The following is a 40,729-nucleotide window of genomic DNA, read 5'->3' as shown; positions in this document are numbered from 1 at the left end:
AACTGGTCATGAGCGAGACGTTTCGCGGCGCCGGCGAGGCGCCGCTTAAATCGGCAATCGCAAAGCTCGGCAGCGCATCAAAGCCATGATCAGGCGGCCCTCGGCGTATCCCAGCGCGAGCCGCCGCCGAAAGAGCCCAGCGCCTTGTCGCGCAGTTCCCTGAATTTGGACGAGGTCTCGGCGAGCCGGCGGTCCCATTCGGGATTGGGCGCCTGGCCTTCGATGGCTTCGAAATAGACCTGCATCAGCGAGGCGATGGCGAAGGGCTCGATGAAGGCTGCCTTGAAGGCCCAGGCGAAGACGATGGCCAGCACGAAGGCCCAGCCGGCAAGCTGGCCCGGCATGACCCACAGAATGGCCGCCGCGGGCGCCAGCATCAACAGGAAGATGACGAAGGACACGCCCCACATGATCGCCGCCAACCAGACGGCGTTCTTGACCATGTGCTTGCCGTTCTGCGCGTAGAGCACGACGCCTTGCCTTGCCGTCTCGAAAGGCGAGCTCGAATTGATGCGGATATTGTAGCCGAGGATGATTTCGTCGACATAGGTCAGCGACACGCGGATCACCGTGTTGATGAAGCTGACGATGCCGCTCAGGCCCGGAATGGGCAGGAAGGCGGCGATGCCGCCGATCAGGCCGGTGATGGCGCGGATGGCGCCCTTGACCAGCTGGTCGACGACGAAAAGGATGTTGGCCTCGGCAAAACGCTGGGTGACCACTTCCTTCGCGTAGGCGATCTGGCCCTGGCCGTCGGGGACATCTTGGCCGTCGATCAGATGCACCATGACGGCGATATGGCCCGCTTTCAACACATAGAGGATGTATTCGCGTATCCAGTAGACGGCGATCGAGACGACGCCGAAGCCGACCACGCCACCCCACAGCGCGAAGGACATCGGGCCGTCGGGATCGGTGGAGATGTGGCCGACGCCGTAGCCGACGCTGGCGCCCGTACCGGTCGCCATGATGTAGGCGACCGTGATGCCAAAATAGACGATCATGCGAAAGACGATGAACGGCCATGTCCGCATCATGATCGACACGGATCTGGCGATGCTGAAGTCCCACATGGCCCCGACTCCCCTCACCTTCAGAGTTGGCGGTGGAGGATGCGCTCGCCCCGGCGATTGTCAATCGCGGCAGGGTTGCGCCGGCCCGAAACCGGTGCATAAGCCGGTGGCTTGATTACCCGAGCGTGCCGTCAAGGCTTCTTGCGCAAGCCTTCGAGCAACTGCTTGAAGGCCGTGATCGCTTTTTTCGAGGTCGCCTCGGGGTCCGTCGAATTGGCGATGCGCTGCGCGGCCTGGCTGCTGGCGCCATTGATCAGCCGTGAGGTCGTCTCGGGATCAAGCTCCGGAACGACCTCGCCCTCTTCCTGCAGCCTGGTCAGATGGTTGGTCATCGAGGCGGTGCAGGCGCTGGCATTCGGCCACTGCGCCGGATCGCCGAGCACCGCCGGGCCATCGCGGAACATGATGCGCTGGATTTCCGGCTCGAGCGCCATCTCGATATAGGTGGTGCATTCGTCGACGAAATGCTGCCAGCGGGTCGGCGCTTTCGAAGCCACCTCGTTCACCCGCACAGCCATTTCGCCGTCGATCTCCGCGATCACCGCCTGCAGCAGTCCCTTCTTGTCGCCGAAATGATGGTAGAGCGCGCCGCGCGTGAGGCCGGCCGACGCGGTGAAATCGTCCATCGAGGCCTCGGCATAGCCGATCGTGCCGAAAGCATGGCGAGCGGCCGCGATCAGCTTGGCGCGCGTCTCGGCGATCATCTCCTTGCGCGGTCTGTGCATGGTTCTGGCCCTACTCACATACGCCTCGTATGCCAATTGACATACGTGGCGTATGAACTATCTCACAGTCATACGCAGCGTATGTAATTTTAGTATGCGCCGTTGTCGAGGAGCAGGATCATGCGAAACCCTTATTCGGACATCTTTCGGGCTCCCGGCACGAAAGGCTTTGCCGCGGCGGCTTTCATCGCGCGCTTGCCGATCGCCATGGCCCCGATCGGCATCGTGGCGATGCTGTCGCAGACACATGGCGAATACTGGCTGGCCGGCGCCGTCTCGGCGACCTATGCGCTGGTCAATGCTTTCCTGTCGCCGCAAGTGTCGCGGCTGGTGGACCGACGTGGCCAGACGGCGATCGCAGCACCCATGACGCTCGTCTCGGTGCTTTCCTTCGCGACATTGATCGTCGCGGCCAACCAGCACTGGCCTATCTGGACGTTGTTCAGCTCGGCGCTACTTGCCGCCGCCATGCCCAGCATCCCGGCGCTGGTCCGGGCGCGCTGGACCGAGATCTTCCGCGACCGGCCGGAGCTCAACACGGCGTTCGCCTTCGAATCGGCCGCCGACGAACTGGTCTATGTCGCCGGCGCCTCGCTGTCGGTGGGCTTGAGCGCCGCGCTGTTCCCGGAAGCCGGCATGGTGGTCAGCACATTGCTGCTTGCGCTCGGCTCGGCGGCATTCCTGCTGCAGCGCTCGTCCGAGCCGCCGGTCCGCCCGGCCGAACATGGCGCGGCCGGCTCGGCGATCCGCCTGCGGCCGGTGCAGATCATCACCTTCGCACTGATATTCGTCGGCGCGACCTTCGCCACGACGGAAGTGACGACGGTGGCGATGACCAAGGAGCTTGGCCAGCCTGAGGCGGCGAGCCTCGTCATCGGCGTCTATGCACTGGGATCCTTCGTGCTGGGCATCATCGTCGGCGCGCTCAGCCTCAAGGTGCCGCTGCAGCGGCAATTGGCCCTTGCAGTCACCGTGATCGCGCTCACCACCTTGCCGCTCCTCTTCGTTGACACGGTGCCGACGCTGGCGCTGGCGGTGTTCGTCAGCGGCGTCGCGATCTCGCCGACCTTCATCACCGCCTTCGGCCTGATCGAGCGCCACGTGCCGCCGGCGATGCTCACCGAAGGCGTCACCTGGGTGACGACCGGCATCGGCATCGGCATGGCGCTGGGTTCCTTCGCCGCCGGCTGGATGGTCGACACTTTCGGTCCGCAGAACGGGTTTTGGGTTTCGGTCGCGGCCGGCGCCATCGCGCTCGTCACCGTGCTCGCCGGTCAATGCCGGTTGGCGACGGACGATTGCGATGTGGACAGCGGCGAGGCGGTGGTTCCGGCGGAGTGATCGAACGAAGCGTCCAGCACTCGTTTCGCCAGCGTTCGGAATTGGCCGAGACCCTCGCGACTTCGTCATCCACGGGCGGAGCGACGCGAAGCGGAGCGCAGACCCGAGGATCCATTCCGTGACCTTGATCATAGAGCGCAGCGGAGCAGAATTCTGCACCGTCGCGGCGCTTCGAGGTCACGGAATGGATCCTCGGGTCTGCGCGCGTCGCTTCGCTCCTTGCTCCGCCCGTGGATGACGACGTCGCGGAGGCTTCCGCCAATCGCCTGCGTCGCGGAGGCTCCATCAATCAGACTGCCGCTAGGACCTCTGGCGCGTCAGGTCCTTCGACGGACTACAGAATCTCCGTTTTGGCGATATGGATGCCAAATCCTTCAAGACCGACATAGTGGCGCTCGCGCGAGGCGATCAGGTTGATCGAGGAGATGCCCAGGTCCCTGAGAATCTGGGCGCCAAGGCCGATCTCGCGCCATTCGTTCTCGCGGCGGAGGGCTTCTTCGTGGTCCTCGCGCTCGCCGCTCGCGGGCCGCTTACGCTCCTGATGGGCGACACCGACCGAGCCTTCACGCAGATAGACGATGACGCCGCGCCTGCGCTCGCCCATCGCCCTCATGATGCCGTCGAGCCGGTGGCTGGTGCCGAAGACGTCGGTGACGACATCTTCCGAATGCAGCCGTACCGGCACCTCCTCGCCATCGCGGATGTCGCCGAAGACGACCGCGAGATGGTGCATGGAATCCCAGGGCAGCGTGTAGGTGAAGGCCTGGGCCTTGCCGCCGGGCGTGTCGATGTCGGAGCAGGCGACGCGTTCGACCAGCGTCTCCTTGCGCTGGCGATAGGCGATGAGGTCGGCGACCGAGACCTGCTTCAGCCCATGTTCCTCGGCAAAGGCCTGCACTTGCGGCCCGCGCTTGACCGTGCCGTCGTCATTGACCAGTTCAGAGATGACGCCGACCGGCGGCAGACCGGCGAGCTTGCAGAGATCGACCGCGGCCTCCGTATGGCCGGAGCGCATCAAGACGCCGCCTTCGCGCGCGATCAGCGGGAAGATGTGGCCGGGACGCACGAAATCCGACGGGCCGACATTGCCATTGGCAAGGTTGCGCACGGTGAGCGTGCGGTCGTCGGCGGAAATGCCTGTTGTCGTGCCGTGCTTGAAATCGATGCTGACCGTGAAGGCAGTGGTGTGCGCGGAATCATTGTCCGCCACCATCGGCGCGAGGTTCAGCCGCCTCGCGTCCTCGCGCAGCATCGGCGTGCAGACGATGCCGGAGGTGTTGCGCACGATGAAGGCCATCTTCTCCGGCGTGCAGTGGACGGCGGCGACGATCAGGTCACCCTCGTTCTCGCGCCCGTCATCGTCCATGACGACGACGATCTCGCCGCGCTCGAAGGCACGGATCGCTTCGACGATCTTCTTCTGGTCGTAAGGCATCGGCGCTCGCTTCGCTCGCAGGAATTAGGCAGTAGGCAGTAGGCAGTAGGCAGTAGGCAGTAGAAGAAAGAAAATGGCTGTGTCGGGCGGTCTACTGCCTAATCCCTACTGCCTACTCCCTTCCCTGTCTGTCCTCTGTGCCGCAGATAATGATCTGCGATCGCGCAGGCAACCATGGCCTCGCCGATCGGCACGGCGCGGATGCCGACGCACGGGTCGTGGCGGCCCTTGGTCATCACCTCGACATCCTTGCCATCCTTGTCGATCGACTGGCGCGGGGTCAGGATCGACGAGGTCGGCTTGACGGCGAAGCGGGCGACGATCGCCTGGCCGGTCGAGATGCCGCCCAGTATGCCGCCGGCATTGTTGGACAGGAACACCGGCTTGCCGTCATTGCCCATGCGCATCTCATCGGCGTTCTGTTCGCCGGTGATGCGGGCCGCCTCGAAACCATTGCCGATCTCGACGCCCTTGACGGCGTTGATCGACATCAGGCCGGAGGCGATGTCCTGGTCGAGCTTGGCGTAGATCGGCGCGCCGAGGCCGGGCGGCACGCCGTCGGCGACGATCTCGATCACCGCGCCGACCGAAGAGCCAGCCTTGCGGATGCCGTCGAGATAGGCGGTGAAGACCGGGACCGAGGCCGGATCCGGAGTGAAGAACGGGTTCTCGGCGTCGCCGACGAAATTCCAGTTCCAGTTGGCGCGGTCGATGGACTTTTCGCCCATCGAGACCAGCGCGCCGCGCACCACCATGCCGGGCACTATCCTGCGCGCCAGGGCGCCCGCCGCGACCCGCGCTGCCGTCTCACGCGCCGAGGAGCGGCCGCCGCCGCGGTGATCGCGCAGGCCGTATTTGACGTCGTAGGTGTAGTCGGCATGGCCTGGCCGATACTGGCGGGCGATCTCGCCATAGTCCTTGGAGCGCTGGTCGACATTCTCGATCAGCATCGACACCGGCGTGCCAGTGGTGATCATCGTCTCGCCGTCCTCGTCGAGGATGAAGCCGGACAGGATCTTGACCTCGTCCGGCTCGCGGCGTTGGGTGACGAAGCGCGACTGTCCGGGCCGCCGGCGGTCGAGCTCGGCCTGGATATCCTCGCGCTTGAAGCGGATGCCGGGCGGGCAGCCGTCGACAACGCAGCCGAGCGCGGCGCCATGGCTTTCACCCCAGGTGGTGACTCGAAAGAGGTGGCCGAATGTGTTGTGCGACATGAGGATACGCCCTGCCCGGTGAGGGAACCCGGTTAAGGCTGCCTTCTATTGGCGTTTTCCACAGTGGTCAAACGCTGATCGGGTGTGCATCAAACTGTGATGTGGCGGATTTAGTTTTGACACATTCGGTTGGTTTCTGCTCTCTTCCCATCCGCCGTTGAGGACCCGCCGCTGACAAGCCGGCGCAATGACCTAAAGAGGACGACGATGCGTACCCTGATTGGCGCGGCCTGCGCCATGTTGCTGATTTCCACCGCCGCCGCGTTCGCCGGCCAGACCGAAGGCCTGATCAAGAAGGTCGACAAGGACACGCTGACGCTGACGCTCGACGACGGCAAGGCCTACAAGCTCAACGCCGAGACCGACATCGACTCGCTGAAGCCCGGCATGGACATCGTCATCGCCTATGACGTGACCAATGGCGAGAATGTCGTGACGGACATGCAGTTGCCCGACAGCGACCAGAACTGAATTCAGGTGAGGCCGGCCTGCAAATGGCGGCTTCCTGCGCTTCCGGTGCTCACGTATGAAAAGTACGCTCCGCTCCGGCCTTCGCCGGCCGAAGCTCTCATGAGGGTCTCCGCGCTATGAAGGCTACGGCCGGCGTAGGCCGGTTCTCGGAACCCACCATTTTCGACTCGGCCTGACCTGAATTCGCCAGGCCGCGCCTAGCGTCTCCGCGACGGAGCTTCGCTCCTGCTTCGCCCTAGAATGACGAAGCGGAGTGCCTTCAAAGCCACTCCAGGCTGCGGCCCTCCAGCCGGAGCAGGCGGTCCTGCGGGACATCGAGGCTGGCGGCCTCCTCCTTGGAAATGCCAGTGACCAAGCGGAAGAAGCAGCGCATGACGCCGCCATGGGTGACGCAGACCGTCGGCCGGCGTAGCGCGTCCAGCCACGGCTTTATCCGCTCGAGCAGCATTTCGTAGCTTTCCGCGCCCTCGCCCGGCGGCTGGAAATCCCACTTCGCTGCGCGGCGACTTTTGGTCGAACCCGGGACACGCTTTTCGAGTTCGGCAAAGGTGAAACCCTGCCAGTCGCCGAAGCTTAGCTCCACCAGGCGTGGATCGGTGCGGTAGGCGGAAGGATCGAGCCCCATCGCAGCGCGCATCAGCTCCATCGTCTCGCGCGTGCGCCGCATCGGGCTGGCGACAAAATCGAAATCCGCAGGATTTCCGATGAGTTCCGCCAACCGTCGGCCGTTTTGCGTCGCCTGCTCGCGGCCAAGTTCGTTGATATCGGTATCGGCCTGGCCCTGCAGGCGGCGCTCGGCATTCCACTCGGTCTGGCCGTGACGCGCGATGTAGACGAGCGGATACATCAGGTCTTCCAAGGTCGGGCGCTTTTTGCTTTTCAAGCAATTCCGGACGGAAAACCGCTTCGCACTTTTCCTGGAAGTTGCTTGGACGCTGGATAAGCGGAGAGGATCAGTCCTTGACGGTCGAGATATCCGGCGCGTCGACCGCCTTCATGCCGACGACATGGTAGCCGGAATCGACATGATGAACCTCGCCGGTCACGCCGCGCGACAGGTCCGACAGGAAATAGACGCCGGAATCACCGACCTCTTCCTGGGTGACCGTCTGCTTCAGCGGCGAATTGTACTCGTTCCACTTCAGGATGTAGCGGAAATCGCCGATGCCGGAGGCGGCCAGCGTCTTGATCGGACCGGCGGAGATCGCGTTGACGCGGATCTTCTTGGCCCCGAGATCGACCGCGAGATAGCGTACGCTGGCCTCGAGCGCCGCCTTGGCGACGCCCATGACGTTGTAATGTGGCATCACCTTCTCGGCGCCGTAATAGGTCAGCGTCAAAAGCGAGCCGCCATCGGTCATCAGCGGCTCGGCGCGCTTGGCGATGGTGGTGAAGGAATAGACCGAAATGTCCATGGTCCGCAGGAAATTGTCGCGCGTCGTCTCGACATAACGGCCGGTGAGCTCGTCCTTGTCGGAAAAGGCGATGGCGTGGACGAGGAAGTCGAGCTTGCCCCAGTGCTTGGCGATGTCGGCGAAGACCGCGTCGAGACTTTCCGGGTCGGTGACGTCGCAATGGCCTGCGACATGCGCGTTGAGTTCGGCCGCGAGCGGCTCGACGCGCTTCCTGAAGGCCTCGCCCTGATAGGTCAGAGCGATTTCGGCGCCGTGATCGACGCAGGCCTTGGCGATGCCGAAAGCGATCGACCGATTGTTGGCGACGCCCAGGATCAGGCCCCGCTTACCGGCCATCAGGCCCTGTCCACCCGCCATGTGCAAGCTCTCCGCAAGAATATCTGCTTTGTGGAGAGCCTATCGCACAGGCACAAAGCCCCTTCAAGCGCTCAAAAGACACTGCAACAGGAACAAAATTCCCTCAATCAACCTTTCCTGCGGCGCATCAGGGCCTCGAGTTCGGCATCACCGCCCTCCGGCAGCATCAGCCGCACATGGGCATAGAGATCGCCATGGCCGCCTGCCTTTTCCGGCAGGCCCCTGCCCTTGAGGCGCAGCACCTTGTCCGAGCTCGACCATGCGGGCACGTTGACCGCGAGCTTGCCGGTCGGCGTCTCGACCGCCACTTTGGCGCCGAGCACCGCATCGGACAGATCGACGGGAAGATCGACATGCAGGTCGCGGCCTTCGATGCGGTAGCGCGAATGGCGGCGGATGTGGATCTTGACCAGCGCATCGCCAGGCTGGCCTGGACCCTGCTCGCCCTGGCCCTTCAAGCGGATCGTCTGGCCATCCTCGACATAGGCCGGCAGCTTGACCGCCACCTTGCGGCCGTCGGGGAACATCGCCGTCACCTTGTCGGCGGTGGCTGCCTCCTCGACGCTGATATCCATGGTGACGTTGAGGTCCGCGGCCTGGACCGGCTGACGGCGGTCGGCCCGGCCGGCGCCGCGGGCGCCGGAGAAGGCATCGCCAAAAATCTGGCTGAAGATGTCGCTGTTGCCGTCGAACGGATCGCCGCCCGGGCGCCCGCTGCGAAATTCGAAATGCGCGCCGCCGGGGCCCTGCTGACGGCGGAATCCGGCGAACGGATCGCCGCCGGCCGCACCTTCAAAGCCCTGGAATTTAGGCTTGCCGTCGGCGTCGATCTCGCCGCGATCGTAGGCGGCGCGCGTCTTCTCATCGCCGACGATCTCGTAAGCCTGGTTGGCGGCGGCAAAACGGTCCTTCGCCTTCGGATCATTCGGATTCTGGTCCGGATGATACTTTTTGGCGAGCTTGCGGTAAGCCGATTTTATGTCCTTGGCCGATGCGTTCTTGGCAACGCCCAGCACCTCGTAGGGGTCGCGCATGCTTCCTGCCTGCATGAGAGAATGGATTTATGGGTCGCCTCCTATATGCGCTCGCATAGGAAGAAATTCCAGTGGCGCAAGGGCAATTGGCGCCCGAAAATCAGAGTGCCGGACAATCAGAGCGCCTTGAATTCCTGCATGCGCCAGCCGCCGGCCTCGGCTAGGCACAGCTCGCCCTTGTAGAGGGCGACACCGTCGAAGCTCTCGCGCGTGGCGCTGAAGCGGCGGCAGGTCAGGCCGCCATCCTTCAGTTCCACCAGTTCGGTGATCGCGCCGCGGGACCCGGTCCCGGCATTGGCCCATGGCACCGCTTGGCCGCCGAGCTCCTTCACGTCGGCGGAAGAAACGGCATTGCCGATGGTGGTCTGGTCGGAGTCCTTATCAGCCGCCGGGGCAGCCAGCGACGACGGCGCGCTGGAGGTGATGATCGAGCGGTCGACGTCGGCCTTTTCGAGGCTGAAGCCGCCGGCACCGCAGCCGGCAAGCGATAGCGCCAACGTCACGACCACAGCCTTGACGCTGGCAGAAGCGATAACGCCCCATTGCCTGCTGTCAAAAGCTTGCGCGATACGCGACAATCGGCCAACTCCTCCCGCAACGGTAAAAATTCGGAAAACTATGAACGAAACTGAGTTAACAAGCAGTGACTTCACCGAGGCCGCGGAGCCGTTCAGGCTCTTTGCCGCATGGCTGGAGGACGCCACCAAAAGCGAGCCCAACGATCCCAACGGCGTAGCGCTGGCAACCGTCGACGCCGACGGCATGCCGGATGTGAGAATGGTGCTGCTCAAGGGGTTCGACGAAAAGGGATTTGTCTTCTACACGAATTTCGAGAGCGCCAAGGGCCGCGAGATTCTTGGCAGCATGAAGGCGGCGATGTGCTTCCACTGGAAATCGCTGCGCCGCCAGGTGCGGATACGCGGGCCGGTGGAGATCGTCAGCGACGCCGAGGCCGACGCCTATTACGCGACACGCCCGCGCGGCAGCCGCATCGGCGCCTGGGCCTCGAAACAGTCGCGGCCGCTGGAAAGCCGGTTCGCGCTGGAAAAGGCGGTAGCCGAATACACGGCGCGCTACGCCATCGGCGAGATCCCGCGACCGAAACATTGGTCGGGTTTCCGCATCCTGCCGCAGACGATCGAGTTCTGGCAGGACAGGCCGTTCCGCCTGCACGACCGCATCCTTTTCTCGCGCAACGCCGCCGGCTGGGACAAGACGCGGCTTTATCCTTGAACGGTGCCGCAGGCGAAGGGCTCAGCCCTTCTTGCGCGTCATGAAGGCGGTGAGCGCCCCGCGCGCCTCATCCGACTTGAGCCGCTCGCGGAAATGCTCGCTTTCGACCTCGATGCGGGCGATCAATTCCTCGCGAGGCGCGCGCATCAGGTCGCGCGCGATCTTCAGCGCCTCTGGCGGCTTGGCCGCGATGTCGGCGGCGGCCGCCAACACGGCGCTTTCGAGGGAGTCTTCCGCGACGACATCGTAGATCATACCCGCGGCCTTGGCGCGCTCGGCCGAAAAGCCTTCGCCCAGGCCGAGCAACGCGAAGGCGCCCTGCCGGCCAAGCAGCCGCGGCGCGATCAGACTGGAGCCGGCTTCAGGCACCAGGCCGAGATCGACGAAGGGCGTGCGGAACAGCGTGCGCGGCGTGGCGAAGGTCAGGTCGCAATGCAGGTTGAGCGTGGTGCCGATGCCGACGGCGATGCCGTCGACGCCCGACACCATCGGCTTTTCGGCCTTGGCCAGCGCCATCAGGAAATCCCAGACCTCGTTGCCGCCCTCGCCGCCGGTGGCGATGACCAGGAAATCGGCTAGGTCATTGCCGGCGGAAAAGGCGCCCGGAACGCCGAGGAAGACATGGACGCGGACCGCCGGATCGGCGTCGCCTTCGGCGAGCGCCGCCGACATCTTCGCATACATGGCGCGCGTCAGCGCGTTCTTCTTGTCCGGGCGGTTGATGCGGATGATCTGCACGGCGCCCTGGCGCTCGACGAGGATGTGGTCTGTCACGATCTTTTTCCTTGTGAACGTCAAGCGGAAATCAGTTGCTTGCCGGCGGCGGCGAGGCTCTCGGCGCCGTCGACGACACGCTCCTTGAGCGCGCGCGTCTCACCGAGCAGGTTTTCTGCAAAGAAGCGGCAAAGCGCGACGCGGCTGCGGTCGGCCAGCCCGCCTTGCGCCAGATAGGCGCCGCCGGCAGCGAGCGAGATCAGGCGCAGATAGGGCGTGGCGCCGGCCATCGCGGCGTCGGTCTTGCCGTCGGCCATGAGCTTCTGCAGGAACCGCGTCGCCTCGTCGAGATCGGCCAGCGCATGGTCGAGATTGTCGGCGGTGCGGCCGAAACCGTCAATGTTGGAGGTGCGCACCGCATCGGCCACAGCTTTCAATTCGCCGATATAGGAATGCACATGCTCGCCACCGCCGAGCGGCAGCTTTCGCGCCACAAGATCGATCGCCTGGATGCCGTTGGTGCCTTCATAGATCGGCGCGATGCGCGCGTCGCGATAGAGCGCTGCGGCACCTGTCTCCTCAATGAAGCCCATGCCGCCATGCACCTGGACGCCGATCGAGGCGACCTCGACGCCGACATCGGTCGAGAAGGCTTTAGCGAGCGGCGTCAACAGGTTGGCGCGGTCGCGCCAATTGGCGGCGGCCTCACCCTCGCCGACGCGCGCGCGGTCGATGGCGTGGGCGCAGGAATAGCTGATCGAGCGGGCGATCTGGGTCAGCGCCTTCATGGTGAGCAGGTTGCGCTGTACATCGGGGTGATGGACGATCGGCGCCATGCCAGCGCCCGTATAAGCGAAAGCCTTGCCTTGGCGGCGCTCGTTGGCATAGGCGATCGCCTTCTGGGTGGCGGCCTCAGCCACGGCCACGCCCTGCATGCCGACGGCAAGGCGGGCGATGTTCATCATGGTGAACATGCAGGCCAGACCCTTGTTCTCCTCGCCGATCAGCCACCCGATGGCGCCGGGTGCGGAGCCTCGAAAACCGTCGCCGTAGATCATGGTGCAGGTCGGCGAGGCATGGATGCCGAGCTTGTGCTCGAGGCCCGAACAGAAGACGTCGTTGCGGGCGCCGAGCGAACCGTCGTCATTGACGAAAAACTTCGGCACCAAAAACAGCGAGATGCCGCGCGTGCCGGCCGGCGCGTCGGGCAGCCTGGCCAGCACCAGATGCACGATGTTGTCGGTGAAATCGTGCTCGCCATATGTGATGAATATCTTCTGCCCGAAGATGCGGTAGGTGCCGTCGCCGACCGGCTCGGCGCGGCTGCGCAAGGCCGCGAGGTCCGAGCCCGCCTGCGGCTCGGTCAGGTTCATCGTCCCCATCCACTCGCCGGAGACGAGTTTTGCCAGGTATTTGGCCTTGAGTTCCTCCGATGCGTGTTTGTCGAGCGCCTCGACCGCGCCCATGGTTAGCGTCGGACCAATACCGAAGGCCATGGCGGCGGAGTTCCACATTTCGAGCGCGGCGACGCCGAGCATGGTCGGCAGGCCTTGGCCGCCGAATTCTTCCGGACCGGACAGCGCGTTCCAGCCACCCTCGATCCAGCGCCGGTAGAGCTCCTTCCAGCCGGGCGGCGTGGTGACGGCGGCGTCCTTCAGCACAGCGCCTTGCTCGTCGCCGATCTTGTAGAGGGGGGCCACTTCCTCGCTGGCGAAGCGGCCCGCCTCGGCCAGGATCGCGTCGACAAGGTCCTCGCCGAGATCGCCAAAAATGCCGGCGTCAAGCGCCGGCTTCAGCCCCGCCACCTGCTTCAGCGTGAAGGCGATGTCCTCGACCGGCGCGCGATACATGTCTGCTCCTCCCATTCCGGCCGAGCGTAGGCGCATGGCCGAAGCGAAGCCATCCACCTTTGGGCCGGCCTCACGCCTTCTTTTTACGTAAACGTCAACTTTTGTCACGCGGATTTTGTTTGGACTTCGTCATCCACGGGCGGAGCGGGAGCACCGCGAACGCGCAGAGCCGAGGATGGGCCTGACAACCGGAAAACCGCGTCCACTTTTCCTGGATTACCAGCCGGATGTAATTCGGCGTAGAATTTTGAATGGTAATTGCAACGTTGAGATTGGCCGTGGCCTTCGCGATTTCGTCATTCTATGGCGGAGCAAGGAGCGAAGCGACGCGCGCAGACCATAGATCCATTCCGTTACTTTGAGGCGCTTCTACGGTGCAGAATTCTACTCCGCTGCATCCCACGGCCAAGGTCACGGAATGGATCCTCGGGTCTACGCGTCCGCTGCGCTCCCGCTCCGCCCGTGGATGACGAAGCTCGGACGCTGCGCTGATCTCCGGAGTCTGCGATTGCTTCGTTGGGGCAAGCGAACCTTCGCGCTTGGTCCAAGCGTCCGAAATCGCGCAGAAACAAAACGGTCTCTCAACGTATGCTGCGTCCCACCGCCTGCAGCGCCAGGAAGGCTTCGTAACGTTTGTCGTGCCAAGCCCGCATTTCACCGGTCGCCGGGGTGAAAACATCGCCAAGCCGGGACATGGCAGGCATGGCGCTTGAAAGGTCCGCATACCGGCCGGCCGCGACAGCTCCGAGCATCGCAGCGCCCAGCAGCACCGGTTCGGGCGATTGCGACGCGGCGATCGCCAAGCCGGCGGCGTCGGCAAGCAGCTGGCGCACCAGCGGCGACTGCCCGGCGCCGCCGCTGATGACGATGGTGTCGACGGCAAGACCGGATGACGCCATCGCCGCCACGATCTGGCGCACGCCGTAGCCGAGGCCGCAAAGCCCGGCCACGTAGAGGCCGACGAGATTTTCGACGGAACGGTCCGTGCCAAGCCCGGCAATCAGGCCGCGCGCGTCCGGATCGGCCAAGGGCGAGCGATTGCCGAGGAATTCGGGAACGACATGGATGCTTCCCGCGAGCGTGGCCGCGGCCGATAAGTCGGGCGAACCCGCCGTGGCGGCCGCGGCGAGCCAATCGACCAGCGATTTGCCTTCCGTAGCGGCGCGCGCAGAAGCCTCGGTTTCGGCCGGGTGGAAATGCACCAGCAGATCGATGGCCGCGCCGGCCGCCGACTGGCCGCCTTCGCTCAGCCAAAGCCCTGGCACCATGGCTGAATAATACGGCCCCCAGACTCCCGGAACGAAGGCCGGGCCTTCGCTGCTTGCCATGGTGCAGGCAGAGGTGCCGAGCACATAGGCCATGCGCGAGGCGATGGTGCCGGCTTCGCCCGCAGCCCCCACGGTGCCGACGCCGCCGGCATGGGCGTCGATCAGCCCGGCAGCGACAACCGTGCCCGCGACCAGTCCCAGTTCAGCGGCCGCCGCTTCCGTCAGGCCGGCGCCCAGCGCCGTGCCGGGATCGACCACGTCGGTGCCGATGCGGGCAAAATCCTCGTCGGCAAGCTCGCCGAGCCCCACGGCATGGAAATAGCTTTCGTCCCAGCGCCGTTCGTGGCCGAGATAGGTCCATTTGCAGGCGAGCGTGCAGACCGAGCGGGCAAGGCTGCCGGTGGCGCGCCAGGTCAGGTAATCGGCCAGGTCGAAGAAATGCCGCGCTTGGGCAAAGGTCGCCGGCAGGTTCTCCTTGAGCCACAAAAGCTTCGGCGTCTCCATCTCGGGCGAAATGACGCCGCCGACATAGTCGAGGACCGGGTGCCGGAGGGCGTTGATGCGCCTAGTCTGGTCGAGGGCGCGGTGGTCCATCCAGACGATGATGTTCCTGTCGCTATCTCCCGAGCGACCGACCGGCAAAGCCTCGCCATCATCGCCGACCACCACGAGGGAACAGGTAGCGTCGAAGCCGATGCCGCCGATTTCCCCGGGACCGACGCCCGATTTGCCGACCGCGTCGCGCACGCTGGCGCACACCGCCTGCCAGATGTCCCGGCTCGACTGCTCGGCGATCTCGCCGGGCTCGACGAAGAGCGCGATGTCGCGCTTGGCGGAAGCGAGCAGCTCGCCGCGCTCGTCAAAAACGCCGGCGCGCGCGCTGCCGGTACCGACATCGATGCCGAGAAAGTGGGAAGGCATGAGAACCTCAAAGGTAGGGCAGTAGGCAGTAGGCAGTAGGCAGTAGGCAGTAGGCAGTAGGAGATGATCCGTGTTGGACGGCCGGAGGCAACCGCCTCTTTCCCTATTCCCTACTGCCTAATTGCTACTGCCTACAAATCGTTGCTCTGCGGCAGGATCACCAGATCCCGAATGGTGATGTTTCTCGGTCGCGTCAGCATGAACAGGACGGCGTCGGCGACTTCGGTGGGCTGCATCAGGCCACCGGCCGCCAGCTCGTCTTCGAGCTTCTGCTTCGGCCAATCGCTGATCAGCGCGGTCACCACCGGCCCCGGCGCGACTGCGCCGACGCGAAGGCCGTGCTTGGCGACCTGCCGGCGCAGCGTATGGACGAAGGCCTGGATGGCGTGCTTGGAGGCCGTGTAGACCGGCTCCCAGACGACGGGGACGAGACCCGCGATAGAGCTGGTGACGATGATGTCGCCGGTCTTGCGTTCGACCATATGCGGCAGCACTGCGTGCACCGAGCGGAACACCGAGTTGATGTTGAGGTTCAGCATGCGGTCCCAGGCATCCGGATCGCCGTTGAGGATCTCGCCGCCCACATAGGAGCCGGCATTGGCGTGGAAGATGTCGAGCTGGCCGGCCTTTTCGAGGATGCCGGGCATCATGGTCGCCAGGCTTGCCGGGTTGGTGAGGTCGACCACCAGCGGGATCGCGCCGTCGCCGAGGTCGGCGACCACCTCCTTCAGCCTGTCCTCCGCGCGGTCGACCAGCACGACGCGGGCGCCGGCGGCGAGCATCGCCCTGGCGCATTCGAGACCGATGCCCGACGCCGCGCCGGTGACCGCGGCGACTTTTCCCGAAAGATCTTGAGCCATGTGTACCCTTCTCGTTTGAACTGTTCAGGCGCGGCCGTGCGAAGCACGGGAGCGGCGCGCGAGGGAGTCGACGATCACGGCGATGGCCAGAACGGCACCGGTGATCATGTAGCGAAGCGACGAGGATAGATCGAGCAGCGTCAGCCCGCTGGCGATCGACTGGATGACGATGATGCCGAGCAGCGCGGAATAGGCGCTGCCGCGGCCGCCGAACAGGCTGGTGCCGCCGATGACCGCGGCCGCGATGGCGTTCAGGTTGACGTCGCCGGTGCCGGCCTGCTGGCTGGCGGAAGCGAGCCTGGCGGCCGCCAGCACGCCGCCCAGCGCGGCAAAGAACGAGCAGAGCGCGAAGGCGCTGAGATAGATGGCGCGCACCTTGATGCCGGCGCGCCGTGCTGCCTCGCGGTTGCCGCCGACGGCGGTCATCGAGCGCCCCCATTTGGTCCGGGTCAGCGCATAGTTCATCGCCACGACGAGGCCGACGAAGAGGCCGAACATCCACGGGATGCCGCGCGACTGGTTGAGATAGGCGACGATCAGCTCGAGGCCGACGGTAATGACGGCGACGCGCACGATGAGCCCGGTCACGGACGGTGCCGACAGGTTGGCCGCCCGGCGGCGCGCGAAGGTGCGAAGCCCGGAGATCAGCAGCGCCAGGCCCGGGATCGCTGCCAGCGTGTACGATACCCATTTCGGCATCACCATCAGCTGGCCGAAATCCACCAAAGCGGAGCCGTATGGCAGGTTGATCGAACCGGTGGAGCCGAGAATGTAGAGCTGCATGCCCAGCACCGCGAGCAAGCCGGCCAGCGTCGAAACGAAGCTCGGCATGCCCAGACGGTTGAACAGCAGGGCATAGAGCGAGCCGATCAGGGCGCCGAAGGCGAGCGCCGCCAGGATGGCGAGCGCAACGGGCCATCCCTGGTTGACCCAGAGCGTGCCGACCATCGCTGAGGCGAAGCCACTGATCGAGCCGACGGAGAGGTCGATCTCGCCGACCATCAGCACGCAGACGATGCCTAGCGCGATGACGCCGACCGTCGAGCAGTCGAACAGAAGATTGACCAAATTGCTGCTGGAAACGAAGACCGGGTTGAGGCTGGTGAATACGGTCCAGATGACCACCAGGCCGACGATGACCGGCAGGGAGCCGAGATCGCCGCTACGCACGCGGTCGAGGAAGGCGCGGAGCGCGCCGCCGAAGCCGGCTTCATGCTTCACTCGCGCATCGGCGCGGTCGAGGGCCATCGGGGCGGAGGTGCTTTTCTCTGCCGTCATGGGCGTTGCTCCCCCGCCTGTGCGCTGCCGCTGTGATCGCGCTCCATGCGCAAGCGCTCGACGCGGCGCGACACCGCGTTGTTGGACGCGCCGGTGATGGCGCTCACCAGATCCTGGTTCGAGGCGTCGGGCTCGAAGACGCCGTTGTTGCGCCCCAGCCGCAGCACCACGATGCGGTCGGCGACGGCGCGGACATCTTCCATGTTGTGGCTGATCATCACGACGCCGAGGCCGCGCGCGCGGACGCGGTCGATAAGGTTGAGCACCTCCGCCGTCTGGGCGACGCCAAGCGCCGCGGTCGGCTCGTCGAGCAGGATGAGTTTCGGCTCGAGCAGCAGCGAGCGCGCGATGGCGACCGTCTGGCGCTGGCCGCCGGACAGCGAGGCGACCGCCTCGCGCACGCTCGGGATGCGCGCCGACAATTCGTTGAGCAGCGTCCAGGCCCGCATCTCCATCGCCACCTCGTCCAGCCGCAGCGGACTGAGCTCGTTGCCCAGGAAAATGTTCGCGACCACATCGAGGTTTTCGCAAAGCGCGAGGTCCTGGAACACCGTGGCGATGCCGAGCGTCAGCGCCGCGCGAGGGTCCGGAAGCGTGACCGGCTTGCCGCGGAAATTGATTGTTCCCGCGCTCGGCTGATGCACGCCGGCAAGGATCTTGACCAGCGTCGACTTGCCGGCACCGTTGTCGCCGACCAGCGCGACGACCTCGCCGGCATGGACATCGAAATCGATATCGGTGAGCGCCGAAACGGCGCCGAAATTCTTCGATATGCCGCGCAGGCTGAGCACCAGCTCGCCGGCGGAAGCCGACCTTTCGGGACTTTCACTCATGCGCCGCCTTTCTTGACTGTCGTTCATTGGACATCCGGCCGCCAAGGAGCGGCCGGATGCCATATGGATCACTTCGTGATGCCGAGCTTCTTGCAGCCCTCGGCATAGCGATCGACGCAGAGTTCGGCCGCCGTGTTGATCTTCTTGTCGATGATCTCGGCCTTGAGGTTCTCCTGCGTCACCACCGCCGGCGTGAACAGCTGCGAGGGCGTGTCGTAGAGCGTCATCTCTGCCTTCGGCTTTTCGCCCGACAACAGCTTGACGGCCACGTTGGCCGCGGCGGCCGCAACAATCTCGCTCGGCTTGGAGATGGTGTTGTACTGGTCGCCGGCGATGATCAGCTGCAGCGCCGCGATGGTCGCGTCGTTGCCGGTCACCGGCGGAACCGGATCGACGCCTGCTGCCTTGAAAGCGGCGATCGCGCCGCCGCCAGTGCCGTCATTGGCCGCGACGACGCCGAGGATCTTGGTGCCGAAGCGGGTGATCTGGCCGCTCGCCCATTGCTGCGCCTTCGGCGGCGCCCATTCCGGCGTGTCGAACTCGGCCAGGATCGGATAGCCGCTGTTGTCGAGGCCTTCGTGGATGCCCTTCTTGATCAGGCCGGCGGCAGCGTCGGTCGGCGAGCCGTTGATCTGCAGCAGGCCGCCGCCGGCCGGGTCGACCTTCAGAGCCTTGAGGTGCTCGATCAGCGAGTCGGCGATGGCCTTGCCGATGCCTTCATTGTTGAAGGAGACGTAGAAATCGGCGGGCGCCGTCGGGATGGGCCGGTCATAGGCGATCACCTTGACGCCCTGGCTCTGGGCGAGCTTGACCAGCGAGGCGGCGGCGGTCGAATCGACCGGGTCGAGCACGATGGCCTTAGCGCCCTGCGAGATCACCGAATTGAACTGCTGCTGCTGGCGCGCAGCATCGGCGTCGGCGTTCTGGTAGATCACCTTGCAGCCCGGGCAGAGCTTCTTCATCTCGGCGACGAAGCCGGGATAGTCGTGCTGCTCGTAGCGGGTCGACGCCTGGTCGGGCATCAGGAAGGCAACCGTGGCATCGGTTACCGTGTCGGCGAAGGCCGCGGTGCTGCCGAGCAGCGAGACCGCGAAAACGGCCGCGATCGTCGATTTAAAGGCAAACGGCGATTTCCAAGCATGTCTGGTCATTCGAATGTCTCCGTTTCGAGAAATGGTTTCACGAGGACCTGCGCGGTGGACCACGCGCCAGGCCTTGACTGCATGTCGAACTGTTGGGAGGAGTATTGTCAGTGGCCGAGGATCGATCCGATCCCGGTAAACTCTACAAGCATCCTCCTGAACGTGCTGGATTCGAAACAAACGATCTCCAGCACAGGGTGCTCCGCACCCCGCGTCCTTCCTTCCCTGAATCTTTTGTTGTTTGACCAATTGCGGACGGAGGCTACGGCAAGCTCGCCGCGTTCAACCGCTTCGCAATTGCTCTAGGCTCCTCCCGCTTCCTCCCTGTTAGGCGGCTATCTCCGCGTTGATATTCTCAGCCAACAAGGCCCTGAAGCGCGAAGGCGACATGCCTTTCTGCGCCAGGAACTGACGGTTGAAATTCGAGATGTTGTTGTAGCCGGCGGCGTAGCAGATTTCGGTGATCGACATCTGGTCCTCGCTCATCAGCAGCTGACAGGCAAGGTTGATGCGCAGGCGATTGACATACTGCACCAGTGCCATTCCGGTGTGCCGGCGGAAGCTGCGCGAGAAGGCGCTCGGGCTGCGCCCGGCGATCTCGGCAAGCGTCCCTTCGCTGAAAGGCTCGGTCAGGTGGCAGTTGATATAGGCGAGCGCCTGATTGATGCCGGCCGACATGAACCCGGAGGGATCAGGGAGATAGCCGGCGCTAGCCAAAGTGCGGACGTCGCCGGCGCGGTTCAAGATGTCGAGCACGGCCATGAACAGCGACAGGCGGCGCACGCCCTGCGCCTCGGTCAGTTCCGCCAGCAGGGGCGCCACGAGCTCAGCCGTCGCCGGCGAGAACAGCGCCCCGCGGCGGCTGGTTTCGAGGATGCCGGCGCAGGCGCCAAGTTCGGGCAAGGCGGCGGAGGCGCCGGCGATGAATTCTTCCGAGAACTGGACGACGCGGCCACGCAGCGGCACGGTTTCGCCCGGCGGCACGTCGCTGACCCAGTTGTGCGGCAAATTGGGCCCGGTGAGCACCAGATTGCCCGGCTCGAACTCGCCGATGAAGTCGCCGACGAAATAGCGGCCGGTGGTGGCGACGACCAGATGCAGCTCGTATTCAGGATGGAAGTGCCAGCGCACGGTGCGGAAAGGATAGCCGTGGGCCCAGGCCTTGAACGACTCTCCCTGTCTGATCTGGACGACTTCCAGGTCCGGATTCATCTTCATTTCCTCCCCGCGCGGGTCCGGTCTTGGGACCGGTTGCTGCGCTTCGTCAGGCAGGCCTGTGTATTCCCACTGGCCGCCGTGATTGAAGCTTAGGCGGCAATTGAAACGCCTGCCACCACGGCTTGTCCACCCGACCGATACTTTTTTGACGTTTCGGAGCAGGTCGAAGCAGCCGATGTTTTGAAAGCACTTCCTTAACCATAGCGGTTCAGGATCGTTCTCTGGTCAGTGGGGACACCCTGATTGAAAAAGCCGGCGCGCCCTCTTCGCCGCCTGGCGCTTCTCGCGGCAGCGATTGCGCTGGGCACGGCGGCAAAGGCCTCGGATTTCTCCGAGCCGTGGAAGAATGCCGACCGCCCGCTGGTCATCGACGCCTACGAATACAATTCGATCGACTGGCAGCAGCTCGTCACCGACAAGCGCATCGCCGGCTTCATCAACAAAGCATCCGACGGATTGCCGCCGCCGTATTTCTGCTTCGGCGCAGAAGCCGACGTCAAACTCTGCAAGGCGCAGTGGAAGCGCTATGCGGTGACGCGCGAATTGTTCCAGACGCGCAAGGTCGTGGCCAAGGCGCTTGGCTTGAAATGGGGCGCCTATCACCTCGCGCGGCCGGGCAATCCGGTCGAGCAGGCCAATAATTTCATCGATTTCGCCGAGCCGGCGTCCGACGAGCTGATGGCCCTCGACATCGAAGGCATCGATCCAACGCAATGGATGTCGCTGGAAGACGCGGAAGAATTCGTGCGCCAGGTGCATCGCCGCCTCGGCCGCTTCCCGGTGCTCTATGTCAACGGCAAGACCGCCCAGTATATCGCCGACAACCGCTACCAGTATCGGCTCCTGTCGCGGCTGCCGCTCTGGTATGCGCGCTACAAGCCGGATATCGACGTGCATTTCCCGATGGGCAACTGGCAGGGCTATGCGCTCTGGCAATTCGCCGCGCACACCAATTGCGGCCGCTTCCGTTGCCCCTACCGCGTGCCCGGCACGCCCAACGACATCGACGTCAGCGTCGCGCCGATGAGCGCCGACGAATTGCGCCGGCAATGGGCTTTTGGCGGCCTGCTCGACGTGCCGGCCGACTACCTCGCCTCGATCCCGGTGCCGATTTCGCGTGAGATGGCGCTGGCCGGCAAGGTGACGATCACCTATGCCGACGTGGCGGCGCCGCCGACCTTCGAGGAGATGGTGGCGGTGCTCGGCGCGCGCTGGGAGACATTCCGCGACGGATTCCGCATGCCGGTGGTGAAGACGGTGCCTCGGCGCGCCGGCTTCGGCATCGCGCAATATGTCGCCTGGAAACGCTCCGGACAGCGCACGCCCGAGCAGATCGACGCGGCCTTCGCCGCTGCCGCCGATCCGGTCAGCACCGCCTCAACCGCGCTCGACAGCGCCAAGCGCTGACTTCTTCCAAGAGCCGACTTCTTCCCGGAGCCGAGCGACATCAGCGATGGCTGCCCAGGCTGGCATACATGCCGGTGGTGCGAAACTGCGTCGGATTGATGCCGTAACAGCGGCGAAAGACCTTGGAGAAGTAGTTCGCGTCCTCGAAGCCGCACAGCACCGCGACTTCCTTGACCGGCAGGAAATCGGCCTTGGTCAGGAGTTTCGCCGCGCGTTGCAGGCGCTGCTGCAGCACGAATTCGGCCGGCGGCAGCCCTTCGCTCTCGGCGAAGCAGCGTGAGAAATGGGCGCGGCTGAGGCCGCTGATTTCAACCAGCTCCGCCACCGGCAACGGCTTGTCGAGATTGGCGTTGATGTGGTCGATGACGGGCTGCATGGCGCTCTGCTTCTCGGCGAAGGCATGCGAGCCGAAGACATCGTCATAAAGCGCCATTGCCGCCTCATAGGCGATCGCCGAGGCCGCGCCTGGCGAAGCGGCGCCCTTGATCAGCCGCAGGCTGCAATCGGCAAGGTGATCGATGGTGGCCGGCTGCAGCCGCAGCACCGGGCCCGAGACGCTGAGGATGGACTTGTGGATGCGTAGCGCCTCCTCGCCGTTCATCGAGATCCAGAAATATTCCCAGCGGTCGCCTTTGGCCAACCAGTAGCGATGATTGTGCGGCACCAGAACCAGCAGCGTGTCGTTCGCCTGCAGGCGGTAATTGCGGCTCTCGTAGCGCAATTGACCGGTGCCGCTGATCGTATGCTGGAGCACGGTGAACGGGGTCTGGCCGCGCTTCCTGCCGTCCCAGTCATATGCCTCGTCCTCGCGCAGTTCGTAGCCGGTGCTGGTCGGCATGGCGTGCAGGCGCTGGCGGCCGCGCGGCAGCGAGATCGTCCGCATCAGCTTTCCGTTGGCGATCAGGTCCCGCAGCACAAAATTACCCTCGAAAGCATAATCCTTCTCTGGCCCCCTCGGCGAATAAGCGCATAATCCGGCCCTCAACAACGCGAAAGACCCGCGGTCGAGGAGCGGGCGGGAGGAGAAAGAGCCGGATTTCCGGCTTTGAATGGCATGCGCGCTGTTGCGCGCGGCCATGTTCTCTCCTTTGCTCCTTGCCTAGCATTCGATTGGATCGAGGTGAAGGTGATGAGTTTCAAAATCGCTATTATCGGCGCCGGCAGCGTCGGCTTCACCAAGAAGCTGTTCACCGACATTTTATGCGTGCCGGAATTCAAGGATATCGAATTCGCGCTGACGGATGTCAGCGAGCACAATCTGGCGATGATCAAGGCGATCCTCGATAGGATCGTGGAAGCGAACAAGTTGCCGACCAAGGTGACGGCGACCACCAACCGCCGCGAGGCGCTGGAGGGCGCGCGCTATATCATCAGCTGCGTGCGCGTCGGCGGGCTCGAAGCCTATGCCGACGACATCCGCATCCCGCTGAAATACGGCATCGACCAATGCGTCGGCGACACGATCTGCGCCGGCGGCATTCTCTACGGCCAACGCAACATTCCGGTGATCCTCGACTTCTGCAAGGATATAAGGGAGGTCGCCGCCGCCGGCGCCAAGTTCCTCAACTACGCCAACCCGATGGCGATGAACACCTGGGCCGCGATCGAATACGGCAAGGTCGACACGGTCGGCCTCTGCCACGGCGTTCAGCATGGCGCCGAGCAGATTGCCCAGGTGCTCGGCGCAAAGTCGCCCAAGGAGCTCGACTATGTCTGCTCCGGCATCAATCACCAGACCTGGTTCATCGAGCTCAAGCTGAACGGCCGGCCGATCGGCAAGGACGAATTGATCTCCGCCTTCGAGGCGCATCCGGTCTATTCGAAGCAGGAAAAGCTGCGCATCGACGTGCTGAAGCGTTTTGGGGTCTATTCGACCGAAAGCAACGGCCACCTGTCGGAATATCTGCCCTGGTATCGCAAGCGTCCCGACGAGATCGCGCGCTGGATCGACATGTCGGACTGGATCCATGGCGAGACGGGCGGCTACCTGCGCTACTCGACCGAAACCCGCAACTGGTTCGAGACGGAATATCCGCAATTTCTCGAAGCGGCCTCGAAGCCGATCGACTCGGCAAAACGCTCGAACGAACACGCCAGCCACATCCTCGAGGCGCTTGAGACCAATCGCGTCTATCGCGGCCATTTCAACGTCAAGAACAACGGCGTGATCACCAACCTGCCGCAGGATGCCATCATCGAATCGCCCGGCTTCGTCGACCGGTTCGGCATCAACATGGCGGCCGGCATCACCTTGCCGGAAGCCTGCGCGGCCACCTGCATGGCTTCGATCAACGTCCAGCGCATGTCGGTGCATGCCGCCATCGCCGGCGACATCGACCTGTTGAAGCTCGCCGTGCTGCACGATCCGCTGGTCGGAGCCGTGTCGACGCCGGAAGAGGTCTGGCAGATGGTGGACGAGATGGTCGTCGCGCAGGCTCAATGGCTGCCGCAATATGCGCATGCCGTTCCGGCGGCAAAGGAGCGGCTTTCGAAATCCAAGGTCAAGACGCGTGAATGGGCAGGCGCGGCGCGGCGCAGCGTGCGCTCGATCGAGGAATTGCGCGCCGAGAAGGCGGCACTCAAACAGGCCGGCTGAGATCCGGGCAGGCAGGCGGACAGGCGCGTCCGCCGGATCAGCCGTCCCGAACAAGAGGCGGGCAACAGCAGACATCCAACATCTGGGAGGAGACTATGAGCAACCTGCATAGAATTGGCATCGCCGCCGGGCTGATGCTGAGCGTTTCAGTCCATGCACTCAACGCTTTCGCGTCCGAACCGACCGTGCCGCCGCAGCCGGCGACATTCCCGGCCGAAGGTAAGATCCACTATGTGGCGCGCGACTCCATCCTGGAGTTCAAGGCGCTGCCCGAATATCACGAGCCGGACTGGGTAACGGAGAAATACGTCAAGACCGGCAAGTTGCCGCCGGTCAAGGACAGACTGCCCAAGGAGCCGCTGGTCTTCAAGACCGGCAACATGCCCGACGGCATCGGCGTCTATGGCGACACGATGCGCCACGTCATCGGCGGCAGGCCGGAAGGCTGGAACTACGGCGCCGGCCAGACGCAAGGCTGGGGCGGCATCGATATCGGCTTGTCCGAATGCCTGACGCGCACGGCGCCGCTGTTCCAGGTCGAGGCCAAGGACACCGAGCCGCTTCCGAACCTTGCCAAGAGCTGGGACTGGTCGAGTGACGGCCACAAGCTCACCATGCATCTGATCGAAGGCGCCAAATGGTCGGACGGCGCGCCCTTCAACGCCGACGATGTCATGTTCTACTGGGATGACGAGGTCGTCGATCCCAATGTCTCGCCGCTGAACGGCGCCACGCCCGAAACCTTCGGCGTCGGCACGACGCTGAAGAAGGTCGACGACTACACCGTCGAGTGGACCTTCAAGGAGGCGTTCCCGCGGCAATATCTCTATGCGATGGCCTACGGCACCTTCTGTCCCGGCCCTTCGCACATCCTGAAGCCGCAGCATCCGAAATATTCGAAGAATACCTACGACCAGTTCAAGAACGCCTTCCCGCCGGATTATATGAATATGCCGGTGATGGGCGCCTGGGTGCCGGTCGAATACCGGCCGGACGATATCATCGTCTTGCGGCGCAACCCCTACTATTGGAAGGTCGACGAAAAGGGCAACCAGCTGCCCTATCTCAACGAGCTGCAATACAAGCTGTCGACCTGGGCCGACCGCGACGTCCAGGCGGTGGCGGGCTCCGGCGACTTCTCGAACCTTGAGCAGCCCGAGAATTTCGTCGCCTCGCTGAAGCGCGCGGCCGACCCGAACGCGCCGGCCCGGCTTGCCTTCGGCCCGCGCCTCATCGGCTACAATCTGCGCATGAATTTCTCCGCCAATGGCTGGGGCAGCCCGGACGAACGCGGCCAGGCGCTGCGCGAATTGAACCGCAACGAGGACTTCCGCAAGGCGGTGACCATGGCGCTCGACCGCAAGGCGCTGGGCGACTCGCTGGTCAAGGGTCCGTTTACCGCCATCTATCCGGGCGGCTTCTCGTCGGGCACCAGCTTCTATGACCGCAAGTCGACCGTCTACTATCCGTTCGATCTCAAAGGCGCCAAGGCCGAGCTTGCCAAGGCCGGGCTGAAGGACACCGATGGCGACGGCATCGTGAACTTCCCGGCCGGCACCGCCGGCGGCAAGAATGTCGAGATCGTGATGCTGGTCAACAACGACTACACCACCGACAAGAGCCTCGCCGAAGGCGTCGTCGCGCAGATGGAAAAGCTTGGGCTGAGGGTGGTCCTCAACGGGGTCAACGGAACGCAGCGAGACGCCATCCAATATTCCGGCCGTTTCGACTGGCTGATCCGGCGCAACGAGACCGAGCTCACCTCGGTGGTGCAAAACACCGAGCAACTTGCTCCCGTCGGCCCGAAGACCAGCTGGAATCACCGCGCGCCGGAAAGCGGCGAAGTCGACCTGATGCCCTTCGAGAAGGACCTCGTGGACATCGTCAACAAGTTCGTGACGACGCAGGACAACGACCAGCGTGCCGACCTGATGCGAAAGTTCCAGAAGATATCGACCGAGCATGTCTACAATGTCGGGCTGACAGAATATCCGGGCGCGCTCATCATCAACAAGCGCTTCTCGAACATCCCGCAAGGCACGCCGATCTACATGTTCAACTGGGCCGAGGATTCGATCGTCCGCGAACGTGTCTTCGTCGCCGCCGACAAGCAGGCGAAGCACGAATTGTATCCGGAGGAGCTTCCCGGCAAACCGGGTGACAAGGGTCCGATGTAAGGTTTACCTCCCCTGACGAAAAGACGTCCGGCCGCGCCGCGGCGCGGCCGGACAACGAAACCTCCGAACGCACCTCAGGGAGCGACCGGCCAAAAAGGAAGCTGACCGCCCATGCTGCGATTCCTGCTTATGCGCATAGCCTCGGCGCTTCCCGTCCTCGCCATCTTGAGCCTCGTCACCTTCGCCATCATCCAGGCGCCGCCCGGCGACTATGCGGATTACATCCGCTCGCAGCTGATCAACCAGGGTGGCGCTTCCTACGCCGAGGCTGAAGCGCAGGCCCAGGCCTACCGCGTCGAGCATGGCCTCGATAAGCCGCTGCCCATCCAGTATCTCAACTGGATCGGCGGCATCATCACCCGCGGCGATTTCGGCTACAGCCTCTACTACAACAAGCCCGTGGCCGATGTGGTGGGCGAGCGCCTGCCGCGCACCTTGCTTCTGGCGCTGGTCTGCCATCTGCTCGCCTCGGTGCTCGGCATCAGCTTCGGCATATGGGCGGCGACGCGTCAGTACAGCTGGATCGATTCGACACTTTCGGCGATCTCGTTCCTCGGCATGACGGTGCCGCGCTTCCTGATGGCGCTGATCATCGTCTACCTCTTGGTCTTCCAGTTCAACGTCTCCGAGATCGGCTCGTTCTTCTCGCCGCAATATGGCGGCGCGCCCTGGTCGTGGGCTAAATTTGTCGACCTGGTCAAACATGTCTGGCCGGTTGTGGCGATCGCGACCTTCGGCGGCCTCGCCTACAATATGCGCGTGATGCGCGGCAATCTGCTCGACACGCTCAACGCGCAATATGTCGAAACGGCCAAGGCCAAAGGCCTTACCGGCGGCGCCGTGGTGATGCGGCACGCCGTGCCCAACGCGCTGCATCCGCTGGTGATGTATCAGGGCGTGGTGCTGCCCTATATGCTCACCGGCGAGATCGAGACGGCAATCATCTTCGCGCTGCCCACTGTCGGCCCGGCGATCGTCGGCTCGATGGCGGTCGGCGACGTCTATGTCACGGCGACCTTCATGATGGTGCTGTCGGCGACGCTGATCGTCGGCAACATCATCGCCGACATGCTGCTGGTCCTGCTCGACCCGCGCATCCGCCAGTTCGGGGAGCGCTAAATGCTGGCCCGCGATCCCTCACCCCTGCCCCCATCCCTTACGCCCTTGCCGGCCGAAAGCGTCCCGGTGGCCGAAGCCGCGCATGGCAATGAGAGCTACATCGCGCTTGTCTGGCGCCGGCTGAAGCGTTCGTGGACCGGCATGGCCGGGCTTTGCCTGGTCGCGCTCTTGCTTGTCATGGCGGTGTTCGCCGAATTCCTGGCGCCGATGGACCCCAAGGCGACCGACGTCGCCTTCGCGCCGCCGCAACTGCCCGCCTTCCACGACAAGGACGGCAATTTCGTCGCGCGGCCGCGGGTCTACGCGCTGGCCGATTCGGCCGATCTCGATCCGGTCACCTTCCAGCCGATCGTCGGCCCCGACTACGACCACCCAAGGCTGCTCGGCTTCTTCGTCAAAGGCGCGCCCTACAAGCTTCTCGGCCTCATTCCGGCGAACCGGCATTTCTTCGCCTCGATGGACGGCCAGCCGGTGCATTTCCTCGGCACCGACAAGTTCGGCCGCGATGTGCTGTCACGCGCCATCCACGGCTCGCGCGTGTCGCTGATGATCGCGCTGACGGTGGTCTTCATCATCACGGTCATCGGCACCAGCGTCGGCATGATCTCCGGCTATTTCGGCGGCAAGTTCGACGTCTGGATGCAGCGCTTCGTCGAGCTTGTGCTCGCCTTCCCGCAATTGCCGCTTTATCTGGCGCTGACGACGCTGATCCCGGTCACCGCGCCGACCAATGTCTTCCTCGCCTTCGTCATCATCGTCATGTCGGCGCTGGGCTGGGCGCAGATGTCGCGCGAGGTGCGCGGCAAGACGCTGGCGCTGGCGCGGATCGACTATGTGCGCGCCGCCATGGCGGTCGGGGCCACCGATCGGCGCATCATCATGCAGCACATCTTCCCCAATGTGATGAGCCATGTGATCGTCGCCGTGACGCTGGCGATCCCGACCGTGGTGCTGCTCGAATCCTTCCTCGGTTTCCTCGGCTTCGCGGTGAAGCCGCCGCTGATCTCCTGGGGCCTGATGCTGCAGGACACCGCGACCTATTCGGTCATCGGCACCTATCCGTGGATCCTGTCGCCGGTCGGCTTCGTGCTGATCACCGTCTTTGCCTTCAACGCGCTGGGCGACGGCCTGCGCGATGCCGTCGATCCTTATTGAGGTGGCCGGATGACGACGATCGCGATCGCAGACTCCCTCGCGCCGGCCGTCCGCTTCGACCATGGCGGACGCCACGACCAACCCGTCATCGACGCCCGCAACATCGAGGTCGCGTTCAAGGTCGAGCACGGCACCGTCGAGGCGGTCAAGGACGTCTCCTTCCAGATCTATCGCGGCGAGACGATCGCGATCGTGGGCGAATCCGGCTCCGGCAAGTCGGTGACGGCGCGCACCGTCATGGGGCTGCTGTCCAGGCGGGCAACCGTCTCGCCGCGATCGAGCGTCGAATATCTCGGGCAGAACATCCTGAAATTCCCCGAGAGCGCCCGGCGCAAGCTGCGCGGCAACCGCATCTCGATGATCTTCCAGGAGCCGATGAGCTCGCTCAACCCGATCTACACGGTGGGCAGCCAGATCGTCGAAGCGATCAGGGTGCACCGCAAGGTGGGCCGCAGGCAAGCCTGGGCGCGCGCGCTCGAGCTGCTACGGCATGTCCAGATCCCCGAGCCGGAGGCGCGGCTGAAGCAATATCCGCATCAGCTGTCGGGCGGTCAGCGGCAGCGGGTGATGATCGCCATGGCCTTGGCCAACGAGCCCGACGTGCTGATCGCCGACGAGCCGACCACGGCGCTCGACGTCACGGTGCAGGCGCAAATCCTGAACCTGATCCGCAACCTGCAGAAGGAACTGCGGATGGCGGTGATCCTGATCACCCACGATCTCACCGTGGTGCGCAAGTTCTCCGACTACGTCTATGTCATGCAGCATGGCGAAATGCGCGAGCACAACGTCACCGAGCGGCTGTTCGCCGATCCGCGGCACCCTTACACGCAGCGGCTGCTCGCCTCGGAGCCGCGCGGCCGCCCGCAGCCGCTGCCGGAGGGCAGCGGCACCATTCTCGAGGCGAACGGCGTGCGCGTCTGCTTCATGCTGCGCCACGGCTCGTTCCTCAAGCCGGACTGGCGCGAGCTGGTCGCGGTCGACGACCTCGACCTGAAGCTTTGCCGTCACGAGACGCTGGGACTGGTCGGCGAATCCGGCTCCGGCAAGACCAGCTTCGGCCAGGCACTGATCAGGCTGGCCGACGCCAAGCGCGGCGAGATCCGCTTCGACGGCCTGCCGATCGAGAAGCTGTCGCGCACCGAGATGCGGCCGCTGCGCTCGCGCATGCAGGTCGTTTTCCAGGATCCGTTCTCCTCGCTCAACCCGCGCATGACGATCGGCCAGATCATCGAGGAAGGCCTGGTCGTCAACAGGCTGGGCGCGACGCGGCGCGAGAGGAACGAGCGGGTGCGGGAGGCGCTGGTCAGCGCCGGCATGCCCGGCAACATCCTGTCGCGCTTCCCGCACGAGTTCTCCGGCGGCCAGCGACAGCGCATCGCGATCGCGCGCGCCATCGCGCTGGAGCCCGAATTCATCCTGCTCGACGAGCCGACCTCGGCGCTCGACCTTTCGGTGCAGGCGCAGATCATCGACCTGTTGCGCAAGCTGCAGGACGAGCGCGGCCTGAGCTATCTGTTCATCTCGCACGACCTCAAGGTGGTGCGGGCGCTCTGCCACCGCGTCATCGTCATGCAGCACGGCAAGATCGTCGAGCAGGGACCCGTCGACGAGGTCCTTTCCAATCCCAAGACCGCCTACACCGAACGGCTCGTCAGGGCCGCTTTCGACGTGGCTTAGAAGTGCCGGAGGTTTTTACAGTGGCAAGAAATCCCAGGATCACATTCATCGGCGCAGGCTCGACGGTGTTCATGAAGAACATCGTCGGCGACGTGCTGCAGCGGCCGGCGCTGTCGGGCGCAACTATCGCATTGATGGACATCAACCCGCAGCGGCTGGAAGAAAGCGCCGTCGTCGTCAACAAACTGATCGCGACGCTCGGCGTCAAGGCGAAGGCCGAGACCTATTCCGACCAGCGCAAGGCGCTTTCCGGCGCCGACTTCGTCGTCGTCGCCTTCCAGATCGGCGGCTACGAGCCTTGCACCGTCACCGACTTCGAGGTGCCGAAGAAATACGGCCTGCGCCAGACCATCGCCGACACGCTCGGCGTCGGCGGCATCATGCGGGGCCTCAGGACCGTGCCGCATCTATGGAAGATCTGCGAGGACATGCTTGCGGTCTGCCCGGAAGCGATCATGCTGCAATATGTCAACCCGATGGCGATCAACACCTGGGCGATCGCCGAGAAATATCCCACGATCAAGCAGGTCGGGCTCTGCCACTCGGTGCAGGGCACGGCGATGGAATTGGCGCACGATCTCGACCTTCCCTATGAGGAGATCCGCTACCGCTCGGCCGGCATCAACCACATGGCCTTTTATCTCAAGTTCGAGCATCGCCAGCCGGACGGCACCTACCGCGACCTCTATCCCGACCTCGTGCGCGCCTATCGCGAGGGCCGTGCGCCAAAACCCGGCTGGAACCCGCGCTGCCCGAACAAGGTGCGCTACGAGATGCTGACCAGGCTCGGCTATTTCGTCACCGAAAGCTCGGAGCATTTCGCCGAATACACGCCCTATTTCATCAAGGACGGCCGACCAGACCTGATCGAGAAATACGGCATTCCGCTCGACGAATATCCGAAACGCTGCATCGAGCAGATCGAGCGCTGGACGGGCCAGGCGGAGGCCTACCGCTCGGCCGACCGGATCGAGGTCGAGCAGTCCAGGGAATACGCTTCCTCGATCATGAATTCGGTGTGGACCGGCGAGCCGTCGGTGATTTACGGCAATGTGCGCAACAATGGCTGCATCACCTCGCTGCCTTTCGACTGCGCGGCGGAAGTGCCGTGCCTGGTCGACGCCTCCGGCATCCAGCCGACCTACATCGGCGATCTGCCGCCGCAGCTCACGGCGCTGATCCGCACCAACATCAATGTGCAGGAGCTGACGGTGCGGGCACTGATGAGCGAGAACCGCGAGCATATCTACCACGCGGCGATGATGGACCCGCACACCGCGGCCGAACTCGACCTCGACCAGATCTGGTCCTTGGTCGACGACCTGCTTGCCGCGCATGGCGACTGGCTGCCGGCTTGGGCGCGAGGCCGGCGCAAGAGCGCGGCCGCCTGAATTCCGGAATTACGCCCCGGCCTTCTCGCGCTCGACGGCGCGCCAGCCGATGTCATGGCGGTAAAAGCCTTGCGGCCAGTCGATCTGGTCGATCGCCGCATATGCCTTGGCCTGCGCCTCGCCGACGGTCGTGCCGAGCGCGGTGACATTGAGCACACGGCCGCCATTGGCGACCAGCGCACCGCCATTGATGGCGGTGCCGGCATGGAAGACCTGGACGCCCTCTCCTTCCGCCTCGTCGAGGCCGCGGATGACCGAGCCCTTTTCCGGCGCGCCGGGATAACCCCTGGCCGCCATCACCACGGTCAACGCCGTCTCGTCGCTCCAGCGGACCGACATATGCGCGAGCTGGCCGTCGACGGCGGCGTTGAGCAGGACGAGCAAATCGTCCTTCAGCCGCATCATCAGCACTTGGCATTCGGGATCGCCAAAGCGGGTGTTGTACTCGATCAGCTTGGGGCCCTGGTCGGTGATCATCAGGCCGGCGAAGAGGATGCCGGCGAAGGGCGCGCCGAGATTGGCCATGCCGCGCATGGTGGGCTCGATGATCTCGCGCATGGTGCGCCCGGTCATTTCCGGCGTCATCACCGGCGCCGGCGAATAGGCGCCCATGCCGCCGGTGTTCGGCCCGATATCGCCGTCGCCGACGCGCTTGTGGTCCTGCGCGGTGCCGAAGGGCAGCGCGGTGGCGCCGTCGCACAGGCAGAAGAAGCTTGCCTCCTCGCCGCTCAGATATTCCTCGACCACGACCTCGGCGCCGGCCGCGCCGAAGGCGCCGTCGAAACAGGCTTCGAGCGCGGCGTTCGCCTCGTCCAGCGTCATGGCGATGGTGACGCCCTTGCCGGCGGCGAGTCCGTCGGCCTTGATGACGATCGGCGCCCCGGTCTTCTCGACATAGGCTTTCGCCGAAGCGAGGTCGCTGAAGCGGCCATAGGCGGCGGTCGGGATGTTGAACTTGGCGCAAAGATCCTTGGTGAAGCCCTTCGATCCCTCGAGCCGCGCCGCCGCCTTGGAGGGGCCGAAGACGCGGATGCCCCAGGCGCGCAGATCGTCGGCGATGCCGGCCACCAGCGGACCTTCCGGGCCGACGACGACGAGGTCGATCTTCTTCTCCTGGCAGAAGGCGGCGACGGTGGAATGGTCGGCGACGTCGAGCTTGACCTGTTCGGCGACGCGGCCGATGCCCGGATTGCCGGGAGAGGCGTAGAGCTTCGTCAGCAGCGGCGAGGCGGACATCTTCCAGGCAAGCGCATGTTCGCGGCCGCCCGAACCGAGAAGAAGAACGTTCATGGCCACCTCTTGCTGATCGTCTCCCTGAACCCGCTATTGGTCCACGGGCGGCGGGTCAAGGCGTCTCGGCATTTTGGCGGCAATTGCGCACGGGAACATGGGCCTCATCAAGGCCGATGAGACAGGTGCCGCCGCCGGCCAGTCCCCGGTACAGGGATTTGGGAGGTTGCCGTTTATCGGCGAGCAAGATGTTGGCCGTTCATTTCCGTGAAATCGGCGCAAGCGTTGGTGATTGGCTGAAGTTTCATCAACGTCGTCATCCTAGGGCGAAGCAGGAGCGCAGCTCCGTCGCGGAGACCCTAGGATCCATGCCGTGACATTGATCGAGGGCCGCGACGGAGCAGAATTCTGCACCCCTGCAACGCCTCAGCATCACGGCATGGATCCTCGGGTCTGCGCGCGTCGCTACGCTCCTTGCTCTGCCCGTGGATGACGAGGGCGGGCCGGTTCGGCCAACCCCAACATGCGATTGCCGGCGCAAATATAGCCGACCCATCAGAAATTGCCGTGTCCCCAACTTGGTCTGAAAAAATGCCTCAGCTCTGGAAAATGACGGGGAACCAGTCCTCGCGCAGTTTCTGGCCGGGCTTCATGTCGTGGCCGGGATAGGGCGGCGAGGTGCGGCCGGGACGTTCGACATAATGCGCGTCGTCGCCGACCCAGCGCAGCGACAGCGCCCGGCGCCGCGCCGCCGTCAGGTTGCCGCGCGCACCATGCGCGGTGCGGAAGTCGAACAGGATGGCGTCGCCCGGCTCCATCTCCCATTCGAGCACTTTCATCGACGGGTCATTGTCGGGGTCGGGCACAGGCAGGTAGTCGCCCTCGCCGGCGTAGAAGTTGTCGTCGTTCAGCCATCGCACCGGCAGCACCATCTTTTCCCATTTGTGCGAGCCGGCGATCAGCCTCAGCGTCGCTTCCTTCACCGGATCGATCGGGATCCAGAAGCTCACCGTCTGGCTGCCGTCGACGAAGTAGTAGGGAATGTCCTGGTGCCACGGCGTCGGCTTCTGCGTGCCCGGCTCCTTGACCAGGACGTGGTCGTGGAAGAACTGGGCGCTGCGCGACTGCATGACCGCGGCCGCGAGCTCGGCGGCCGGTGATTCCTTGACGATCCTGACGAATTCCGGGATGCGCTCCCAGTTGCAATAGTCGTCGAAGAAACTGCCCTGGCCGCCGGCGATGTCGGAGGCGGCGGCGCTGCGGTTGCGCATATTACGCTCGATGCCGTCGGCGATCACGTCGACCCAGTCCTCGAAGGCGCCGCGAATGCAGACTGCGCCGTCCCGCTGATAATCGGCAATCGTCGAAGCATCGATCTTTGGGCTGGCCATTGCGTGCTCTCCTTGGGTTGGCAAGCGACTATCGCAAGCGCCGGCATCGGGTAAAATAATAACTTGCCATCTGGTTTATAGTTATAACCTATGAGACTGACCCTCGCGCAATTGCGCTATGTCGTTGCCGTGGCCCGCTATGGCAGCGTGACCGCGGCAGCCCAGGCGCTGAACGTGTCGCAGCCGTCGATCTCAGTTGCGATCGACAATGTCGAGGACGCGCTGGGCCACAAACTGTTCGTGCGCCAGCGCGGCAGCGGCGTTTCGCTGACATCCTTCGGCCGCAGGGCCGTGGCCAAGGCAAGGCAGGTGCTGGGCGAGGCGGACGAGCTGGCGGCGCTCGGTTCGCGTGACGCCGATGTCGGCGGCGAGCTGGCGCTCGGCTGCTTCGAGGATCTGGCGCCCTATTTCGCGCCGGCGCTGATGCGCGCCTTCGCCGAGCGCTGCCCGGCCGTCACGGTCGTCATCGGCGATGAAACCTTCGACACACTGGGACGGCGCCTGGCCGACAGCGCCGTCGATCTCGGCCTCACCTACGATCTCGGCCTTCCAGGCCATTTCAAGCGCATTCTGCTGCATCAATTGCAGCCGCACGCGCTTTTGCCGGCCGGCCACGAGCTGGCGGACAAGCACGCCGTCAGCCTGGCCGAGCTCGCGCAGCATCCGCTGATCACCACCGACCAGCCGCACAGCTGGCAGCACATGCTGGACCTTTTCCTGAGCCGCGGCCTCTCGCCGGTCGCCCGAGCAACGACCAGCTCGTTCGAGCTGCAGCGCTCCATGGTGGCCAACGGCTTCGGCGTCGCGGTCAGCTATACGAGGCCCTATGGCGACCGCAGCTATGACGGCCTGCCGCTGGTCTGCAAGCCGCTCTCCGATCCGCTGCCCATGCAGCGCATCATCCTGACCCACGACACGCGCCAGCGCCTGTCGAAGGCGGCTGCGGCGTTCATCGAGGTCGCCAAGGCATGGTTTGCCGGTCACGATGTTTTCACCGCCTAGGTTTTCAGCGCTTGAGCGACAACGCGGCCGCTTGACGGCGCCGCTTGCTGCTGCCACTCCAGCGTGATGGAAACCGTCCAGTCGAAAGCGATCCAGGGCCGTGTCGCCGACGCGCCGAGCGGCCATTGGGTCTACGGCGTGCTGCCGCGCTGGCTCTGGCCCTATGCGCAGCTTGCGCGCTGGGACAGGCCGATCGGCTGGCAGCTGCTTTTGTGGCCCTGCTGGTGGTCGGCAGCGCTTGCCGCCGGCGCCTATCCGCGCCCGACCGACCCGCTGCTGACGCTGCTGCCGACGCCTTGGTATCTATTGCTGTTCTTCATCGGCGCTGTCGCCATGCGCGGCGCCGGCTGCACCTATAACGATCTCGCCGACCAGGACATCGACAACCAGGTCGAGCGCACGCGCTCGCGGCCGCTGCCCGCCGGCAAGGTGACACGCCGCCAGGCCTGGGCTTTCGTCATCATCCAGGCGCTGGTGGGCTTGGCCGTGCTGTTGCAGTTCAACGGCTTCGCCATTCCGCTCGGCATCGCCTCGCTGGCGATCGTCGCGGTCTATCCTTTCATGAAGCGCATCACTAACTGGCCGCAATTGGTGCTGGGGCTCGCCTTCTCCTGGGGCGCGCTGATGGGCTGGGCGGTCGAATTCGGCGATCTCGATGATCCGGCGATCATGCTCTATATCGGCTCGATCCTGTGGGTGATCGGCTACGATACGATCTACGCGCATCAGGACAAGGAAGACGACGCCATCGTCGGTGTGCGCTCGACGGCGCGGCTGTTCGGCGACAACACCAAGACCTGGCTGGTTGGACTCTATGGCGGCGCGCTGGTCTGCTTCGCCATCGCCTTTGCATCCGCCCAGGTGCCGATCGTGGCGCTGGCCGGGCTGATCGCCGCCGGCGCGCATATGGCGCGCCAGATCATCCGGCTCGACATCAACAATCCGGACCAGTGCCTGAAATTGTTCAAGTCGAACAACCAAGTCGGCTGGCTGATCTTCCTCGGCCTGATCGGCGGTTCGGTGTGGATTTGGCTGAAGCCGCTGGTGTAGCGGGCTCCCCCTTCCCCCCTTGTGGGGGAAGGTGTCGCCGAAGGCGACGGATGAGGGGTGCTCCAGAGGACACCAGCGTCTCACTCCGCTGGAACACCCCTCATCCGTCTCGGCGCTGCGCGCCGATCCACCTTCTCCCACAAGGGAAGAAGGGAAAATCGCGCTACTCCCTCGCGATAATCTCCTGGCCGTCGATGACCAGTCTCAGCCCCAGATTGCCGGCCTTGCGGCGGGCGAGGAAGCGCGGGCGGCGCGTGGTGGAAACACGGCCCTTGCGGCGCTCCTGCGGCGGCAGCGCCTTGATGGCGGCGCCGAGCGATTCTTCCAGGGTGCGGGCAATGCCGTCGGCCTCGATCAGCAGCATCGGCAGGCGATAGGCATCGGCCCAGGCGCGCCAGTCGGCGGCGACGTCGTCGAGGTCGTCGGCGACCAGGAGCGGCACCGACAGCATCGGATCATTGTGGAGGAGCTCGAGCGTCACGGTCACGTTGCCGTCGGGATCCTCCATGGCGCGCGCGGCGACGCCGCGGAACGCATTGGGGGGCAGCGCGATGATCGCCGGCACGCCGCTCATCTCCAGCACACGGCGGATGACGGCGCCGCGCTGGTCGATGGTGAAGGTCACATCGCCATAGTCGTCGCGGGTGGCATAGCTCACCATCTGCGGCAGGCGAAATGGGTCGAGACGCATGTTGCGCCCAGCCCAGACTGGCTTCAGTCCAGTGTTCATCGATGTCTTCCCTGTTAGTCCTGAGGGCCGTTTTTCCGGTTCTCTCAGGGCCGGTTTTTCCGGCCTCGTTATGGGAAGAAACATTAGCGCTCGCTTCTTACCGGCGCGCTTAAGAAAGTCGGTTAAATTTTGCTGATCTGAGCCGATGGTTATCGGAATGCGACCGGCCGGCGGATCGAGGAAGGATCAGATAACCTTACCGGGATTCATGATGCCGGCCGGATCGATGGCCGCCTTCACGCGGCGCATCAGGTCAATCGCCATCGGCGGCGCCGTGGCGATCAGCTCGTCGCGCTTCAATTGGCCGATGCCGTGCTCGGCCGAGATCGAGCCGTGGAAGGAGCGCACGACATCGTGTACGGCCTTGTTCATGGGGTGGTAGAGCTCGAGGAACGCCTCGTCCTGCCAATCCACGGGACGCGAGATGTTGTAGTGCAGATTGCCGTCGCCCATGTGGCCGAAGCAGACGACGCGCGCGCCGGGGCAGACTCCCTCCACCACGCCGACCGCCTTTTCAATGAACTCCGGGATCGAGGCGATCGGCACGGAGATGTCGTGCTTGATCGAAGCGCCCTCGGGCTTCTGGCATTCGGGCAATGTCTCGCGGAAATTCCAGAAGGCGTCGCCTTGGGCAAGGCTTGCCGATACCACCGCGTCGCCGACGACGCCCTGATCGAGAGCCTCGGCCAGGACTTCTTCGATCAGCGCCCTGCCGTCTTCCTCGGAGCGGCCGGAAGAGACCTGCATCAGCACATACCACGGCCAGTCGTCGGCCAGCGGCCGCGTGATGCCTTGCCCGTGCTTGAGCGTGAAATCGTATGGCCTTTTGCCGATCAGCTCGAAAGCGGTGAGCGATGCGCCGGCGCGATCCATCGCCAGGGTGAACAGCGAAAGCGCATCCTTCGGCGACGATGGCAGGCCGGCAAAGGCCACCTCCCTGCCCTTCGGCTTCGGGAACAATTTCATCACCGCGGCGGTGATGATGCCGAGCGTGCCTTCGGCGCCGACGAAGAGGTTCTTCAGATCGTAGCCGGTGTTGTCCTTCTTCAGCTTGCGCAGATCGTCGAACACCTCGCCGGTCGGCAGCACCACTTCGACGCCGAGGCAGAGCTCGCGCGCATTGCCATAGGCAAGCACACCGGTGCCGCCGGCGTTGGAGGAGAGATTGCCGCCGATCTGGCACGACCCTTGCGCGGCGAGCGAGAGCGGAAACAGCCGATCGGCGGCGTCGGCCGCTTCCTGCAGCGTCTGCAGGATGACGCCGGCCTCTGCCGTCACCGTGTTTGACAGGACATCGATCTCGCGGATGCGGTTCAGCCTGGATAGCGACAGCACGATGTCGCGGCCGGATTTATCCGGCACCTGGGCGCCGACCAGCCCGGTGTTACCGCTTTGCGGCACGATCGGGGTTCCGGTCGAGGTTGCCAGCCGCATGATGCGGCTCACTTCCTCAACGCTGCCGGGGCGCAGCACCAGCGATGTCCGGCCGTGCCAAAGGCCGCGCCGCTCGGTGATGTAGGGCGCGATGTCGGCCTGATCGCGCAATGCATATTTGCCGCCGACGATCGCCGCGAAGCGATCGATGACGGCGGGATCGAGGTCCAAGGGCTGATCGTTCATGGGCTGAACCTATGGCGCTCAGCCGGTCTTGTCACGCGGCGCGGCGGCGCGGGCAAGCCGGTCGTTGATGGCTTCGCCCAGCCCCTCGAACGGGATCGGCTCAACGGCGATGGTCGCGGCGCCGACGTGGTCGAGCGCCTGCATGAAGGCGAACAGATTGCTGGCCGCCTCGCGCAGGTCGCCCGCCTCGGAGAGGTTGCGCAGCGCAACGGCCTGTTCCCAGCCCCCGGCGCGGTTGCGGCCGAACGCAAGCAGCGCCTCACCCTCGGCGATGTCTTGGACATTGAGCCGCATCGCGGCGGCCGGCGCGTAATGCGAGGCGAGCATGCCCGGCGCCTCGATGCCGCCAGCGCCGCGCGACAATTTCGCGCCGGCCACCGCCTCGATCTCCTCGGCGCCGATGCCGCCGGGCCGCAGCAGCCGCAACTTGCCGTTCTCGACCTTGAGAATGGTCGATTCCAGGCCGACCGGCGTCGCGCCGCCATCGACGACCAGCCTGATCCTGTCGCCGAGATCGGCGGCGACCGCCTGCGCTGTCGTGCCGCTGATTTTCCCGGAGGAATTGGCGCTCGGGGCTGCGAGCGGCCTGCCGAGCCGGGCAATCAGCTCGCCGCCAAACCCGCGCGGCATGCGCAACGCGATGGTGTCCAGCCCCGCAGTGACGAGCGGGTGGATGCCGTTGCCGCTGCGCTGCGGGAGCACCAGCGTCAGCGGACCCGGCCAGAAGGCTTCGGCCAGTTTTGCCGAGAGCGGATCGAAGCCGGCGATACGGTCCGCCATCGCGCGATCGGCGACATGGGCGATCAGCGGGTTGAAGCGCGGCCGGCCCTTGGCCTCGAAGATGCGCGCCACGGCAATGCCATTGGTGGCATCGCCGGCCAGGCCGTAAACCGTCTCTGTCGGGATGGCGACGACGTCGCCCCCTTCGAGCAGCGCCAATGCCTGCTGCATAGCCTCGCCGACCGCCAGTATCTCAGCCAAATCCGCCACCAGTCCTGAACATGCCGGTCCCGTAATACGGCCGCTTGCATCGGGCAAGTGCGGGCATTGGCGATTTATCAATCCCTAAAATGTTAAGTTCCCGTGCAAGCCGGCTTCAATCGGACGGCCCTAGGGTGCGGGTTCAATGCGGTTGCGGCTTGGGAGTTTGTAATGCGTTTGCTCGGAGCTTTCGGTATCAGCCTTCTGGCGATGAACGGCGCGGCACATGCCTCGTCAATCGTCGTGGTGGCACCCTCGACCTCGACGCCTTCGGTTATCAGGCTGAATGCGATCGAACCGACCAAGCTGTCTGTGGCCTCGACGCCGTCGATGATAGCGCTTGGCGAGCCTGTGCCCGCCGTCACCGACGAAAAGGTCGCGGCAATCCCCGCGAAGTCCGGGCGCCAGCAGGCCCCGATGATCATTCGCGGCGGCATTGTCGGCGGCGCTTTCGAAACGCCCGCGGCGGCCAAGCCCACAGCACCGGCAAACACTACCGCCGCCGCGCCGGCAAACGGCACCACGCCGGCAACGCCCGCGAACGGCACAGCGTCCGCTTCGAACGGCAACAGCGGAACCGGCGGACAGCCGGCCGCGACGGCCAATGCGTCGGGCGGCGGCGCGCAGCCGCAAGGCGCCCCGTCGGTGCCGCGCGTCGGCAAGGCGATGTAGATCACACTGGATCCGGCCCTGGCATGCTAGGCGCTTAACCGGTCCGATTCCCGTGATCGGATCGGGCACGATTGCGCCGGCATTTCAAAAAAAAGGGGGTTTCATGACTGTTTCGAAAGCAATGACCGTTGCCGCACTGTTGGCGA

General features: G+C 64.6%; 36 protein-coding genes (1 of these 36 cut by a window edge). 14 read left to right on the top strand and 22 right to left on the bottom strand.

Features of this window, described 5'->3' with window-relative positions; translation table 11 throughout:
• Positions 1-89: 89 nt before the first annotated feature.
• Both FJ423_RS26070 and FJ423_RS26065 read right to left on the bottom strand, forming a co-directional pair.
• Positions 90-1,073, bottom strand: coding sequence for a hypothetical protein (locus tag FJ423_RS26070; RefSeq protein WP_140845851.1), 984 nt, complete (start codon positions 1,071-1,073; stop codon positions 90-92).
• 131 nt (positions 1,074-1,204) lie between these two features.
• Positions 1,205-1,798, bottom strand: a complete 594-nt coding sequence (locus FJ423_RS26065; protein WP_095766748.1) for a TetR/AcrR family transcriptional regulator — start codon at positions 1,796-1,798, stop codon at positions 1,205-1,207.
• A gap of 120 nt (positions 1,799-1,918) precedes the next feature.
• On the opposite strand from FJ423_RS26065, the gene FJ423_RS26060 reads away from it, so the two are divergent.
• Entirely contained in the window at positions 1,919-3,139 is a 1,221-nt protein-coding gene (locus FJ423_RS26060) for an MFS transporter (RefSeq protein ID WP_140845850.1), read from the top strand.
• Positions 3,140-3,473: 334 nt separating this feature from the next.
• On the opposite strand, the gene ribB is transcribed toward FJ423_RS26060, so the two are convergent.
• Together ribB and aroC are read right to left on the bottom strand one after the other, a co-directional pair.
• Entirely contained in the window at positions 3,474-4,574 is a 1,101-nt protein-coding gene (gene ribB, locus FJ423_RS26055) for a 3,4-dihydroxy-2-butanone-4-phosphate synthase (RefSeq protein WP_140845849.1), read from the bottom strand.
• A 98-nt stretch (positions 4,575-4,672) separates the two neighbouring features.
• Positions 4,673-5,788 carry a chorismate synthase gene (gene aroC / locus FJ423_RS26050; RefSeq protein ID WP_140845848.1) on the bottom strand — a complete coding sequence of 372 codons (1,116 nt, stop codon included), beginning with the start codon at positions 5,786-5,788 and terminating at the stop codon, positions 4,673-4,675.
• 207 nt (positions 5,789-5,995) lie between these two features.
• Here aroC and FJ423_RS26045 point away from each other — a divergent pair, with 207 nt between their 5' ends.
• Positions 5,996-6,259 carry a DUF1344 domain-containing protein gene (locus FJ423_RS26045; protein ID WP_041002438.1) on the top strand — a complete coding sequence of 88 codons (264 nt, stop codon included), beginning with the start codon at positions 5,996-5,998 and terminating at the stop codon, positions 6,257-6,259.
• A 259-nt stretch (positions 6,260-6,518) separates the two neighbouring features.
• Here FJ423_RS26045 and FJ423_RS26040 read toward each other — a convergent pair whose 3' ends face one another.
• The 4 genes from FJ423_RS26040 to FJ423_RS26025 form a co-directional block, all read right to left on the bottom strand.
• Entirely contained in the window at positions 6,519-7,106 is a 588-nt protein-coding gene (locus FJ423_RS26040) for a histidine phosphatase family protein (RefSeq protein ID WP_140845847.1), read from the bottom strand.
• A gap of 106 nt (positions 7,107-7,212) precedes the next feature.
• A complete protein-coding gene (fabI, locus tag FJ423_RS26035; protein WP_095766743.1) occupies positions 7,213-8,031 on the bottom strand; it encodes an enoyl-ACP reductase FabI in 819 nt (272 codons plus the stop codon).
• A gap of 107 nt (positions 8,032-8,138) precedes the next feature.
• A complete protein-coding gene (locus FJ423_RS26030; RefSeq protein WP_140845846.1) occupies positions 8,139-9,065 on the bottom strand; it encodes a J domain-containing protein in 927 nt (308 codons plus the stop codon).
• 116 nt (positions 9,066-9,181) lie between these two features.
• A complete protein-coding gene (locus FJ423_RS26025) occupies positions 9,182-9,643 on the bottom strand; it encodes an RT0821/Lpp0805 family surface protein (RefSeq protein WP_140845845.1) in 462 nt (153 codons plus the stop codon).
• 28 nt (positions 9,644-9,671) lie between these two features.
• On the opposite strand from FJ423_RS26025, the gene pdxH reads away from it, so the two are divergent.
• Positions 9,672-10,298, top strand: a complete 627-nt coding sequence (pdxH, locus tag FJ423_RS26020) for a pyridoxamine 5'-phosphate oxidase (protein ID WP_224637804.1) — start codon at positions 9,672-9,674, stop codon at positions 10,296-10,298.
• A gap of 21 nt (positions 10,299-10,319) precedes the next feature.
• Here pdxH and FJ423_RS26015 read toward each other — a convergent pair whose 3' ends face one another.
• From FJ423_RS26015 to FJ423_RS25980, 8 genes are all read right to left on the bottom strand, one after another.
• On the bottom strand, positions 10,320-11,072 hold the full coding sequence (locus FJ423_RS26015) for a crotonase/enoyl-CoA hydratase family protein (protein ID WP_140845844.1): 753 nt from the start codon (positions 11,070-11,072) through the stop codon (positions 10,320-10,322).
• 20 nt (positions 11,073-11,092) lie between these two features.
• Positions 11,093-12,862, bottom strand: coding sequence for an acyl-CoA dehydrogenase family protein (locus FJ423_RS26010; protein WP_140845843.1), 1,770 nt, complete (start codon positions 12,860-12,862; stop codon positions 11,093-11,095).
• A gap of 581 nt (positions 12,863-13,443) precedes the next feature.
• Complete coding sequence (locus FJ423_RS26005; protein ID WP_140845842.1) at positions 13,444-15,051, bottom strand: FGGY-family carbohydrate kinase; 1,608 nt, start codon at positions 15,049-15,051, stop codon at positions 13,444-13,446.
• 131 nt (positions 15,052-15,182) lie between these two features.
• Positions 15,183-15,911 carry an SDR family oxidoreductase gene (locus FJ423_RS26000; RefSeq protein ID WP_140845841.1) on the bottom strand — a complete coding sequence of 243 codons (729 nt, stop codon included), beginning with the start codon at positions 15,909-15,911 and terminating at the stop codon, positions 15,183-15,185.
• 24 nt (positions 15,912-15,935) lie between these two features.
• Complete coding sequence (locus tag FJ423_RS25995) at positions 15,936-17,189, bottom strand: sugar ABC transporter permease (RefSeq protein ID WP_140845840.1); 1,254 nt, start codon at positions 17,187-17,189, stop codon at positions 15,936-15,938.
• Entirely contained in the window at positions 17,186-18,022 is an 837-nt protein-coding gene (locus FJ423_RS25990) for an ATP-binding cassette domain-containing protein (protein WP_140845839.1), read from the bottom strand. Before FJ423_RS25990 ends, FJ423_RS25995 begins: the two co-directional genes overlap by 4 nt.
• Positions 18,023-18,090: 68 nt before the next feature.
• Positions 18,091-19,173 carry a sugar ABC transporter substrate-binding protein gene (locus tag FJ423_RS25985; RefSeq protein WP_140845838.1) on the bottom strand — a complete coding sequence of 361 codons (1,083 nt, stop codon included), beginning with the start codon at positions 19,171-19,173 and terminating at the stop codon, positions 18,091-18,093.
• A gap of 318 nt (positions 19,174-19,491) precedes the next feature.
• The gene (locus tag FJ423_RS25980) at positions 19,492-20,376 is read right to left on the bottom strand and encodes an AraC family transcriptional regulator (protein WP_140845837.1); all 885 of its coding nucleotides are present in this window, start codon (positions 20,374-20,376) and stop codon (positions 19,492-19,494) included.
• A 249-nt stretch (positions 20,377-20,625) separates the two neighbouring features.
• Here FJ423_RS25980 and FJ423_RS25975 point away from each other — a divergent pair, with 249 nt between their 5' ends.
• A complete protein-coding gene (locus tag FJ423_RS25975; RefSeq protein ID WP_140845836.1) occupies positions 20,626-21,789 on the top strand; it encodes a glycoside hydrolase family 25 protein in 1,164 nt (387 codons plus the stop codon).
• A 40-nt stretch (positions 21,790-21,829) separates the two neighbouring features.
• On the opposite strand, the gene FJ423_RS25970 is transcribed toward FJ423_RS25975, so the two are convergent.
• Positions 21,830-22,672: an AraC family transcriptional regulator gene (locus FJ423_RS25970; protein ID WP_140845855.1), complete on the bottom strand. Its 843-nt coding sequence runs from the start codon at positions 22,670-22,672 to the stop codon at positions 21,830-21,832.
• Positions 22,673-22,918: 246 nt separating this feature from the next.
• Here FJ423_RS25970 and FJ423_RS25965 point away from each other — a divergent pair, with 246 nt between their 5' ends.
• From FJ423_RS25965 to FJ423_RS25940, 6 genes are all read left to right on the top strand, one after another.
• Complete coding sequence (locus FJ423_RS25965; protein WP_140845835.1) at positions 22,919-24,385, top strand: alpha-glucosidase/alpha-galactosidase; 1,467 nt, start codon at positions 22,919-22,921, stop codon at positions 24,383-24,385.
• A gap of 95 nt (positions 24,386-24,480) precedes the next feature.
• Complete coding sequence (locus FJ423_RS25960; RefSeq protein WP_140845834.1) at positions 24,481-26,562, top strand: ABC transporter substrate-binding protein; 2,082 nt, start codon at positions 24,481-24,483, stop codon at positions 26,560-26,562.
• A gap of 111 nt (positions 26,563-26,673) precedes the next feature.
• Positions 26,674-27,681 (top strand): ABC transporter permease, encoded by a 1,008-nt coding sequence (locus FJ423_RS25955; RefSeq protein WP_140845833.1) that lies wholly within the window; start codon positions 26,674-26,676, stop codon positions 27,679-27,681.
• A complete protein-coding gene (locus tag FJ423_RS25950) occupies positions 27,682-28,836 on the top strand; it encodes an ABC transporter permease (protein ID WP_140845832.1) in 1,155 nt (384 codons plus the stop codon).
• Between the two features lie 9 nt (positions 28,837-28,845).
• On the top strand, positions 28,846-30,516 hold the full coding sequence (locus FJ423_RS25945) for an ABC transporter ATP-binding protein (RefSeq protein ID WP_140845831.1): 1,671 nt from the start codon (positions 28,846-28,848) through the stop codon (positions 30,514-30,516).
• Positions 30,517-30,536: 20 nt separating this feature from the next.
• Positions 30,537-31,907: an alpha-glucosidase/alpha-galactosidase gene (locus FJ423_RS25940; RefSeq protein WP_140845830.1), complete on the top strand. Its 1,371-nt coding sequence runs from the start codon at positions 30,537-30,539 to the stop codon at positions 31,905-31,907.
• A 9-nt stretch (positions 31,908-31,916) separates the two neighbouring features.
• Here FJ423_RS25940 and purD read toward each other — a convergent pair whose 3' ends face one another.
• Both purD and FJ423_RS25930 read right to left on the bottom strand, forming a co-directional pair.
• The gene (purD, locus tag FJ423_RS25935) at positions 31,917-33,197 is read right to left on the bottom strand and encodes a phosphoribosylamine--glycine ligase (RefSeq protein ID WP_140845829.1); all 1,281 of its coding nucleotides are present in this window, start codon (positions 33,195-33,197) and stop codon (positions 31,917-31,919) included.
• A 536-nt stretch (positions 33,198-33,733) separates the two neighbouring features.
• Entirely contained in the window at positions 33,734-34,528 is a 795-nt protein-coding gene (locus tag FJ423_RS25930) for a phytanoyl-CoA dioxygenase family protein (RefSeq protein WP_140845828.1), read from the bottom strand.
• 90 nt (positions 34,529-34,618) lie between these two features.
• Between FJ423_RS25930 and FJ423_RS25925 the strand changes: the two genes are divergently transcribed.
• The gene (locus FJ423_RS25925; protein ID WP_140845827.1) at positions 34,619-35,530 is read left to right on the top strand and encodes a LysR family transcriptional regulator; all 912 of its coding nucleotides are present in this window, start codon (positions 34,619-34,621) and stop codon (positions 35,528-35,530) included.
• A gap of 66 nt (positions 35,531-35,596) precedes the next feature.
• A complete protein-coding gene (gene ubiA / locus FJ423_RS25920; RefSeq protein ID WP_140845854.1) occupies positions 35,597-36,580 on the top strand; it encodes a 4-hydroxybenzoate octaprenyltransferase in 984 nt (327 codons plus the stop codon).
• A gap of 163 nt (positions 36,581-36,743) precedes the next feature.
• Here the strand turns inward: ubiA and FJ423_RS25915 are convergent, their stop codons facing one another.
• The 3 genes from FJ423_RS25915 to FJ423_RS25905 all read right to left on the bottom strand — a co-directional run bounded on the left by FJ423_RS25915 (position 36,744) and on the right by FJ423_RS25905 (position 39,911).
• Positions 36,744-37,310, bottom strand: coding sequence for a DUF6101 family protein (locus FJ423_RS25915; protein WP_071074058.1), 567 nt, complete (start codon positions 37,308-37,310; stop codon positions 36,744-36,746).
• A 186-nt stretch (positions 37,311-37,496) separates the two neighbouring features.
• Entirely contained in the window at positions 37,497-38,930 is a 1,434-nt protein-coding gene (locus tag FJ423_RS25910) for an FAD-binding oxidoreductase (RefSeq protein WP_140845826.1), read from the bottom strand.
• An 18-nt stretch (positions 38,931-38,948) separates the two neighbouring features.
• A complete protein-coding gene (locus FJ423_RS25905) occupies positions 38,949-39,911 on the bottom strand; it encodes an L-threonylcarbamoyladenylate synthase (RefSeq protein ID WP_181174902.1) in 963 nt (320 codons plus the stop codon).
• Between the two features lie 171 nt (positions 39,912-40,082).
• Here FJ423_RS25905 and FJ423_RS25900 point away from each other — a divergent pair, with 171 nt between their 5' ends.
• Positions 40,083-40,583 carry a hypothetical protein gene (locus FJ423_RS25900; protein ID WP_181174901.1) on the top strand — a complete coding sequence of 167 codons (501 nt, stop codon included), beginning with the start codon at positions 40,083-40,085 and terminating at the stop codon, positions 40,581-40,583.
• Between the two features lie 103 nt (positions 40,584-40,686).
• Positions 40,687-40,729: the 5' end (the start) of a hypothetical protein gene (locus tag FJ423_RS25895; RefSeq protein WP_140845825.1), read on the top strand. The gene runs 347 nt beyond the window's last position; 43 of the gene's 390 nt are visible here — the first part of the coding sequence; its start codon is at positions 40,687-40,689; its stop codon lies off the right edge, out of view.

It is taken from the genome of Mesorhizobium sp. B2-8-9 (genome assembly GCF_006439475.1).
Taxonomy (GTDB): Bacteria; Pseudomonadota; Alphaproteobacteria; order Rhizobiales; family Rhizobiaceae; genus Mesorhizobium.
The sequence above is the reverse complement of the archived record's forward strand: the minus strand, read 5'-3'. Positions and strand labels throughout refer to the sequence as shown.

What these genes read in the sequence shown, in the direction of transcription:
- FJ423_RS26070 (WP_140845851.1), bottom strand. Translation starts at nt 1,073, where the DNA reads ATGTGGGACTTCAGCATCGCCAGATCCGTGTCGATCATGATGCGGACA.
- FJ423_RS26065 (WP_095766748.1), bottom strand. Translation starts at nt 1,798, where the DNA reads ATGCACAGACCGCGCAAGGAGATGATCGCCGAGACGCGCGCCAAGCTG.
- FJ423_RS26060 (WP_140845850.1), top strand. Translation starts at nt 1,919, where the DNA reads ATGCGAAACCCTTATTCGGACATCTTTCGGGCTCCCGGCACGAAAGGC.
- ribB (WP_140845849.1), bottom strand. Translation starts at nt 4,574, where the DNA reads ATGCCTTACGACCAGAAGAAGATCGTCGAAGCGATCCGTGCCTTCGAG.
- aroC (WP_140845848.1), bottom strand. Translation starts at nt 5,788, where the DNA reads ATGTCGCACAACACATTCGGCCACCTCTTTCGAGTCACCACCTGGGGT.
- FJ423_RS26045 (WP_041002438.1), top strand. Translation starts at nt 5,996, where the DNA reads ATGCGTACCCTGATTGGCGCGGCCTGCGCCATGTTGCTGATTTCCACC.
- FJ423_RS26040 (WP_140845847.1), bottom strand. Translation starts at nt 7,106, where the DNA reads ATGTATCCGCTCGTCTACATCGCGCGTCACGGCCAGACCGAGTGGAAT.
- fabI (WP_095766743.1), bottom strand. Translation starts at nt 8,031, where the DNA reads ATGGCGGGTGGACAGGGCCTGATGGCCGGTAAGCGGGGCCTGATCCTG.
- FJ423_RS26030 (WP_140845846.1), bottom strand. Translation starts at nt 9,065, where the DNA reads ATGCGCGACCCCTACGAGGTGCTGGGCGTTGCCAAGAACGCATCGGCC.
- FJ423_RS26010 (WP_140845843.1), bottom strand. Translation starts at nt 12,862, where the DNA reads ATGTATCGCGCGCCGGTCGAGGACATCGCCTTCACGCTGAAGCAGGTG.
- FJ423_RS26005 (WP_140845842.1), bottom strand. Translation starts at nt 15,051, where the DNA reads ATGCCTTCCCACTTTCTCGGCATCGATGTCGGTACCGGCAGCGCGCGC.
- FJ423_RS26000 (WP_140845841.1), bottom strand. Translation starts at nt 15,911, where the DNA reads ATGGCTCAAGATCTTTCGGGAAAAGTCGCCGCGGTCACCGGCGCGGCG.
- FJ423_RS25995 (WP_140845840.1), bottom strand. Translation starts at nt 17,189, where the DNA reads ATGACGGCAGAGAAAAGCACCTCCGCCCCGATGGCCCTCGACCGCGCC.
- FJ423_RS25990 (WP_140845839.1), bottom strand. Translation starts at nt 18,022, where the DNA reads ATGAGTGAAAGTCCCGAAAGGTCGGCTTCCGCCGGCGAGCTGGTGCTC.
- FJ423_RS25985 (WP_140845838.1), bottom strand. Translation starts at nt 19,173, where the DNA reads ATGACCAGACATGCTTGGAAATCGCCGTTTGCCTTTAAATCGACGATC.
- FJ423_RS25980 (WP_140845837.1), bottom strand. Translation starts at nt 20,376, where the DNA reads ATGAATCCGGACCTGGAAGTCGTCCAGATCAGACAGGGAGAGTCGTTC.
- FJ423_RS25970 (WP_140845855.1), bottom strand. Translation starts at nt 22,672, where the DNA reads ATGCGGACGATCTCGCTGCCGCGCGGCCGCCAGCGCCTGCACGCCATG.
- FJ423_RS25965 (WP_140845835.1), top strand. Translation starts at nt 22,919, where the DNA reads ATGAGTTTCAAAATCGCTATTATCGGCGCCGGCAGCGTCGGCTTCACC.
- FJ423_RS25960 (WP_140845834.1), top strand. Translation starts at nt 24,481, where the DNA reads ATGAGCAACCTGCATAGAATTGGCATCGCCGCCGGGCTGATGCTGAGC.
- FJ423_RS25955 (WP_140845833.1), top strand. Translation starts at nt 26,674, where the DNA reads ATGCTGCGATTCCTGCTTATGCGCATAGCCTCGGCGCTTCCCGTCCTC.
- FJ423_RS25950 (WP_140845832.1), top strand. Translation starts at nt 27,682, where the DNA reads ATGCTGGCCCGCGATCCCTCACCCCTGCCCCCATCCCTTACGCCCTTG.
- FJ423_RS25945 (WP_140845831.1), top strand. Translation starts at nt 28,846, where the DNA reads ATGACGACGATCGCGATCGCAGACTCCCTCGCGCCGGCCGTCCGCTTC.
- purD (WP_140845829.1), bottom strand. Translation starts at nt 33,197, where the DNA reads ATGAACGTTCTTCTTCTCGGTTCGGGCGGCCGCGAACATGCGCTTGCC.
- FJ423_RS25930 (WP_140845828.1), bottom strand. Translation starts at nt 34,528, where the DNA reads ATGGCCAGCCCAAAGATCGATGCTTCGACGATTGCCGATTATCAGCGG.
- FJ423_RS25925 (WP_140845827.1), top strand. Translation starts at nt 34,619, where the DNA reads ATGAGACTGACCCTCGCGCAATTGCGCTATGTCGTTGCCGTGGCCCGC.
- ubiA (WP_140845854.1), top strand. Translation starts at nt 35,597, where the DNA reads ATGGAAACCGTCCAGTCGAAAGCGATCCAGGGCCGTGTCGCCGACGCG.
- FJ423_RS25915 (WP_071074058.1), bottom strand. Translation starts at nt 37,310, where the DNA reads ATGAACACTGGACTGAAGCCAGTCTGGGCTGGGCGCAACATGCGTCTC.
- FJ423_RS25910 (WP_140845826.1), bottom strand. Translation starts at nt 38,930, where the DNA reads ATGAACGATCAGCCCTTGGACCTCGATCCCGCCGTCATCGATCGCTTC.
- FJ423_RS25900 (WP_181174901.1), top strand. Translation starts at nt 40,083, where the DNA reads ATGCGTTTGCTCGGAGCTTTCGGTATCAGCCTTCTGGCGATGAACGGC.